Here is a 54,554-nt window from a genome sequence, read left to right as displayed (position 1 = left end):
GCGCGCCCATGGGGGGCCTGCTGAGCGAATGGCTGGGCTGGCGCGCAGCGCTGCTGGCGCTCACGGTGTACGCCGTGGTCACGCTGGCGCTGGTGGCCTTGCGCTTGCCCGAGACCCTGACCCACCGCAACCCGCAGGCCCTGCAGCCCCGCGCACTGGTGAGCACCTGGCTGCATGTGCTGCGCAACCCCACCTTCTGGGCGTTTTCACTGCAGACCACGGCCACCTACGGCGGCCTGTTCACGTTTCTGGCGTCGTCCTCGTTCGTCTACATCGATGTGCTGGGCCTCACGCGCACGATGTATGGCTGGGTCATGGCCTCGGCCTGCGTGGCCTACTTTGGGGGCACCTTTGTGTGCCGCGCGCTGCTGGCACGCTTTGGCTTGCAGCGCACCGTGGCCATTGCCGGGGCGTTGAGCGCCGGGGGCGGCACGCTGATGGCGCTGGTGGCCTGGATGGGCTGGCACCAGCCCTGGGCGCTGACGCTGCCGTTCTACCTGTTCATGGTGGGGCATGGCATTCACCAGCCCTGCGGGCAAAGCGGCGCGGTCGGGCCCTTCCCCAAGGCGGCGGGCGTAGCGTCGGCACTGAACGGTTTCATGATGATGCTTGCGGCGTTTGCCATTGGCGGCTGGCTGGGGATGCGGCTTGATGGCACGGTGTGGCCGCTGGTCAATGGCATCTGGTTCTGGTCGGTGGCACTGGCCGTGATCTCGTGGACCCTGGTGCAGAAGTTTGGAGCGCCCCGTGAGCACGCCTGACACCCTCCCCACCATCGCCCTGGCGGGCCCCACTGCATCGGGCAAGACGGCCGGTGCGCTGGCGCTGGCTGCCGTGCTGGGCAAGCAGGGCCGGCCGGTCGAGATCATCAGCGTGGACTCGGCCCTGGTGTACCGGGGCATGGACATCGGCACCGCCAAACCCTCGCCCGACGAGCGCGCCGCCGTGCCCCACCACCTCATCGACATCCGCGACCCGCTGCAGGCCTACAGTGCGGCCGAGTTTGTGCAGGACGCCACCCGGCTCATCGCCGAGATCCGCGCGCGTGGCGCACTGCCGCTGCTGGTGGGCGGCACCATGCTGTACTTCAAGGCGCTGTTTGATGGCATAGACGACATGCCTGCCGCCGACCCCGAGGTACGCGCCAAGATCGAAGCCCAGGCGGCCGAGCAAGGCTGGCCCGCCCTGCACGCCGAGCTGGCGCGCGTGGACCCGGTGACGGCGGCTCGCCTGGCCCCCGGCGACAGCCAGCGCATCCAGCGCGCGCTGGAGGTGTGGCATGTCTCGGGCCAGCCGCTGTCGAGCTTTCACACTACCAAAACAGGAGCTAACAGCGCTTTACCAGAAAGCGCTAGAGCACTTTTTTCCTTGGAACCCGACAACCGGGCCTGGCTGCACGAGCGCATCGCGCAGCGTTTTGACGCCATGCTGGCCGGTGGCTTCATTGACGAGGTAACGGCCCTGCGCGCACGCGGCGACCTGCACCCCGACCTGCCCTCGATGCGCTGCGTGGGCTACCGGCAGGTGTGGGAAGAACTCGACTTCCAGGCCAGCCGCCCCGCTGGCACGCCGCTGAACATCGCCTTCCTGCGAGAGCGCGGCATTGCCGCCACGCGCCAGCTGGCCAAGCGCCAGATCACCTGGCTGCGCAGCATGCCGCAGCGCCACGCCATCGCCTGCGACCAGCCCCACGCCGTGGCCCACCTGGTGCAGGCCGTGCTGCAGCGCCTGGAGCAGCGCACTCCATGACGCTGCTGCGTGTGCAGAACCTGGGCAAGCACTACGGCAGCACGCCGGTGTTTGCCAACGTGCGGTTCGCCGTGGCACCGGGCGAGTTTGTGGCCATCGTGGGCGACTCGGGCGTGGGCAAGTCCACGTTGCTCAACTGCCTGGCAGGCCTCGACACCTGGGACACCGGCAGCATCACCCACGGCACCACCGACCTGGGCCAGCTGGACGACACTGCCCGCGCCCTGTGGCGCCGCGCGCAGGTGGGTTTTGTGTTCCAGGCCTTCCACGTGTTGCCGCACCTGGACGTGGCGCAGAACGTGGCCCTGCCGCTGATGCTGCTGGGGCAAAGTGATGCGGCCCGCGTGCAGCACATGCTGGCCGCCGTGGGCCTGGAAGGGTTGGGTACACGGCTGCCGCAACAGCTCAGCGGCGGACAGCTGCAGCGCGTGGCCATCGCCCGCGCACTGGTACACCGCCCCGCCCTGCTGCTGGCCGACGAGCCCACAGGCAACCTCGACCCCACCACCGCCACGCGCGTGATGGACCTGCTGCTGGCCCAGACGCGAGAGCACGGCGCATCGCTGGTGCTGGTCACCCATTCCGACGCCGCCGCAGCGCGGGCCGACCGGGTGCTGCGGCTCACTGCCAGCGGTATCGCGGCCTAGGTAGCGCCCCATCGCAGCCAAAGCGGCTGCGGACGCATGGAGCGGATCACACAACCCAGCGCAGCGGTTCTGGCTAGGCGCTGCGCCGCAGGCAGTACGTTCAGTACGACAAGACGCAGCAACAACGCCAGAAGGGTTGTGTGAGCAGCGCTCACTCGATGTTCAGCCGCTGCGCCGCCTTGTTCACCTTCTTCGGCAGAGTCAGCGTCAGCACGCCGTTGTCGTACTTGGCCTTGGCCTGTGCGGCGTCCACATCGGCCGGCAGCTGAAAGCTGCGGGCCACGGCGCCGAAGTAGCGCTCGCTGCGCAGCACCTTTTCGCCTTCGCGCTTTTCATCGTGCTGACGCACCTCGGCGCGCAGGCTCACCACATTGCCTTCGAGCGAGACATGGATGTCCTCCTTGGCCACGCCGGGCACTTCGGCCTGCACCGTGTAGCCGCTTTCGGTTTCCTTCACATCCACCTTGATCTGGCTGGGCGAAGGCAGGTTGTCGCCATGCAGCGGACGCACGTAAAAGCCGGGGGCAATGTCCTTGAAGAAATCGTCAAACAGACTGCCGCGGGTCACAAGAGAGTTCATGGTTTTGGCTCCTGAAAAGGGGTTGAAACGGACAACTGAGCCTGCGCAGGAGGGCGGGCCCTGGCTCCAAGATAGGCCTGCCGTATCGCGTCTTCAAGGGGGTTGAAATGCAAGGTTGATGTGCATCAAAAGCCCAGGCCACCGACACCTGCGGCCACAATGCAGGCCATGCTCGCCCTGCTCCGCACCTTCTCATGGCAAGACCTGCGCCACCACCCCTGGCGCAGCGCCGCAGCGGTGGCGGCCGTGATGCTCGGTGTGGCGCTGGCGTTTGCCGTCCATGTGATCAATGCATCGGCGCTGGACGAGTTCTCGCAGGCCGTGCGCGCCGTCAACGGCCAGCCCGACCTGGAGCTGCGCGCCATGCAGGGCAGCCTGCCCGAGGCCCTGTACGAGCGCCTGGCCACCGACCCACAGGTGGCCCGCGCCAGCCCGCTGCTGGAGCTGTCGGCCGTGGCGCAGGCAGCCACCACAGAGGCCGCGAATGCAGCGGGCACCAATGACCAGTCCCCTCGCACTCCCACTCCCATCCGCGTGCTCGGCGCCGATGCACTGCTGCTACCCACCATGGCCCCGGCGCTGGTGCCACGCCCCTGGGACAGCGCCGACCGGTTCGCCCTCTTCGCCCCCGCCACGGTGTTCCTCAACACGGCGGCGCTGCAGGCACTCGGGCTGCCTGCCACTGCGCCCGATGCGTCGTCGCCCCTGCCCCGCCTTACGCTGCAAGTGGGCTTGCAACCAGCGCTCACCGTGCAGGTGGCAGGCACCGTGACCGCTGGCGGCGCGCCGCTGGCCGTGATGGACATCGGCGCCGCGCAAGACCTGTTTGGCCGCGCGGGCACACTCACCCGCATCGACCTGCAACTGCAACCTGGCACCGACCGCGCCGCGTGGGAGGCCACGCTGCGCGCGCAGCCCGGCTGGCCCGCTAACCTGGTGCTGGCGCAGCCCGGCGATGCCACCCAGCGCATCAGCAACCTGTCGCGCGCCTACCGGGTCAACCTGACGGTGCTGGCGCTGGTGGCGCTGTTCACTGGGGCGTTTCTGGTGTTCTCGGTGCTGGCCCTTAGCGTGGCGCAGCGCGGGCCGCAGTTTGCGTTGCTGGCCGTTCTGGGCGCCACACCGCGCCAGCGGCTGGCGCTGGTGCTGGCGGAGTCGGCAGCCTTGGGCCTGCTGGGCAGCGTGCTGGGCATTGCCCTGGGCACCGCGCTGGCGGCCACCGCGTTGCAACTGCTGGGCGGCGACCTGGGCGGCGGCTACTTTGCGGGCGTGCGGCCCGCGCTGCAATGGAGCGCCCCCGCCGCCCTGGTGTACGGCGCACTGGGCGTTGCGGCCGCGTTGGCGGGTGGCTGGTGGCCCGCCCGCGCCGCGCAGACCTTGCCCCCCGCCCAGACCCTGAAGGGCCTTGGTGCCGCAGCCAGCCAGGCGGACAAAGGCACCATTGGTATTATTTTGATAGCTACCGGGGCACTGCTCACTAGCGCTCCACCCGTATTTGGCATTCCACTGGCCGCGTACGTGGCCATTGCGCTGCTGTTGGTGGGGGGCATTGCCCTGCTGCCCTGGGGCATGGCGCGGTTGCTGGCGTGGCTGCAGCCCCTGGCCGCACGCCATGCGCTGCCACTGCTGGCGCTGGAGCGCGCGCGGCGCATGCGCGGCAGCGCGGCCATCGCGGTGGGCGGCGTGGTGGCGTCGCTGAGCCTGGCCGTGGCACTGACGGTGATGGTGTCCAGCTTTCGCGGCTCGGTCACGCAGTGGCTGGACGCGGTGCTGCCGTCGCCGCTGTACGTGCGCTCGGCCCTCGGTGGGGGCGGTGCGGGCGGCGGTGAGGCGGCGTTGCTGCCTGCAGGCTTTGCAGAAGCCGTGGCCCAGTTACCGGGGCTGGACCGCGTGCAGCCCCTGCGCGCCAGCCCGCTGCAGCTGTCCCCCACCCTGCCCGCCCTCACGGTGCTAAGCCGCCCCTTGGGCGATGAGCCAGCGCAGACCCTGCCCCTGGTGGGCGAGGCTCTGCCGGTGCCCCCCGGCCGCATCGGCGTGTACATCAGCGAGGCCGTGGTGGACCTGTACGGCCTGCGCCCCGGCATGGAGTGGCCTGCACTTTCCAAGGCTTTTAGCGCCCAAGCGCTAGAGAATCATGCGCCCGCAGCTATCTTTTACATAGCAGGCATCTGGCGGGACTACGCCCGGCAAACCGGCGCCGTGGTAATGGACCGCGCCGTGTGGCTGCGCCTGACCGGCGACGCCCGCACCAGCGACCTGGCCCTGTGGCCCAGCGAGGGCACCGATGTGTCGGCCCTGCAGGCGTCCATCCGCGCGCTCGCTGCCACGCAAGCCGGCCGCCAACCCTCCAATGCGGCGGGTGCCGCAACGGGCGACAGCGGCGAGGCCCTGGTGGAATTCAGCTCCGCCGCCACCATCCGCGAGCGCTCGCTGCGCATCTTCGACCGCAGCTTTGCTGTCACCTACTGGCTGCAAGCCGTCGCTATCGGCATCGGCCTGTTCGGCGTAGCCGCCAGCTTCAGCGCCCAGGTGCTGGCGCGGCGCAAGGAGTTTGGCCTGCTCGCCCACCTGGGGCTCACGCGGCGGCAGATCCTGACCGTGGTGGCTAGCGAAGGCGCTGCGTGGACGGCGGTGGGCGCAGCGGCGGGCGTGCTGCTGGGGCTGGCCGTGTCGGTCGTGCTGGTGCACGTGGTCAACCCGCAGAGTTTTCACTGGACGATGGATCTGGCGGTGCCGGGGGGAAGGTTGCTTGCGCTGTGTGCTGCGGTGGTGGCGTCGGGCACGGTCACTGCGTGGCTGGCGGGGCGGGCGGCGGCGGGGAGGGATGCGGTGATGGCGGTGAAGGAGGATTGGTGAGACGCGATGAGGATGACGCGATGCGCCGCGCCCGGTTGACCGCCACTGAGCCTCACAGCAGCTTTCCGCAGTCAACCGGCCTTTCTCCCTGTCACGGATGAGGTCGCTCAGTTGTTCGCCGTGGTCGGGTCAATGATTTGCGAAATCTCGGTGATTTTGGCCACGGGGATACCGCTGAGCTCCGCATGCGCGCGAATGGTTGCCTCGCTATCTGCCAGGTAAATACAGAAAGTCCTGTCGCCCGCCACGTAGCTGTGTTGCCACTGGATGGTGGGCCCGATCTTGGCAATGGCCTGGTTCGATGCGCGTGCGGCGCCACACAGTTCAACGATCGACATACCCCCGACTCCCGGGATATCACGCTCGATCAAGAAGCGCTTCAGTTGAGACATCGCTCTACTCCTTCGTGGTTGGTAAGGAGTGCATCTTCAGCCTCCGCCCACCTGGCATCAAGCTAAATAATCTTGATGCAGTGAAAGAAAAGCTTTAGTCTGACCGCATGGACCAACCCAGCCACCTGCGGGCGTTGCAGGCTCTTGAACTTGCGCTGCGTACCGGTTCGCTGACCGGTGCTGCTTCCCGGCTCGCCATCACGCCAGCGGCAGTCGGGCAGCGGGTGAAGGCGCTGGAGGACTATCTGGGCATCGATCTTCTGGTGAGAGGTCGATCCGGCCTGCAGCCCACGCCGGAACTGAGCGGCGCACTGCCCCATCTGCACGCCGCATTTCGCGAGCTGGCGCTAGCAGCGGATCTGCTTGAACTGCAGAAGGGGCAGCAGATACGCATTGCCGCCGCGACTGACATCGTTGAGTTGTGGCTGGCCCCACGGCTGTTGGCATTCCAGGCCAGGCACCCCAACATTCAGCTGGACATCAACGGAGAAGGGGAACCACGGCGGCGCATGGTGGCTGCAGACTGCGAAATCTTCTTCGGGCCCATCGGCAGCGTCCGCGCTGGCGAGGACCGACCCGGCGAGCTGCTGTTTCACGACCTTGTGCTGCCCGTCACCTCTCCCGAGAACGAACACCGTGTCGAAGCCAAGGGCGGCGAGACGCGACTAGAGGGCTTTCCACTCCTGCATGTGGACTTCTACCGCAACGATCCGGATTCACCGAAGTGGGCCGAATGGCTCGCATCCGAGAAACTGGTACGGACAGGGCCCGAGCGCGGGATTCGATTCCAGCGCGTCGCGCCAGCGGTGGACGCCGTGATGGCCAACGCAGGTTTCGCACTTTGCGGCATTGCGCTGCTGCGCGGGGCGATTGATGCGGGACGGCTCTCGCTGCCGTTTCCGGCGTCAAGCGGCCGCCGTACATCGCATGCTTTTCAGGTGCGTTTTCGTGCCGAAACCCTGCAGCGTCCACAGTTGAGGCGCTTTCGCCAATGGTTGCTCGACGAAGCCGGTGAGACCCGGCGCTGGCTGGAAACCCTCGGTGGATAAGGGCGACGGCATGTCTCGGGTTGTCATGGTTCAAGACGTCCGGGCAGGAGCGAAACCAGCGAGCTACCTAAGGGCGAGATTCGTACGGCATGCACGACAATCCCTGCATGACCAGCCCCAGCGCCCCCTGGCTCCACGAAGCCATCGCCCGCATCGAAGCCGACTACCAGCGCAGTGCCGACACCCACCTGATCCCGCTGCGCCTGCCAGCGTTTGCTGCGCATGGCATTGACCTGTACCTCAAGGACGAATCCACACACCCCACGGGCAGCCTGAAGCACCGGCTGGCGCGGTCGCTTTTTTTATATGCGCTGTGCAATGGCTGGGTGCATGAAGGCTCGACCATCGTCGAATCCTCCAGCGGCTCCACGGCCGTGAGCGAGGCCTACTTTGCGCGGCTGCTGGGGCTGCCGTTTGTGGCGGTGATGCCGCGCAGCACGTCGCCCGAGAAAGTCGCGCAGATCGAGTTTCATGGTGGGCGCTGCCACTTTGTGGACAGCGCGGGCGCGGTGTATGACGCGGCCCGCAAGATTGCCGAGGAAACCGGCGGCCACTACATGGATCAGTTCACGTATGCCGAGCGCGCGACCGACTGGCGGGGCAACAACAACATTGCCGAGAGCATGTTCACGCAGATGGCGCGCGAGCCGCACCCTGTGCCGCGCTGGATTGTGGTGGGTGCGGGCACGGGAGGCACCAGCGCCACCATTGGCCGCTATGTGCGCTACCAGCGCCATGCCACGCAGGTGTGTGTGGCCGACCCGGCGGGGTCGGTGTTCAGCGCCTACCACCGCACGGGCGATGCGCAGCTCACGGCGCCGGGGTCGCGCATTGAAGGCATAGGCCGCCCGCGTGTGGAGCCGAGCTTCATCCGCACGCTGGTGGACCGTATGGTGGATGTGGCGGACTGCGAATCCATTGCCGCTATGCGCGCGCTGTCGCAGTTGCTGGGGCGGCGCGTAGGCCCGTCCACGGGCACCAACTTTGTGGCCATGCTCACGCTGGCCAGCGAGATGCGCGAGCGGGGCGAGCGCGGCTCCATCCTGTCCTTGCTGTGTGATGCGGGCGAACGGTATCTGCCCACGTACTTCGACACGGCATGGGTGGACCGCACGTTTGGCGATTGCTCGGCTGCGCAGCAGAAGGTCGATGGTCTGATCGGCTGATGCCAGCCACGCACTGCACCATGCCCTCCCACCCATTGCCCCCAGGTTCTTTGCCGCTCGCCCCCGGCCCCATGGTCACGCGCCGGCAATGGCTGGCCCAGCAGATGCCCTGGGGCCTGGCGGCCGTGGGGGCTGCTGGGTGGCTGCCCCCTGCTGCGCATGCCTTGCCGGCACGCACGCTGGTCTTTCCGCGTGACCACGGCAGCCACCCGGAGCTGCGCACCGAGTGGTGGTACATCACCGGCCATGTGCAGGCGCAGGGGCAACCTTGGGGTTTTCAGATCACGTTCTTCCGCTCGCGGGTGGATGGCACGCAGCAGTTGCAGTCCGCCTTTGCGGCCAAACATCTGCTGTTTGCGCACGCCGCCATCACCGATGTGCGAGGCCAGCGGCTGCTGCATGACCAGCGGATTGCGCGTGCTGGTTTTGGGGTGGCGCAGGCCAGTGAGGCCGACACCCGCATCCGCCTGCAGGACTGGACGCTGGAACGCAGCGACACAGCGCGCGGCAAGCCAGACTTTGCAACCAGCCGCTACACCACCCGCATCGTAGGCAGCGGGTTTGGGCTGGACCTGGTGTTTGATAGCACACAGCCTGTGCTACTGCAGGGGCAGCAAGGGCTGTCCCGCAAGGGGCCAGACGCCGAGCAGGCCAGCTACTACTACAGCCAGCCCCAGCTCGCCGTCAGCGGCACCTTGCAAGTGGGCAATAAACGCATGGCGGTGACGCCCGACACGGGCCGCGCCTGGATGGACCACGAGTGGAGCGAGGCACTGCTGCACCCAGACGCCCAGGGGTGGGACTGGATTGGCATGAACCTGCACGACGGCAGTGCGCTCACGGCCTTTCGACTGCGGCGGGCTGATGGCACTGCGTTGTGGGAGGGTGGATCGTGGCGGGCACCCGGGCAGCCGGTGCAGGTGTTTGGGGCGCAGTCTGTGGCGTTCACCCCCTTGCGGTGGTGGACCAGCCCACGCAGTGGCGCGCGCTACCCGGTGCAATGGCAGGTGCAAACGCCCGCAGGCACCTTTGCAGTGAATGCGCTGCTGGACAGCCAGGAGCTGGACAGCAGCGGATCGACGGGTGCGATCTATTGGGAAGGGCTGTCGGACCTGATGGGTGCCACAGGCCAGCCCGTGGGCCGGGGTTACCTGGAGATGACGGGATATGCAAAGCCGCTGCGCCTGTGAAGGCTGCAGCGGCTTGATGCCAGAAAGATACCGCCAGATCGGGCGGTATCACTTCTTCAATGCTTGGCAGAGTTGCCTGCGCGGCGTTGTGCCAGCCAGGCAATGATCTCGCCCATGATGCCGCGGCGGAAGGCCAGCACGCAGATCACGAAGATCAGGCCCGTGACCATGGTGACGGATTCGCCCAGGGTCTTGAACCATTCCACGCTGGTCAGTGCGGCCAGCAGGTTGCCAAACTCGCCAATCTTGTTCTCCAGCAGCACCACCACGGCCGAGCCGATGAGCGGGCCCGACAGCGTGCCCAGGCCACCCACCAGCGTCATCAAGATGACCTGACCCGAGGCCGTCCAGTGCACGTCCGACAGCGTTGCAAAGCCCAGCACCAGCGTTTTGAGCGCGCCGGCCAGACCTGCGATGGCGGCCGACAGCACAAAAGCGAGCAGCTTGAAGCGGTGCGTGTCGTAGCCCAGCGAGATGGCGCGGGGCTCGTTCTCCTTGATGCCCTTGAGCACCTGGCCAAACGGCGAGTGGATGGTGCGCACGATCAGCAGGAACGCAGCGACCACGATGACCAACGCCACGTAGTACATGACCAAGTCACTCTTGAGATCAATCACGCCAAACAGCTTGCCGCGCGGCACGCCTTGCAGGCCGTCCTCACCGCCCGTGAAGGGGGCTTGCAGGCAGGCGAAGAACAGCATCTGCGCCAACGCCAGCGTGATCATGGAGAAGTAGATGCCCTGGCGGCGAATGGCCAGCCAGCCAAACAGCAAGCCCAGCAGCGCGCCCCCGGCGGTGCCCAGCAGCAGGCCCACTTCAGGCGTCAGACCCCACACCTTGATGGCGTGGCCGGCCACGTAGGCAGCGCCACCGAGGAAGGCCGCATGGCCGAAAGACAGCAGGCCGGTGTAACCAAGCAGCAGGTTGAACGCTGAAGCAAACAGTGCAAAGCACATGAGCTTCATCACAAAGACCGGATACGCACCGAGAAAAGGCGCGGCAATGAGGGCCAGCAACAGCAGGCCGTAACCAATGGTGGCAGTGTTCTTGGAATTCATGCTGACAGCCCCTTATTTTTCTTTGCCGAACAGGCCGGCGGGGCGAATGAGAAGAACGATGACCATGATGACGAACACCACGGTGGAAGACGCTTCAGGGTAGAACACCTTGGTGAAGCCTTCGATGACCCCCAGGCCCAGCCCGGTGAGGATGGAGCCCATGATGGACCCCATGCCGCCAATCACCACCACGGCAAACACCACGATGATGAGGTTCTGCCCCATGAGCGGCGTGACCTGGTACACGGGAGCAGCCAGCACACCCGCGAAGGCGGCCAGCGCAGCACCAAAGGCGTAGGTCAGTGTCACCATCACCGGCACGTTGATGCCGAAGGCTTCCACCAGGCGCGGGTTTTCAGTACCGGCGCGCAGGTAGGCGCCGAGCTTGGTTTTTTCGATCACGTACCAGGTGCCGATACACACCACCACCGAGGCCACCACCACCCACGCACGGTAGTTGGGCATGATCATGAAGCCGAGGTTGGTCGCGCCTTCCAGCAGCTCAGGGGTGTCGTAGCCCAGGCCCGACACGCCATAGATGGAGCGGAACACGCCTTCGATCAGCAGGGTCAGGCCCAGTGTGAGCAGCAGGCCGTACAGATGGTCGAGCTTGTAGATCCAGCGCAGCAGCAAGCGCTCGATCAGCACTCCGAACAGGCCCACCACCAGCGGTGCCAGCACCAGCATCAACCAGTAGTTGATGCCGAAGTAATTCATGGCCATCCATGTCAGCAACGCCCCGGTCATGAACAGTGCGCCGTGCGCAAAGTTGATGACGTTGAGCAGGCCAAAAATCACAGCCAGCCCCAGGCTGAGGATTGCGTAGAACGATCCGTTGACCAGCCCCAGAAGGAGCTGGCTCAACAGGCCGGGCAATGAGACACCAAAGATTTCCATGGGAGGCAGCAGCAGGTGGAGAGAGTTCAGGTCAGAGGACCACACCGGGCCCGTAGCCCCGCAGGGACAGCCAGGCCGGCGTGAGCCCTCTCAGGGGTTTACTTCCAGAGCGGGCACTTGCTCTCGGCCTTGGTGGTGAACACGGAGTCACCGGGCAGCTTCTTGATCAGCTTGTAGTAGTCCCAGGGCTTGGTGGACTCAGCAGGCTTCTTCACTTCCATCAGGTACATGTCGTGCACATAACGGCCGTCGGCGCGCAGCTGGCCCGAGCCGAAGAAGTCGTTCATCTTCATGCCGCGCCATGTGGTCATGACCTTGTCGGCGTCCACCGACTTGGCGGCTTCCACGGCCTTGAGGTAGTTCATGGTGGCCGAGTAGTCAGCCGCCTGGATTTCGGTCGGCATGCGCTTGGTCTTCTCGAAGAAGCGGGCCGAGAACTTGCGGGTGTCGTCGTTCAGGTCCCAGTACCAGCTGGTGGTGAACTGAAGGCCTTCGGTGTTGCGCAGGCCCAGACTGTGCACGTCGGAGATGAAGATCAGCAGGCCGGCGAGCTTCATGCTCTTGCCGATGCCGAACTCTTTGGCAGCCTTGATGGAGTTGATGGTGTCGCCACCTGCATTGGCCAGGCCCAGGATTTGCGCCTTGGAGTTCTGTGCCTGCAGCAGGAAGGACGAGAAGTCCGACGCGTTCAGCGGGTGGCGCACAGCACCCACCACGTTGCCGCCCTTGGCCTTGACCACGGCGGTGGTGTCGGCTTCGAGCGCATGGCCGAAGGCGTAGTCTGCCGTCAGGAAGTACCAGCTCTTGCCGCCGCCGTCCACAATGGCCGAGCCCGTGCCCTTGGCCAGTGCCACGGTGTCATACGCGTAGTGCACGGTGTACGGCGTGCACTGGTCGTTGGTCAGCGCGGAGCTGGCAGCGCCGTTGTTGATGTAGACGCGCTTCTTCTCAGCAGCCACCTTGGCAATGGCCAGTGCGGTGCCGGAGTTGGTGCCACCGAACACCATGGTCAGGCCCTGGGTGTCGATCCACTCGCGGGCCTTGGAGGCTGCGATGTCGGCCTTGTTCTGGTGGTCGGCGCTCATCAGCTCGATGGGCATGCCCAGAACCTTGCCGCCAAAGTCGTCAATCGCCATCTGGATGGCGACTGCGCCGTTCTTGCCTTCCACGTCTGCATACAGGCTGGACATGTCGGTGATGAAACCGATCTTGACCTTGTCCTGCGCGTGCGCGGCCGACGTGGCCAGACCTGCAACGCCCAGCATCAGTGCCAGCACTTTGAGTTGTTTCTTCATGGATTTGTCTCCTGTTGGTGTGGTGGAAGAAAACGGTGGGGAAAGGATGTGGGCGTGGTTCAGACGCCCAGCAGTTCGTTGAGCACGGGCATCTTGGCCTCCAGCTCGGCGGCGCCGAACTTCTCCACGATGCGGCCGTGCTCCATCACGTAGAAGCGGTCGGCCAGCGGCGCGGCAAAGCGGAAGTTCTGCTCGACCATGACCACGGTGTAGCCCTTCTGGCGCAGCATGGTGATCATGCGGGCCAGGGCCTGCACGATGACGGGCGCCAGGCCTTCAGAGATTTCATCGAGCAGCAGCAGATTGGCGCCAGTGCGCAGGATGCGGGCCACGGCCAGCATCTGCTGCTCGCCCCCCGAGAGGCGCGTGCCCTGGCTGTTCTTGCGCTCCGCCAGGTTGGGGAACATGGCGTAGATCTCTTGCACCGACATGCCCGGGGTCTTGGTCTTGAGCGCGGGGGGCAGCAGCAGGTTTTCTTCGCACGACAGGCTGGAGAAGATGCCCCGCTCTTCGGGGCAATAGCCCACGCCCAGGTGCGCAATGCGGTGCGTGGGCATGTTCACGGTTTCCACGCCGTTGATCTTGACCGAGCCCTTGCGTGCGCCGGTCAGGCCCATGATGGCGCGCATGGTGGTGGTGCGGCCTGCGCCGTTGCGGCCCAGCAGCGTGACCACCTCGCCCGGCTGGACGACGATGTCCACGCCATGCAGCACATGCGACTCGCCGTACCAGGCTTCGAGGTTCTTGATTTCGAGTGCAGGAACGCCAGCCATCAGTGCGCTCCCTGCAGTTGGCCGTCGGTCGTGCCCATGTAGGCTTCCATGACTTGGGGGTTGTTGGAAACTTCTGCGTAGGGCCCTTCGGCCAGCACGGCGCCGCGCTGCAGCACCGTGATGCGGTCGGCAATGGTGGAGACCACCTTCATGTTGTGCTCCACCATCAGGATGGTGCGGCCGGCAGAAACCTTCTTGATGAGCTGCGTGACGCGGTCCACGTCTTCGTGGCCCATGCCCTGGGTGGGCTCGTCCAGCAGCATCAGCTCGGGCTCCATGGACAGCGTGGTGGCGATCTCCAGCGCGCGCTTGCGGCCGTAGGGCAGGTTCACGGTCACTTCATCGGCCAGGTCTTCCAGCCCCACCTCGGTCAGCAGTTGCATGGCACGGTCGTCCAGCTGCCGCAGGGTGCGCTCGCTGCGCCAGAAGTGGAACGACGTGCCCAGCTTGCGCTGCAGGCCCAGGCGCACGTTCTCGATGAGTGTGAGGTGCGGGAACACCGCCGAAATCTGGAACGAACGGATCACGCCGCGGCGTGCGATCTGCGCGGGCTGCTCCCGCGTGATGTCGTGCCCGTTGAAGCGGATGACACCCGAAGTCGGCTCCAGAAACTTGGTGAGCAGGTTGAAGCACGTGGTCTTGCCTGCACCGTTGGGGCCGATCAGCGCGTGGATGGACCCGCGCCGAACGGCCAGGTTCACGTCACTGACGGCGGTGAAGCCCTTGAACTCTTTGGTCAGGCTGTTGGTTTCAAGAATGACGTCGCTCATTGCGCCTTGGCCGCTCCGTAAGGTGCTGAAATGAGGAGCCTTGCAACAAGGTCTCCGGGGAGGTTGGATCGCAACGCATCGTATGTCCCCCTACCCTGCGGTAGATACTGGGACTAATGCCTATGTATAAATGCCTACGTACCCGCCCTGAGGGCGCATGGCGCTTGGGATTGGCGCGCTTGGGCAGCGCGCCAGTGCTCAATCTGGCGCTGTGGCAGAGTCAGAAGCTCGTAACCGGTGATGGCGCAGCGCCGTGCCCCTCGCTGACTTTTTGCTGACAGGCCTTGGTATTTACCGCCGTGGGCACCACCTACGGCCAGAGAGGGGCTGGACCACGCACCTTCTGCAGCGCCCGGCTGCGCCGCCTACACTGCCACGATGCCCTCCCTCCCCTCCTCCACACCGGCCCGTGGCGCCCCCCGCTCACTCACCGGACTGCTGCCCTTCTTGCGCCCGTATCGTGCGCGCATTGCGCTGTCGCTGGTATTCCTGGTGCTGGCGGCATTGGCCACACTGGCGTTTCCCATGGCGTTGCGCAATCTCATCGATGGCGGCCTGGTCTCCGCGACGGGTGACCGGGGAGCTCAGGCCATGGCCCTTCGCGGGCACTTTGAAGAGCTGTTTGCCGTGGCCATGGCACTGGGTGGGTTTTCGGCCGCACGCTTTTACATGGTGAGCTGGCTGGGCGAGCGCGTCACCGCCGACCTGCGCAACGCCGTCTACAGCCATGTGCTGCAGCAAAGCCCCCAGTTCTTTGAGACCACCCAGACTGGCGAGGTGCTGTCGCGGCTGACGTCAGACACAACCCTGGTGCAGACCGTGGTCGGCTCGTCGCTGTCGATGGGACTGCGCAATGCCGTGCTGGGCCTGGGAGCCCTCGTCATGCTGGTGTGGACGAATCCCTATGTGATGTCGGTGGTGTTGCTGGCCGTGGTGCTGGTCGTGCTGCCCACCATGTGGATTGGGCGCAAGGTACGCCGGCTGTCACGCGACAGCCAGGACCGCGTGGCGGACTCCAGTGCCATCGCAGCCGAAGTGCTCAACGCCATCCCGGTGGTGCAAAGCTATACCGCCGAGCCCCGCGAGGCCACGCGGTTTGCGCGGGCCACCGAAGACGCGTTTCGCACGGCGGTCAAGCGCACCAAGGCACGCGCCTTGCTCGTGGCCTTCATCATCATTGCGAACGCAGCGCTGCTGCTCTGGGGGCTGTACCGGGGCACAGAGGCCGTGCTGGCCGGACAGATGAGCGCGGGCCACCTGGGCCAGACCGTGGTGTATGTCATTCTCCTGGCAAGCGCCGTGGCCGTGCTGGGCCAGGTCTACGGGGACCTGCTGCGTGCGGCGGGCGCCACCGAGCGGCTGATGGAGCTGCTGTCCAGCCAATCCCCCGTGGCGAACCCTGCAACACCCCAACGACTGCCCACTTCGGATCAGGGGCTGGAGGTGCAGTTTGACAACGTGCAGTTTCACTACCCGTCGCGCCCGGACCAGCCAGCGCTGCAAAACTTCTCACTGAACCTGGCGCCCGGCGAGACGGTGGCACTGGTGGGTGCCAGCGGCGCGGGCAAAACCACGGTGTTTCAGCTGCTGCAGCGCTTTTACGACGTGGATGGGGGTGGGCAGACCGGCAGGCCAGGCGCTACGGCGGGACGCATCTTGCTGAATGGCGTAGACATCCGGGACCTGACGCTGGACACACTGCGCGCCCATACGGGCACCGTGCCCCAGGATGCCGTGATCTTTTCCGCCTCGGCCATGGATAACATCCGCTATGGCCGTCCGGATGCTTCGGACGAAGAGGTCATGGCAGCCACCAAGGCGGCCTTTGCGCATGACTTCATCATGGCTCTGCCCGAGGGCTACCACACGTTTCTGGGAGAGCGGGGGGTGCGCCTTTCGGGCGGCCAACGCCAGCGCATCGCCATCGCCCGCGCCATGCTCAAAAACCCGCCGTTGCTACTGCTGGACGAGGCCACCAGCGCGCTGGACGCGGAAAGCGAGCGCATGGTACAGGCAGCGCTGGACACCGCCATGCAGCGCCACACGGGCAGAAGAACCACCCTGGTGATCGCCCATCGCCTGGCCACCGTACAAAATGCCGACCGCATCGTGGTGCTGGACCACGGTCAGATCGTGGAGCAAGGCACCCACAGCGCGCTGATGGCGCAAGGTGGGGTGTATGCGCGCCTCGCGGCGCTGCAGTTCACCAGCTGATCGCGGCGCCTCTCGGCAGGGCATCCACACCCAGAACACCCGCACAGGGCTACTGCAAGGTTTCCTTGGCTGCCGCTGGCAGGGGCAACGGCATGACGGCAATGCCCTCGTCCAGGAGCTGCAATGCCTCTTGCGCGGTGGCCTGACCACGGATGGCACGCTCCTGGATCTCGCCGTGGTGCATGCGCCGGGCTTCGTCGGCAAAACGGGGCCCTACATCCTCCGTATTCGCAATGACTTTGCGCGCCAGCTGCAGCCAGGCTGCCTGTAGCGCGGGTGGGAGCGTCGATCCCTCGACCGGTGTATCGGAAGCAGCGTGTGAAACGGACGATGCACCGGAAGGAGTCACTGGGGCCGCAGCGGGCTCGCGGGCACCCAGATTCAGGCGCGGCGCGCTCAGACGCTTGTCAATGCGGATGTCCGCGCACAAAGGGCACTGCACCAGGCCGCGCTGCTTTTGGCTCTGAAAGTCATCTTCAGAACCAAACCAGCCTTCAAAGATATGGCCGTGCTGACATTGGAGATCCAGTACCTTCATAAGATGCATCGTACGCCGGTCCGCACCATCAAGAGATCGAGTAAACCGGGCACACCAAGGTGCAGGGTTACATACAAGAGTGCTGCGCGCGATCTGCGAAACCGGTACAGCAAAGGTCGCGGAAGCCCCGACGCTTCAACACGATCCAGCCAGGGCCATCACCCGTGGCGACGCAGCAGATACCGGTAGACGAAGCCGGGAAAGGCCAGCGTCAGAAACATGGTGCCGGTGATGGCGTAGAACTCCCATCCCTGGGGTGCAATCTGGCCTGCACGCCGCTCCAGCAGCAAGGCCAGACCGCCCACCAAAAAATACAACAGGATCAGTTCAGCCAACCGTCCGACCAAGGGCTTGCCGTGAGCCGCTGCAGGCCCCACCACCAACCACCGCTGGTTGATGAACGGCAGGTTGGCGGCGATCAACGCCGCCACAATCACGAGCCAGACCGATCCGGTGAGTGACACAGAAAAACTGATCGAGGAGAGAAGTTCGACGGATGAAGAGTTGCCCGCGCAGTGCGGGCGCCTGCTCTCCCGATCAGGTCGCCAGTGCGCGCACCACGGCGTCTGCACACAGGGCCATCAAGCCACCTGGCAGCAAGCCCAGCACCAGCACCAGAGCGCCGTTGATGGTCAGCACCACGCGCACATCCACGGGAGCAGACACATTGGTCGCTGTAAGCGGTGCATCGAAATACATCACCTTCACTACACGCAGGTAGTAGAAGGCACCGATCAGCGACATGATCACGGCAAACACGGCCATCGCCATGTAAATCGTCTGACCCGAGGCCACCAGGGCCTGCAGAACCGCCAACTTGGCGTAGAAGCCCACCAGGGGAGGAATGCCCGCCATGGAGAAGAGGCAGACTGCCATCACACCAGCGTACAGAGGGCTGCGCTGGTTGAGGCCTGCGAAATCGGAGATTTCTTCGCTCTCGAAACCTTCACGGGCCAGCAGCAGGATCACGCCAAACGCTGCCAGCGTGGTCAGCACATAGGTGATGACGTAGAACATTGAGGCGCTGTAGGCGTTCTCTACCGCAGTGGCGTCCACATTGCCGTTGATGACCCCAGACATCAGGCCCAGCAGCACAAAGCCCATCTGGGAGATGGTGGAGTACGCCAGCATGCGCTTTAGGTTGGTCTGCGCAATGGCTGCCAGGTTACCCACCAGCAACGAACCAATCGCCAGCACAGCCAGCATCTGCTGCCAGTCGATGGCCAAGGGCAGCAGGCCGTCCACCAGCAAACGGATGGTGATGGCAAAGGCAGCCAGCTTGGGCGCGCCGCCAATCATCAGGGTCACGGCCGTGGGGGCGCCTTGGTACACATCGGGAATCCACATGTGGAAAGGCACCACGCCCAGCTTGAAAGCCAGACCGGCCACCACAAACACCAGGCCGAACACCAGCACCTGGTGCTTGATCTGACCGGAGTTGACGGCCTTGAACACCTGGCCGATATCCAGTGAGCCCGTGGCACCGTACACCATGGACAAGCCATAGAGCAGGAAGCCACTGGCCATGGCGCCCAGCACAAAATACTTCATGGCCGCTTCCGTGGCCGTGGCGTTGTCACGGCGCAATGCCACCAGGGCATAGCTCGACAGTGTCAGCAGCTCAAGACCCAGGTAGATCACCAGGAAGTTGTTGCCCGAGATCATGATGAACATGCCGAGCAAGGCGAACATGGACAGCGTGAACAGTTCGCCCCCGCGCAGCATGTCGCGGTCGGCAGCATAGGGGCGGCCGTACACCAGGGTGACCATCATGGCCACGGTGGCAAAGCACTTGAGCCAGTTGCCCATGGCGTCGCTCACCACCATGTTGCCAAAACCATAGAAGGTGTTGCCGCTGCTGGCATACATGCCCTGCAGGGCTGCCACCACGGCCAGCGTGAGCATGGTCAGCACGTAGGTGCTGGTGCGGCGAGGGCTGTGGACACCCAGATCGACCAGCGCAATCACGCAGGCCATGGTCAAGAGCACAATTTCGGGGTAAATCGCTAGCCAGCTGATGTTGTCAATCATCTCGAATCTCTCAGTTCAGTCTGGTCTGTTCAGTTCAGCTTGGTCTGCGCGACATGCTTGAGCAGTTCTGCCACCGAGGTGTCCATCACATCGGTGAACGGACGGGGGTAGAGGCCCATGGCCAGCACCGCGATGCCCAGAACAGCCAGTACCAGGAACTCGCGGCTGTCGATGTCCGTCAAGCCCTTGACGTTGTCATTGCCCACGGGGCCCAGGTACACACGCTTGAACATCCACAGGGTGTAGGCAGCACCAAAAATCAGCGCCGTGGCAGCGGCCAGACCGATCCAGAAATTGGCCTTGACAGCACCCAGGATCACCATCCATTCACCCACAAAACCGGCCGTGCCTGGCAGACCGCAGTTGGCCATGGCAAACAGTAAAGCAAACGCCGTGAAGTTAGGCATGGTGTTGACCACGCCACCATAGGCGGCAATCTCACGCGAGTGAACGCGGTCATAAAGCACGCCGATGGACAGGAACATGGCGCCGGACACAAAACCGTGCGCAATCATCTGAACGATACCGCCGGAGACACCCAGATCGTTGAAAATGAAGAAGCCCAGGGTCACAAAGCCCATGTGCGCCACCGACGAGTAGGCCACCAGCTTCTTCATGTCCTTCTGGACCATGGCCACCAGACCCACGTAGATCACGGCGATCAGCGACAAGGCAATCATCAGCCATGCCCACTGGCGTGCAGCGTCAGGAGCGATCGGCAGAGAAAACCGCAGGAAACCGTAGGCGCCCAGTTTCAGCATGATGGCGGCCAGGACTGCAGAACCGCCCGTAGGCGCCTCCACGTGCACGTCGGGCAGCCAGGTGTGGACTGGCCACATGGGCACCTTCACAGCGAAGGCGGCAAAGAAGGCAAAGAACAGCAGAGTCTGTGCACGGCCGCTCAATGGCAGCTGGTGCCAGGTGGCAATGTCAAAGCTACCACCCGACTGGTTGTAAAGGTAGATCAGCGCGATGAGCATCAGCAGCGAGCCGAGCAGCGTGTACAGGAAGAACTTGAACGCTGCGTAAATCTTGTTGGGGCCGCCCCAGATACCGATGATCAGGTACATCGGGATCAGCGTCGCCTCGAAGAACACGTAGAACAGGATGCCGTCGAGTGCACTGAAGACACCGATCATGAGCCCCGAGAGGATCAGGAAGGCGCCCATGTACTGGTTCACGCGCTCGGTAATGGATTCCCAGGAAGCAATCACCACGATGACGGTGATGAATGCTGTCAGCGGCACGAACCAGAAGGAGATGCCGTCCACCCCGAGGTGGTAGTGGATGTTGAAGCGCTCGATCCAGTCGGCCTTCTCCACGAATTGCATGGCTGCCGTACCCAGCTTGAAGCCATCGTACAGAGGCAGCGTGACCAGGAACCCAATCAACGCTCCCACCAGCGCCAACCACCGCACTGCACGCGCATGTTCGTCGCGCCCAATGGCGAGCAACAGCGCACCAAACGCAATCGGTGTCCAGATTGCAAGACTCAACAGACCCATTTTTATTCTTCTCCTACTTGTTGAGCCAGACGAAATACGTCATGAGCACAAAAACACCCAGGATCATGACCAGCGCATAGTGGTAGATGAAGCCCGACTGCACCCAACGCACGGCACCGGCCACCCAGCGCACCAGCTTCCATGATCCATTGACCAAGGCGCCATCGATCACCGCCTGATCTCCGCCCTTCCAGAGACCCACGCCCAGTGCACGAGCACCACGGGCCAGGATGTTCTCGTTGATCCAGTCCATGCCGTATTTGTTTTCCAGCAGCTGGTAGACCTTGATCGACTCGAAGAAGCGCTTGAGTGCCGCAGGCACTGCGGGGTTGACCATGTACATGTAATACGAGGTGGCCACACCCGCCAAAGCAAGCCAGAACGGAGCCGTCTTCAAGCCGTGCAGAGCCATCTCCCATGCGCTGTGGAAATGTTCAGCGATATGTGCCATGGACGGGTGCTTGGCCGCATCCACAAAAATGACATCCTTGAAGAAGTCACCAAACAGCATGGGCTGGATGAACAGGAAGCCCACAACCACCGACGGGATCGCCAGCAGCACCAAGGGGACTGTCACCACCCAAGGCGACTCGTGTGGCTTGGCATCATGACCGTGGTGGTCATCATGGCCATGGTGATCGTCGTGGTGGGCATCCGGGTTCTGGTCGTAACGCTCCTTGCCATGGAAGACCAGGAAGTACATCCGGAACGAGTAAAACGCGGTGATGAACACGCCTGCCAGCACAGCGAAGTGGGCGAAGCCCGCACCCGGCAGGTGGCTGAAGTGCACAGCCTCAATGATGCTGTCCTTGGAGTAGAAACCCGAGAACAGGGGGGTCCCGATCAGGGCCAGCGAGCCGAGCAGCGAGGTGATCCAGGTGATGGGCATGTACTTGCGTACGCCGCCCATCCAGCGAATGTCCTGATTGTGGTGCATGCCCATGATGACCGAGCCAGCCCCGAGGAACAGCAACGCCTTGAAGAACGCGTGGGTCATCAGGTGAAACACGGCCACCGAGTAGGCCGAAGCGCCCAAAGCCACTGTCATGTAACCCAGCTGGGACAGCGTAGAGTAGGCCACCACGCGCTTGATGTCGTTCTGGATGATGCCCAGGAAACCCATGAACAATGCCGTGATGGCACCGATCACCAGGATGAAGTTCAGCGCGGTGTCCGACAACTCGAACAGCGGTGACATGCGCGACACCATGAAGATACCGGCCGTCACCATGGTCGCCGCGTGGATCAGTGCCGAAATGGGGGTTGGGCCTTCCATCGAATCGGGCAGCCAGACGTGCAGCGGGAACTGGGCTGATTTGCCCATCGCACCGATGAATAGGCAGATGCAAATCACGGTGACGAGCATCCAGCTGGTGCCGGGGAAAGACAGCGCGCCCAGATCGCCGGCCTTGGCGAAGATCTCGCCATAGTTCAGGGTGCCGGTGTAGGCGGCGATCAGGCCAATGCCCAGAATGAAGCCGAAGTCACCCACGCGGTTAACCAGAAACGCCTTCATGTTGGCGAAGATGGCAGTAGGCTTGTTGAACCAGAAGCCAATCAGCAGATAGGACACCAGGCCCACGGCCTCCCAGCCGAAGAACAGCTGCAGCAGGTTGTTGCTCATGACCAGCATGAGCATGGAGAACGTGAACAGCGAGATGTAGGCAAAGAAGCGGTTGTAGCCCTCGTCCTCTTCCATGTAGCCGATGGTATAGATGTGAACCATCAAGGACACGAAAGTCACGACCACCATCATCATCGCGGTGAGGCTGTCGATCAGGAAGCCCACTTCCATCTTCAAGCCACCCACCACCATCCAGGTGTACAGGGTTTCATTGAAGCGGGCACCGTCGAGCGCTACGCTCTTGAGCGTCATGGCCGACAGGATGAACGCAACCAGTACGCCGAGGATGGTCAGGGTGTGGCTCAGACGACGACCGATCCAGTTACCACCGAAGGTCGTACCGAAGATGCCGGCCAGCACGGCGCCCGCCAGCGGTGCCAAAGGCACAGCCAGGAGCGTTGAAGCAGAGAGGGTTTGACTCATTCTTGAGAACCTTGGGAATACTCGTGACCCGTCAACCCTTGAGGGTGTTGAGGTCTTCCGCGTTGATACTGGATTTGTTGCGGAACAGCAGCACCAGGATGGCCAGGCCGATCGCCGATTCAGCGGCTGCCACGGTCAGGATAAAGAACACGAACACCTGGCCGTGCATGTCTCCCAGGTAGTGGGAGAACGCCACGAAGTTCATGTTCACGGCCAGCAGCATGAGCTCAATCGCCATCAGCAGCACGATCAGGTTCTTGCGGTTCAGGAAGATGCCGATCACAGCGAGTGCAAACAGCATGGCGCCCAGCGACAAAAAGTGGCCCAGAGTCAATGTCATGCTTTTTTCTCCTCGGCAGCAGCTTGAGCAGGCTCTTCCGCCGCAGGCTTTTGGGTGGCGGCCACCTTGACCACAGCCAGACGATCGGCTGCACGCACACGAATCTGCGTGGATGGATTAATGGCCTTGCTGTCCTTGCGCTGACGCAGGGTCAGAGCGATGGCAGCAACCATGGCCACCAGCAGAATGACTGCCGCGATCTCAACGGGGTACAGATACTGGGTGTACAGCAGCTTGCCCAGCGCCTTGGTGTTGGAGTAAGGGACCACATGGCCAGCGGCATCGACCACCGCAGCGACGGCCTTGGGCTCTTCCATGCCACGGAATCCACCCATCAACACGGCCGCCATCTCCAGGGCGATGACCGCCCCGATGAGAGCCGCCAATGGGAAGTGTTTCCAGAACCCCTTGCGCACGGTATCGATGTGAATGTCCAGCATCATCACCACGAACAGGAAGAGCACCATGACCGCGCCCAGGTACACCAGCACCAGTGCAATCGCCAGGAACTCAGCCTTGAGCAACAGCCAGACAGCCGCCGCCTGCGAAAACGCAAGGATGAGATACAGCACCGCATGCACGGGGTTGCGCGCAGTGATCACCCGGAAGGCCGCGAACAGCAGCACCACCGAGAAGAGATAGAAGAAACCAGTCTTGGCGTCCATGAATCGGGTCTTTATAGAAAGTCTGGCAAAGAGGCTGAACCCCGCACCGCTCAGCGGTACTTGGCGTCTGCAGCCTTGGCTGCCGCAATTTCACCTTCGTACCGGTCGCCCACGGCCAAGAGCATGTCCTTCGTGAAATACAGGTCACCACGCTTTTCGCCGTGGTACTCGAAGATGTGTGTTTCGACGATCGAATCGACCGGGCAGCTCTCTTCGCAGAACCCGCAGAAAATGCACTTCGTCAGGTCGATGTCATAACGCGTGGTGCGGCGCGAACCGTCGGCACGCACATCCGATTCGATGGTGATGGCCATCGCAGGGCATACGGCTTCGCACAGCTTGCAAGCGATGCAACGCTCCTCGCCGTTGTCATAACGGCGCAGCGCATGCAATCCACGAAAACGTGGCGACAAAGGCGTCTTCTCTTCAGGGAACTGCACGGTCACCTTGCGGCGAAACGCATAGCGGCCAGTCAGGGCCATCCCTTTGAGCAACTCCACGAGCATGAAGCTCTTGAAGAAATCCTTGAACGAAAAAGGTGCAGCAGCAGCAACAGCAGTCATTTGTGTCCCCGCTTATTTCCAGATATTCCAAGGCGAGAGCAACCACCCGCCAACAATCAACAAGTACACCAGCGTGACCGGAATGAAAATCTTCCAGCCCAGACGCATGATCTGGTCATACCGGAACCGTGGAAAGGTGGCCCGGATCCAGATGAACATGGACACCACGAGGAAGGTCTTGAGACCCAGCCAGATCCAGCCCGGCACCCAGTTGAACAGAGCGCTGTCGATCGGAGGCAACCAGCCACCCAGGAACATCAGCGCCGCCAGAATGGACACGAGCCACATGCTGGCGTATTCGGCCAGGAAGAAGATCGCAAAACCCATACCCGAGTACTCGACCATGTGGCCGGCCACGATCTCTGCCTCGCCTTCAACCACGTCGAAGGGATGGCGATTGGTTTCTGCCACGCCAGAGATCAGGTACACAAGGAAGATCGGCAGCAAGGGTAGCCAATTCCAGGACAGGAAAGTCAGGCCCTTCTCTGCAGCCATGCCTCTGCCCTGCCCCAGCACGATTTCCGTCAGGTTCATGCTGCCCGAGACCATGATCACGACCAGGAAACAGAACCCCATCGCGATTTCGTAGCTCACCATCTGCGCCGAAGCCCGCAGTGCACCCAAGAAGGCGTATTTGGAATTGGAGGCCCAGCCCGCAATGATCACGCCATAGACTTCGATGGACGTAATGGCCATGACCAACAGAAGGCCGGCATTCACATTAGCCAGGGCCACATCGGGACCGAAGGGAATCGCTACCCAGGCAGCCAAGGCCGGCATGATGGCCATGACAGGCCCCAGAACGAACAGGCCCTTGCTGGCCGCCGTGGGCTGGATGATTTCTTTGGTCAGCAGCTTCAGCGCATCCGCGATGGGCTGGAGCAACCCCATGGGCCCCACGCGGTTGGGGCCGTGGCGCACCTGCATGAAGCCCAGCAGCTTACGCTCCCACAACGTGAGGTAAGCCACGGCACCCATCAGCGGTGCCAGGATGCAGACGATCTTGATCAGGATCCAGAGCACTGGCCAGACAATGCCGGTCCACCACCCAAAGGAGAGCAGGTTCAGGCCCGCGTTGTAGATCGCGTCGATCATGCGGCCACTCCTTCACGTGCCATGCGTGCGTCGGCTGTCAGCTGCAGCGACGTGGAACGGCGCACCAAGCCGTCCAGTTGATAGATGGAAGCCACGACCGGTTCACCAGCTGCAGCCGTCGCAGCGGGCACTGCCTTCACAGCATTCGACAGCTGTACGGCAGGCACTTGAGTGACGGTACCGGCAGGGGCATTTGTGGCACGGGCCAGCACGTCCTGGGAGGTTTCGAAGTCGAAACCTGGAACGCCCAGCAGATTGGCCAGCACGCGCAGAACCTTCCATGCCGGACGGGTATCGCCCAGCGGGCGCACCACAGCATGGAAACTCTGTATGCGCCCTTCGGCGTTGACAAAGCTGCCCGAGGTCTCGGTGAACGGAGCAATTGGCAACAAAACGTCACTGAACTCCATGTTGGCCTTGAAGGGGCTCAGCGTGACCACCATTTCTGCACCAGCGAGGGCAGTTGCAGCTTGAGCACCCGCCGCAGAATCGTGGAAGGGCTCAGTGTTCAGCAGCACCGCCGCCTTCAAACCACCGGAGAGCATTTGAGCCGCATTCAGACCACCGTTGACAGGGTGAGCGCCCGCAAACTGCGCGCCCACGGTATTGGCGGCTTCTGTCAGGTAACCCACCGTCGCGCCGGTGTTCTCTGCAATCCAGTTGGCCCATGCCAGCAATGGGGTGGCTTGCGCATGGTGCGCCGCCGCATTGCCCAGCAGCACAGCCTTGCGCTCGCCGCCCAGCAGCGAGCGGGCGATGGCCTGGGCAGCCTCGTTGGCCGCACTGGCACCTTGCGGAGCAGCAATACCCTTTTCCTGGGCGATGGCGGAAGCAATGCCTCCGAGCATCTCTACCCATTGGCCAGCCCCCTGCTCCACAAATGTCTGCACTGGCATGGCCCAGTCATGGGTGACCGAAGCGATGGCATTGACCTGGCAGCCATGGCGGGCCGCCTGGCGGATGCGCTGCGCAAACAGCGGATGGTCCTTGCGCAGGTTGGAGCCCACCACCAGCACGCGCTGCAGTGTGGACAACGAAGCGATGGACGTACCGAGCCAGCGAATACCTTCGGGCGCAGCGAACTCGGCGTTGCGCAGGCGATAGTCGATGTTGTCGCTGCCAAGGCCACGCACCAGGGCGCTGGCCAGATACAGCTCTTCCACCGTGCTGTGAGGGCTCACCAGCGCACCAATGCTGGCGGCGCCGTGATCGTTCTTGATGTTCTTGAGACCGTTGGCCACGTATTCCAACGCAGTCTGCCAGTCCACTTCCTTCCACACACCGCCCTGCTTGAGCATGGGCTGGGTCAGGCGGTCGTCACCGTTGAGCGCTTCGTAGGAGAAACGATCACGGTCGGCAATCCAGCATTCGTTGACGGCCTCGTTTTCAAACGGGACCACGCGCATGACCTTGTGGTTCTTGACTTGGACAATCAGGTTGGCGCCAGTGGAGTCATGTGGACTCACAGAACGGCGGCGCGACAGCTCCCAGGTGCGGGCACTGTAGCGGAAAGGTTTGCTGGTCAGTGCTCCGACGGGGCAGATGTCGATCATGTTGCCCGACAACTCCGAGTCCACCGTGTCGCCGGTGACCGTGGTGATTTCAGAATGCTCGCCACGATGAATCATGCCGAGTTCCATCACGCCCGCCACTTCCTGGCCGAAGCGCACGCAGCGGGTGCAGTGGATGCAGCGGCTCATCTCTTCCATGGAGATCAGCGGGCCCACGTCCTTGTGGAATACCACGCGCTTTTCTTCCTCGTAACGCGAGGAAGAACCGCCGTAGCCCACCGCCAAATCCTGCAGCTGGCACTCGCCGCCCTGGTCGCAAATAGGGCAGTCCAGGGGGTGGTTGATGAGCAGAAACTCCATGACCGACTGCTGAGCCTTGATGGCCTTGTCGCTCTTGGTGCGCACGATCATGCCCTGCGTGACCGGTGTGGCGCAGGCAGGCATGGGCTTGGGCGCTTTTTCCACGTCCACCAGGCACATGCGGCAATTGGCGGCGATCGAAAGCTTCTTGTGGTAGCAGAAATGCGGAATGTAAGTGCCCGCCTTTTCAGCCGCATGCATCACCATGCAGCCTTCGGCGACTTCCACCTTCTGACCGTCCAGTTCAATTTCAACCATATGTTCTCTCGCGATCAGACGGAAGTCGCGGCTTGTGGAGCCTTGTTCCGGATCAGTGCCTCAAACTCGGGACGGAAGTGTTTGATCATGGCGCGCACAGGCATGGCTGCGGCATCACCCAGCGCACAGATGGTGCGGCCCTGGATGTTGTCTGCCACGGAATTAAGCAGATCCAGGTCGCCCTCACGGCCCTGGCCATGCTGGATGCGATCGATCACGCGCCACATCCATCCAGTGCCTTCACGGCAAGGCGTGCATTGGCCGCAGGATTCGTGCGAATAGAAATACGACAGACGCAGCAGGCTCTCGACCATGCTCCGGGAGTCGTCCATGACGATCACGGCACCCGAGCCCAGCATGGAGCCGGCCTTGGCGATGGAGTCATAGTCCATCGTGCATTCCATGATGACGGATGCCGGCAGGACAGGAGCCGACGAACCGCCAGGAATCACCGCCTTGAGCTGGCGACCTTTGCGCACGCCGCCAGCCAGTTCCAGCAGCTTGGCAAACGGTGTACCCAGGGGTACCTCATAGTTACCGGGCTTTTCGACGTCGCCGGACACCGAGAAAATCTTGGTGCCGCCGTTGTTGGGCTTGCCGCACTCCAGGTAAGCCGCTCCGCCGTTGCGGATGATCCATGGCACGGCCGCAAAGGTTTCCGTGTTGTTGATCGTGGTGGGCTTGCCATACAGGCCAAAGCTGGCGGGAAACGGCGGCTTGAAACGGGGCTGCCCTTTTTTGCCTTCCAGCGATTCGAGCAATGCCGTTTCTTCACCGCAAATGTAGGCGCCAAAGCCATGGGCCGCATGCAGCTGAAAACTGAAACTGCTGCCCAGAATGTTGTCCCCCAGGTAACCCGCTGCCCGAGCTTCTTCCAGCGCGGCTTCAAACCGTTCGTAGGTTTGGAAGATCTCGCCGTGGATGTAGTTGTAGCCGACAGAGATGCCCATCGCATAGGCAGCGATGATCATGCCTTCGATAACGATGTGCGGGTTGAACTGCAGGATGTCACGGTCCTTGCAGGTACCAGGTTCGCCCTCGTCGGAATTGCACACGAGATACTTCTGGCCAGGGAACGAGCGGGGCATGAAGCTCCACTTCAGGCCCGTAGGGAAGCCCGCGCCGCCGCGGCCACGCAGACCGGATTCCTTGACAGTGGCAATGACCTGATCTTGCGTCAGGCCCTCGTTACCGTCCTTGCCCAGGATGCGACGCAGTGCCTGATAGCCGCCACGCGCTTCGTAGTCCTTGATGCTCCAGTTGCTGCCATTCAGGCCCGCATAGATCTGGGGATTGATGTGGCGGTCGTGGAAACAGGTCTGAACACCTGTGGCCTGGAACTGAGAAAGTATTTGGGCTGCCGTGGTCATCACTGGCCCTCCGCGGCGCGCAGGCCGTCCACGAGCTGGTCGAGCTTGTCGTTGTCCATGAAGCTGCACATCGTGCGATCGTTCACCAGCATCACAGGAGCATCGGCGCAAGCACCCAGGCATTCGCACTGCTGCAGGGTGAACAGGCCATCAGGCGTGGTCTCACCCATCGACACACCAAGCTTCTTTTCCAGGTGATGCAGCGCCTTCTGCCCGTCGCGCAACTGGCAAGGCAGATTGGTGCACACGTTGAGCTTGTACTTGCCCACCGGTTGCTGGTTGTACATGTTGTAGAAGGTCGTGACTTCGTGCACGGCGATTTGCGCCATGCCCAGATAGTCAGCGATCACCGCCTCGCTCTCGGTACTGACGTAGCCTTGCTCCTGCTGAACGATGGACAAGCACGCCATCACCGCAGATTGCTTCTGGTCTGCGGGGTACTTGGCCACTTCGCGCGCAAACCGCGCCTTGGTCGCTTCGGTAATCATCGGTCAATCTCTCCGAACACGATATCCATGGTGCCAATGATGGCGACGGCATCCGCAATCATGTGGCCACGCGCCATTTCGTCGAGCGTGGCCAGATGCGCAAAACCCGGTGCCCGGATCTTGAGGCGGTAAGGCTTGTTGGCACCATCGCTCACCAGGTAGATACCGAACTCGCCCTTGGGATGCTCCACAGCCGCGTAAGCCTCGCCTTCGGGGACGTGGAAGCCTTCCGTGAAGAGCTTGAAATGGTGGATCAGCTCTTCCATGTTCGACTTCATGGATTCACGCGCAGGCGCGGCAACCTTGTGGTTGTCGGTGATCACCGGGCCGGGGTTGGCCTTGAGCCAGTCCACGCATTGCTTGATGATGCGATTGGACTCGCGCATTTCCTGCACACGCACCAGATAGCGGTCGTAGCAGTCGCCGGTCTTGCCCACTGGCACGTCGAAGTCGACGCGGTCGTATGCATCGTACGGCTGGGTCTTGCGCAGGTCCCAGGCAATGCCGGAGCCGCGAAGCATGGGGCCAGTCATGCCCAGATTCAACGCCCGCTCGGGCGGCACCACGCCGATGCCGACGGTGCGCTGCTTCCAGATGCGGTTGTCGGTGAGCAGCGTTTCGTACTCGTCCACGCAGCCGGGGAACCGCTGGGTGAAATCGTCGATAAAGTCCAGCAAAGAACCCTGGCGATTCTGGTTGAGAGCCTCCAGTGCCTTGGCGTTCTTGATCTTGCTGACCTTGTACTGCGGCATGCTGTCGGGCAGATCGCGGTATACGCCGCCGGGACGGAAATACGCCGCATGCATGCGCGCACCAGAAACCGCTTCGTACATGTCGAACAGGTCTTCACGCTCGCGGAAGGTGTAGATCAGGATCGTGGAGCTGCCGCAGTCGTTACCGTGCGAACCGAGCCACATCAGGTGGTTCAGCAGGCGCGTGATTTCGGAGAACATTACGCGGATGTACTGCGCGCGCACCGGCACTTCCAGGCCCAGCAATTTTTCAATCGCCAGACAGTAGGCGTGCTCGTTGCACATCATCGACACGTAGTCCAGCCGGTCCATGTAAGGCAGCGACTGGATGTAGGTCTTGTGCTCGGCCAGCTTTTCGGTGGCACGGTGCAGCAGACCGATGTGCGGGTCAGCGCGTTGCACGACCTCGCCGTCCAACTCCAGCACCAGGCGCAACACACCGTGCGCCGCAGGGTGCTGCGGACCAAAGTTCAGGGAATAGTTCTTGATTTCAGCCATGATGAATCACATGAGACGCGGGGCGGCTCAGTGCAGGCCTCCGTACTTGTCTTCGCGGATGATGCGCGGCGTGATTTCGCGCGGCTCAATGGACACGGGTTCGTACACCACGCGGCGCTGGTCGGCGTCGTAGCGCATTTCGACATGACCCGACAACGGGAAATCCTTGCGGAAGGGGTGCCCGATAAAGCCGTAGTCAGTGAGAATGCGGCGCAGGTCGTTATGACCGTCGAAAACGATGCCAAACAGGTCAAACGCTTCGCGCTCGTACCAATTGGCGGAGTTCCACAACTCAGCCACCGAGGGAACGACCGGGAAGTCATCGTCCTGGCAGAACACCTTCACGCGCACGCGCTGGTTGAGGCTGACCGACAACAAATGCGACACCACACAGTAGCGGGCGCCTTCATGGACAGCATCCCCGTACGCGGAATAGTCCACACCACACAAATCGATCAGCTGCTCAAAACGGCAACCTTCGGAGTCGCGCAGCAGGCGCATGGCGTCCAGATAGTCGGCAGCGGCGACCACCACGGTCACCTCATCGAGGGCGACCGAAATCTGGCGCACTTTGGCACCCAGAGCCGCAGCGATATTGTCCTTGAGCTTCTCAGGCCGAATGGCAACAGCTGTCATCATCAACCCTTCAGACGCGAGCAATGGTGTTGGTGCGGCGGATCTTCTGCTGCAACTGAATGATCCCGTAAATCAGGGCTTCTGCTGTAGGAGGGCAGCCGGGCACGTAAACATCCACGGGCACGATGCGGTCACAACCGCGCACCACCGAATAGCTGTAGTGGTAGTAGCCACCCCCATTGGCACACGAACCCATCGACAGAACCCAACGGGGCTCGGACATCTGGTCGTAAACCTTGCGCAAAGCCGGGGCCATCTTGTTGCACAGCGTGCCTGCCACGATCATCAGATCGGACTGACGGGGGCTGGCACGGAACACTTCCGCACCAAAACGGCCGATGTCATACCGGGCCGCTGCCGCGTGCATCATCTCGACAGCACAGCAGGCCAGACCAAACGTCATCGGCCACAGGGAACCGGTCTTGGCCCAGTTCACCACGGAGTCGTAACTCGTGGTGATGAAGCCTTCCTTCATCACGCCTTCAATCATTGCATTGTCCTTGTTGAAGTCCGCTCATTCCCAATCCAGGGCACCCTTTTTCCATTCGTAGGCAAAACCCACGACCAGGATGGCCAGGAAAATGACGACCGCCACGAAACCGGCGACACCCACCTCGTGCAGCGTGACCGCCCAAGGGAAAAGGAATGCGATTTCCAGGTCGAACAGAATGAAGAGAATGGCCACGAGGTAGTAGCGCACATCGAATTTCATGCGCGCATCCTCGAAGGCTTCAAAGCCACATTCGTAGGGGGAGTTCTTTGCGGCATCTGGGCGGTTGGGGCCCAGTATGTAGCCGAGTACAAGGGGGACAACGCCTACGGCGATGCCGACCAAGATGAACAAAAGGACGGGGAGGTACTGATCGAGGTTCATCTTGAGGATGTGCTCACCGCTGTGGCCTTGCCCGTCAGGACCCAAGCCGGGTCATGCAGGCAGGCCTTTGTTTTGGTGCCGTCGGCGAGACTCGAACTCGCACAGCTTTCGCCACTACCCCCTCAAGATAGCGTGTCTACCAATTTCACCACGACGGCTGATTTTTGCATCTGGATGGCATGAGGAACCTTGCGGCTTTTGGCTTTCCAGACAATCCAGAATTCTACTCCGGAAAAACCCTGCTTCGACCCTGAGGGCCGAAATTCAGTTCAATTATTTGGTCGGGATCTGCGCCGCACCAGAGGCGGGAGTCGCAGGCGCAGCAGGTGCCTCGGAAGCCGACGCACTGGCGGGCACAGCAGCCGCAGGCGTTTCCAGAACGCTGCCCGAGCTGGCAGGACGCGCATTGCCAAAGTAGGCCAATGCCAGCGTCGAGACAAAGAACACGGCTGCCAGCACAGCCGTCGTGCGGGACAGGAAGTTGGCGCTGCCGCTGGCACCGAAGAGGCTGCCCGAGCTGCCACTACCAAAGGCGGCACCCATGTCAGCCCCCTTCCCATGCTGGATCAGGATCAGTCCAATCATGGCCAAGGCCGCCAACATCTGCACCGCCAGAATCACATTCACGATCACGTTCATTCTCTGTTCACTCCTGATTGAATTGTTTGCCTCGCAGCCGCCTCAACGGGCCGCCGCAATGATTTGTAGAAAGTCGGGCGCCTTCAACGAGGCACCGCCGACCAGGCCGCCGTCGATATCGGGCTGGGCCAGCAGCTGGGCTGCATTGGCCGCGTTCATGCTGCCGCCGTACAGCAAGCGGATGCGGTCCGCATGCTCGCTCGCAGCCGCCAGCTGGGTGCGCAGCACCGCATGCACAGCCTGCGCCTGCTCCGGCGACGCAGTGCGACCCGTACCGATGGCCCATACGGGTTCGTAAGCCACCACGATCTCGCTGATGCAATGGCCGTTCAGATGGATCACTGCGGCGAGCTGGCGCTTGACCACCGCCTCGGTCATGCCCGCTTCACGCTCTTGCAGAGTTTCACCCACGCAGACGACTGGAGTCACACCCGCCGCCAGTGCGCGCTGGGCTTTCTCCGCCACGATTGCGTCGGTTTCACCATGGTACTGGCGGCGCTCGGAGTGCCCCACCAGCGCATAGCGCACACCAAAATCCTTCAGCATGGCCACCGATACCTCACCGGTGTAGGCGCCCGACTCGTGCGCAGACACATCCTGTGCCGCCACCGCAATGGCAGTGCCGGCAGTCAATGCCTGCACCTGCGCCAGATAGGGCGCAGGCACTGCGACAGCGATATCACAAGCCACCTCTGCGGTGCCCGCAATCAAGGCCTTCAACAAGGCCTCGTTGGCAGCCAGGCTGCCATTCATCTTCCAGTTACCGGCGATGAGTTTTTTCTTGTTGTTCATGATTACCACGTCAAAACAATCTTGCCGATGTGCTGGTTGGACTCCATCAGCGCATGGGCTTGTGCGGCGTCCGCCGCGGCAAACGTGCTATGGATGACCGGACGGACCTTGCCCGCTGCCAGCAAGGGCCAGACATGCTCGCGCAGCGAGCGTGCAATTGCACCCTTGAACGCCACGGGACGCGGACGCAATGTAGACCCCGTGATGGTGAGGCGCTTGCGCAGCACCATCCCCGCATTGAAGCCGCTCTGCACGCCCCCTTGCACGGCGATGATGACGATCCGGCCATCCTCGGCCAGGCATTCAACTTCGCGGGCAACATAGTCACCCGCCACCATATCGAGCACCACGTCAACACCACGCGCTTCGGTGATTCGCTTCGCCTCGGCCGCAAAGTCCTGGGACTTGTAGTTGATGGCGTAGTGTGCACCCAGCGAAAGGCAAGCCGCACACTTTTCATCGCTGCCCGCCGTGGCGATCACGGTGGCACCGAACGCACGGGCCAGCTGGATGGCGGTCACGCCAATGCCGCTTGTACCGCCCTGCACCAGCAAGGTTTCCCCCGCCTGCAAACGCGCACGGTCAAAGACATTGCTCCACACCGTAAAGAACGTCTCCGGAAGGGAAGCAGCCTCCACGTCACTGAAACCCTCAGGCACCGGCAGGCACTGCACCACCGGTGCGACGCACCACTGTGCATAACCACCACCTGCCACCAAGGCGCATACGCGGTCACCCACACGAATGCCCGCCTCTGCCATCGCCGAAGCATCGCCCGACTCAACCACCCCGGCGACCTCCAGCCCCGGAAGGTCCGAGGTGCCTGGGGGCGGCGCATAGTGACCCAGTCGCTGCAACACGTCGGGGCGGTTGATGCCGCTGGCCGCCACGCGGATCAGCAGCTCCCCCGCACCCGCGACGGGGGCAGGACGCTTACCCAGACGTAGCACCTCAGGCCCACCAAAGGATGTGATCTCGACAGCTTGCATAACGGGGTTTACCGGATATGGATTGGAATGATTTGGGCCGCTAGCGCATGACTTACATGCCCTGGCAGCTACCAAATCAATAGCACATCAGCAATTTAGCCGTTCACCTGGGCAGACGCACCATCTGCAGGCAGGGACTGCTGCTGTTGCTGCTCAGCGGGATGGCGTCCACCGTCACGGCCGTGGTCGCGGCGGGGTTCGCGGTCGCCACGCTCTGCGGGCGCAGGACGGTCGCTGCCGCCCGCGGGACGGTCGGCCAGCACCTTCATGGACAGCTTGATGCGGCCCTTTTCGTCAGTTTCCATGACCTTGACCTTCACGATCTGGCCTTCGGTCAGGTAGTCGGACACCTTCTCGACGCGTTCGTGGGCGATCTGGCTGATATGCAGCAGACCGTCCTTGCCGGGCAGCAGGTTGATCAGTGCGCCGAAGTCCAGGATCTTGGTCACAGGGCCTTCGTAGATCTTGCCGATCTCGACCTCGGCCGTGATCTGCTCGATGCGGCGCTTGGCTTCGTCAGCCTTGGCAGCGTCGGTGGCGGCGATGGTGATGGTGCCGTCTTCCTCGATGTTGATCTGGCAGCCGGTTTCTTCGGTCAGCGCACGGATCACGGCGCCGCCCTTGCCGATCACGTCACGGATCTTCTCGGGGTTGATCTTCATGGTGTACAGCTTGGGCGCGAAGTTTGACACTTCGGTCTTGGCCTCACCCATGGCTTCTTGCATCTTGCCCAGAATGTGCATGCGCGCTTCCTTGGCCTGGGCCAGTGCCACCTGCATGATTTCCTTGGTGATGCCCTGGATCTTGATGTCCATCTGCAGGGCCGTGATACCGCCCGTGGTACCCGCTACCTTGAAGTCCATATCGCCCAGGTGATCTTCGTCACCCAGGATGTCGGTCAGCACGGCGAAACGGTTGGCATCCTTGATCAGGCCCATGGCAATACCCGCCACGTGCGCCTTCATGGGCACACCGGCATCCATCAGCGACAGGCAGCCGCCGCACACCGAAGCCATGGACGAGGATCCGTTGGACTCGGTGATCTCCGACACCACACGCATGGTGTAGGGGAATTCTTCCTTGGTCGGCAGCACAGCCACCAGAGCACGCTTGGCCAGACGGCCGTGGCCGATTTCGCGGCGCTTGGTCGAGCCCATGCGGCCCACTTCGCCGGTGGCGAAGGGAGGCATGTTGTAGTGCATCATGAAGCGGTCTTCGTACTCGCCGGCCAGCGCGTCGATGCGCTGTGCATCGCGCTCGGTGCCCAGCGTGGTCACGACCAGCGCCTGGGTTTCGCCACGCGTGAACAGGGCTGAACCGTGGGCGCGGGGCAGCACGCTGTTGCGGATTTCGATGGGGCGCACGGTGCGCGTGTCGCGGCCGTCGATGCGGGGTTCGCCAGCCAGGATCTGGCTGCGCACGATGCCTGCTTCGATGTCGAACAGCATGCCTTCAACCTTGACGGAGTCGAACTCCACGCCGTCGGCCTTGAGGCCAGCCATCACAGCGGCATAGGCCTCACGGCAGGCTTGGGTACGGGCTTGCTTGTTGCGGATCTGGTAGGCAGCGCGCAGCTTGTCGTCGGCCAGTGCCACCACCTTGGCAATCAGGGCTTCGTCCTTGGCAGGCGCTTCCCATTGCCATACGGGCTTGCCCGCGTCGCGCACCAGTTCGTGGATGGCGTTGATGGCCACATTGCCTTGCTCGTGACCGAACACCACGGCGCCCAGCATGATTTCTTCGGAGAGTTGCTGGGCTTCGGATTCGACCATCAGCACAGCGGCTTCAGTGCCTGCCACCACCAAGTCCATCTGCGAGTTCTTGCGCGCAGTCTGGCCGGGGTTCAGCACGTATTCGCCGTTGATGTAACCCACGCGGGCGGCACCAATAGGGCCGTTGAACGGGATGCCAGAGATGGCCAGGGCTGCGCTGGTAGCGATCAGGGCAGCAATGTCAGCGTCCACTTCGGGGTTCAACGAGATCGTGTGGACCACCACATGCACTTCATTGAAGAAACCTTCAGGGAACAGCGGGCGGATCGGACGGTCGATCAGGCGGCTGGTCAGGGTTTCGTGTTCGCTGGGCTTGGCTTCGCGCTTGAAGAAGCTGCCGGGGATCTTGCCAGCGGCATACGTCTTCTCGATGTAGTCCACCGTCAGCGGGAAAAAGTCCTGGCCGGGCTTGGCGGACTTGGAAGCCACCACGGTGGCCAGCACCACGGTGTCGTCAATGTTCACCAGCACGGCGCCGGAGGCCTGGCGGGCGATCTCGCCCGTTTCCATGATGACGGTCTTGTCGCCCCATTGGAAGGTCTTGGTGACTTTGTTGAAAATGCTCATGTTCAGCTCCTGTTTTAATAGCTGGTAGTGCCCTACCAGATTGGCTTGGATAGCAATTCAGAACACGATGCCATTCCAGGGAAGTGCTGCACAATGCAGCGGCAACAACTTCATTGGAATGACACAGCTTCGCTCTGTTTTGCGGCTCCGAAGTAAAAAACGCCTGAGCTAGCGGACTAACCCAGGCGTTTTGGCATGCAATGAAAATTACTTGCGCAGACCCAACTTGGCAATCAGCGCGGTGTAACGGTCAGCGTCCTTGGCCTTCAGGTAGTCCAGCAGCTTGCGACGACGGCTCACCATGCGCAGCAGGCCACGGCGACCGTGGTGGTCCTTGGCGTGCGTCTTGAAGTGAGGGGTCAGTTCGTTGATGCGAGCGGTCAGCAGGGCCACTTGCACTTCTGGGCTACCAGTGTCGTTGGCAGCACGGGCGTTCGCCTTGACGACTTCGGCCTTGATGGAGGATGCAATCATGTTTTTTCCTTGAATGTGGCCTGCCGCAATCGGAAAGCCATGGTTTTTACTTGCGCCAGCAGCTGGAACGGCCGCAGGCGTGCGTCTTGCACCATGCAAAACTCGCGGATTATAACCCGAGGCCCTGAATTCACCTCTGGCCGGTCTCTCGGCGCACGCCCAGCCCGATTCACCGGATCAGAAACATGAGCCTGCTGCAGCCCTGGGCCGCCTGTGTAGCGCAGAGGATACGCAGCAGCACCGACCTCAGCCGCGCTGGCGCTACCTCCGCGCTTTGCAGCCCAAGCGCACCTTAAGATCCCGCTGCAGATCAGTGGACGCCCCGGCGCCCCCACACCCACTCCCACTCCCCGGAGCACTCAACATGCCACCCACCCCGGCTCTCCCCCCATCGACCCACGTGGCACTGCGCAAGGCGACCGCTCCCCTGCTTTTGTGCACGCTGGCCCTGTGCCTGGGACTGCATCCCGGAGCCAGCCACGCCACGACCAAGAACGCGACCCAAGGCACCCATGGCGCAGTGAGCAAGAAAAAGAAATCCACCAAGGTGAAACAGGAGCGAAGCTCATCCGAGGAAAGCCGCTCGGAACGTGATCGCCGGCTGTACCGGGAATGCAAGGGGCGCGCCAATGCTGGTGCCTGCCTGGGATACACCAGCAAACCCTGACCCCCGTACCACGCCTGCAAAGACGCAGGCTCACCGCATCGCTGAGACGCCCTGGCATGGCGCAGGCGCTGCGCACGGGCGCTGCCTGCTCAGGCGTTGGCCGCCGTGATGCCCCAGCGCGCGAGCGCTGCATCGTCACTCACCCGCGCGTCCACCCAGCGGGCGCCCTGGGGGGTTTGTTCCTTTTTCCAGAAAGGCGCCTGGGTCTTGAGGTAGTCCATCAAAAACTCGCAGGCCTGAAAACTCTGGCCCCGGTGGGCGCTGGTCACCGCGACCAGCACGATCTGGTCCAGGGGCTGCAGCAGGCCTACACGGTGAATCACGCGGGCACCAAAAATATCGAAGCGCCGAAAGGCCTCGTCCACCATGGCTTCGATGGATTTTTCGGTCATGCCGGGGTAGTGCTCCAGCTCCATGGACGACACCGGGTCGCCATCGTTGCGGTCACGCACGGTGCCCACAAAGCTGCACACAGCGCCCACCCCCTTGTTCTCGCGGCGCAGGGTGGCGATTTCGACGGACAGGTCAAAGTCCTCGGTCTGGATGGAAACACGGGGCAGGGTCATTGCTATAGCTCTCAGCGGGGGCGTAGGAAGTTCGGCCAGAAAGGCGCATCAAGGCGAGCGATGCAGCCGTGGCGCAGCCAGCAGGGCGCGCTCTTCTTCCACCACCTTGTTCAGCTGCACCAGTGCGGGCGACGAGGGCAACTGGGCCAGCAATGCTTGCAGGCGCGTGATGTCGCCCACGCTGGGCGCCACCTTGATCTGTGCGACGGCGGCGGGCAGGTTGCCGCCCCGGACCAGCGCCAGTACCTTGGCGGGCCATTCACTTTTGTTGCGTGCCATAACTTGGAAAAAACATTTGTCTGTACGATTCGCCCGCACTGTACCCGCATGCGATCGGGTGCGCGATCTTCTAGCCCTCCCCTGCCCATGGCCACACAAACGATTGAGACCGACCTCTACAAGCTCTATCCATCCCCGCGCAATGCCGTCCGCGATGTGTTCGAGCACCAGGTCTTCGTGCCCCACCCTTACGCGATCATTGACCTCGATGTGATGGAGCTGGCGGGCAAAACCACGCTGTTTGGCGCCTGCCGCCTGTCGGACATGAAAATGGGCCAGGTCGTGACCTTTGAGCTGGCTGCCGACCAGGCCAAGTTCGAGCGGCTGTTTACCCCCGACTGAGCCCCATGGACGAAGACAACCAGATCCACGTGCCCCCGTCCTTCATGGCGGTGTACACCGACGCACGGGGGCGCCTGACCGACAAGTCGGACACCGTGCGCACCCGCTACGAGCTGTGCGAAGACCTGGCGGGCCACCTGGTGGAGCACGCGCAGACGCTGTACCACGTGCAGGCGCCGTCCGAGACCGAGATCCTGCAGCGCATCCATGCAGGGCTGTGCACGGCGGAATCTGGCGTGTCGGTGCCCGAGGCAACGTGGATCGTCACCCGGCTGGCCGAGCTGCTGGTGTGGCAATGCCCGTTGCTGCAAGCCCCTCCACCCACGCCGGTGGACGAGGTGCCGCCGGGACTGCCCTCACGCTGATGGGTCCGGGTCCATGGCCCCTTGCAAAGGCCTGGCTATACTGCGCCCCATGCCCACGCACGCACTCTTTGCCATGACCTCCGCACCCGCGGTGGCGTTGCAGTGCGTGGTCAAAGCCAAAAAACCCCAGCTCATCTGACCGGAGCTGTGTGGTTCCGTCCCGGATGAGCGACGGAACCTGTTGGCAAAAATCTCCCTTTTTTGGCTCCTGGCGACTCGCGCACCTGTGACGGTTCTTCCCTTGGTCGAACCTTGAAAGGACGCTTCGCATGCCTGCAGTCTCTGCCTCCCCCACCCCGTTCCAGGGTCTCTGGATTCCCCTGGTCACCCCGTTCCATGACGGCGCTGTGGACCACCCCTCCCTCGCCCGTATGACAAAGAAGCTGGCCGGCCAGGGCATTGCGGGTTTTGTGGCCTGCGGGTCCACCGGCGAAGCCGCAGCGCTCGACAAGGCGGAGCAGTTGGCCGTGCTGGAGACGGTGCTCGACGCCTCACAAGGCCTGCCCGTGGTGATGGGCCTGTCGGGCTACCACCTGGGCCAGACGCAGGAATGGGTGCAGACCCTGGCGCGGTACCCCCTGGCCGGACTGCTGGTACCGGCACCACACTACATCCGCCCGTCGCAACACGGGTTGCTGCTGTGGTTCCGCGCCCTGGCCGACGCGAGCGCCGCGCCGCTGGTCATCTACGACATCCCCTACCGCACAGGCGCCACGCTGGCCACCGACACCCTGCTGGCACTGGCCGAACACCCGCGCATCTGCGCCATCAAGGACTGCGGCGGCAATGCGGCCAAGACCCAGGCACTGATCGCGGACGGGCGCCTGGCCGTGCTGGCGGGCGAAGATGCGCAGATGTTCACCACCCTGGCCCTGGGCGGCCACGGCGCCATTGCCGCCAGCGCGCACTGGCAGGCACCGCGTTTTGTGGCCTTGATGGAGTTGCTGCGCACGGGTGACCTGCCGGAGGCCCGCAGGGTATGGCAAGCCTTGTTGCCCTGGGTGGAGGCGTGCTTTGCAGAAGCCAACCCGGCGCCGCTGAAGGCCGTGCTGGCCCACGCGGGCTGGATGCGCAATGAACTGCGCGCACCGATGACAGCGGCCTCCGCCGCGCTGGAGCAGCGACTACAGACCTTGCCCGGGCTCAGCCCCCGGTAACCGGGGGGAAAAACGCCACCTCGGCCCCATCGGCCAGGGTGGCGGACTCGTCGCTCAAGGTCTGGTTGAGTGCCATGCGCACGGCCCGGCCTCGCGCCAGGCTGCTGGCATGGGCACCACCGCGTGCGATGAGCTCGTCGCGCAAGGCTCCCAGCGTGGTGGCAGCGGTTTCGACCGCCTCGCTGCCGTGCCCAATGGCCTCGCGGATCGAGGCGAAGTAGCGCACAGTGATCTTCATCCCAGCAACTCCGAAAACGCGATGAATTGCACGGTGTCGCCCGGCGCAATCGTCTGGCCCGCCGGGTTGTCCACCACGCCGTCACCCCAGGCCGCCGAGGTCAGCACGCCCGAGCTCTGGTTGCTGAACAGGTCCAGCCCGCCCGCCGCGTTGAGCCGCACGCGCAGAAATTCGCGGCGTTTGTCTGCCTTGGGCCAGGTGAAATCGGCACGGACCGCTACGGCTTGCGGCGCCACGTCCTGCACGCCCTGCAGCCGCAGCACAAAGGGCCGCACCAGCAGCGCAAAGGTGAGAAAGCTCGACACCGGGTTGCCGGGCAGGCCCATGAAGTGGGCGGCACCGCCTTCTCGCGGGATCTGGCCGTAGGCAAACGGCTTGCCGGGCTTCATGGCGATCTGCCACAAGTCCAGCGTGCCCAGAGTCTCTACCGCTGGCTTGATGTGGTCTTCCTCTCCCACGCTCACGCCGCCGCTGGTCAGGATCAGGTCGTGCGCGCTGCTGGCCTGGCGCAGGGCGTCGATGGTGGCGTCGCGCCGGTCGGGCACGATGCCAAAGTCGGTGACCTCGCAGCCCAGGCGCAACAGCATGGCGCGCAGAAAAAACCGGTTGCTGTTGTAGATAGCGCCGGGGCGCATCTGCTCGGGCGGCACCTCGCCGGGCATGACCAGCTCATCGCCCGTGGAGAACAGTGCCACGCGCGGGCGGCGCGCCACCTGCAGCTGGTGCAGGCCAATGCTGGCCGCCAGCCCCAGTTCGGCCGGAGTGAGACGCGTGCCCGCTGACAGCACCACCGCCCCCCGGGTGATGTCCTCGCCCGCACTGCGAATCCACTGACCCGCTGGGGGCACAGCGTTGATCCGCACCGAACCCAGGCCATCGGCCGCCGCCAGGGCCTCGCAGTCCTCCTGCATCAGGATGGCATCGGCGCCTGCAGGCACCGGCGCGCCCGTGAAGATGCGCGCCGCCGTGCCCGGCAGCAGCGGGTCACCCGCACTGCCCGCAGGAATGCGCTGCGACACGGGCAACACCACACCGGCCGCCGCCACATCAGCGCAACGCACGGCATAGCCGTCCATCGAGCTGTTGTCCTGCGGGGGCACTTGCAAGGCCGACACGCAGCTTTGTGCCAGCACGCGGCCGTCGGCGTCAAAGGTGGTGACCGTGTCGGTGCCAGGCAGCGGCTGGGCTTGCGCCAACAGATCCGCCAGCGCCTCGTCCAGCGGCTTGAGGGGCTTCATTGCGGGGCGCATGGCAGCAGCCCCCCGTGCAGTTCCCAGTTGTATTCAAAGCGGTGTTCGTACTGGATAAGCCAGTCCACCACCTTGTCGGGCGCGTTGAGGTCCAACAGCGGCAGTTGCGTGGGCACCGGCAGGCTCTCAGGCGCATCGGTGGCCACGGCCACCACAAAGTCATCTTCCGGGTAGCGCACGGGTTTGGCCAGTTGCCCGGGCTCGGGCGCGCGCCAGACCTCGATCTTGAGCAGGTCGCTGTCCTTGAAGCCTTCCACCAGCACCCAGTCCACGCCCTGGTACAGCTCGGCCAGCAAGTGGTGCACGCTGAGCGTGGCGGGCTGCTCGAACTCGCGCACCAGCATCAGGCGCTTGTCCGATGCGGCAACCACCTCGAAAGCCCCCGCCTCACGGTGGCGGTAGGTGTCCTTGCCCGGGTGGTCCACATCAAAACTGTGGTGGGCATGCTTGACCACCGATACGCGCAGCCCCCGCAGCCGCAGTGCGGGGATCAACTGCTCGACCAGCGTGGTCTTGCCACTGCCGGAGAACCCGGCAAAACCGACAACCTTCATCCACGGCTCCTTGATTAGCTATGCTATTTATAGCTTGCAGCGCATATCAGACTAGCGCTTGGGGCGATTTTGATCACAAAACCGGGCCATCCCGACCTGCAAAGCGCCTACTGGCACCTGCGGCCGGAATGCCCGGGCTGAGCCGTCACCCCACCCGATTCAAGCGCAATGGCGCTCGATGTAGGCCTTGACCAGATCCACATCGGCGGGCATCACCTGCACCCGCTTGGGCAGGTCTTCGATGCCGGCAAACTTGGCAGGCCGCTCGGGCGCATGGCCCAGGGCTTCGACGATGGTCTCGGCAAACTTGATGGGCAGCGCCGTCTCCAGCACGATCATCGGCACGTTCGGGTCCTGATGGTGCTCCAGGGCCACCTTCACCCCGTCGGCGGTGTGGGTGTCGATGGTCACTCCATGGCGCTGGTAGTTGTCGCGGATGGTAGCCAGGCGGTCGGCATGGGTGCTCTTGCCGCTTTCAAAGCCGTACTTGGCAGCGGCATCGGCAAAACACGGGTCCTGGCTCAGATCAAACCGACCGTCCTTGGACAGGGCATCGCCAAACAACGCCTTGGTGCGCGCACCGTCGCGGCCCAGCAGGTCGAACACAAAGCGCTCGAAGTTGCTGGCCTTGCTGATGTCCATGGACGGGCTCGACGTTTCGTGCGTATCCGCACTGCCGCGCACACGGTACACGCCGGTGCGGAAGAACTCGTCGAGCACGTCGTTCTCGTTGGTGGCCACCACCAGCTTGGCAATTGGCAGGCCCATCATGCGCGCCACATGGCCTGCGCACACGTTGCCGAAGTTGCCGCTGGGCACCGTGAAGCTGACCTTCTGGTCGTTGGTCTCGGTGGCCTGGATGTAGCCCGCAAAGTAATACACCACCTGCGCCAGCAGGCGCGCCCAGTTGATGGAGTTGACCGTGCCGATCTTGTACTTGTGCTTGAAGGCGTGGTCGTTGGAGACGGCCTTGACGATGTCCTGGCAATCGTCGAACACGCCTTCGATGGCGATGTTGTGGATGTTCTCGTCCTGCAGGCTGAACATTTGCGCCTGCTGGAAGGCGCTCATGCGACCGTGCGGGCTGGTCATGAACACACGCACGCCCGCCTTGCCACGCATGGCGTATTCGGCCGCGCTGCCGGTGTCGCCGCTGGTGGCGCCCAGGATGTTGAGCTGCTCGCCACGGCGGCCCAGCTCGTACTCGAACAGATTGCCCAGCAACTGCATGGCCATGTCCTTGAAGGCCAGTGTGGGGCCGTTGGACAGGGCTTCGAGCCACAGGCTGTTTTCCAGGTGGCGCAGGGGCACGATCTCACCCGTGCCGAACACTTCGGCGGTGTACGTCTTGGCGCACAGGGCCTTCAGGTCGGCAGCGGGGATGTCGTCGATGTAGAGCGACAGGATCTGGAACGCCAGCTCGGCATAACCTTGCTCGTGGTAAGCCTTGCGCAGGCGCGTGAGCATGGCGTCATCTACCTGCGGGTAATGCTCGGGCAGGTACAGGCCACCATCGGGCGCCAGGCCTTCGAGGAGGATGTCGCAAAACTGCTTGCGGTCTGCATGGCCGCGGGTGCTGAGGTACTTCATGAGGGGTTCCCGTCGGTATCGGTGAATGGGGTGAACTGGCTAAAAGCTGATGCCGTACACACGGATGTCAATGTAGAGACGCGAGGCGATCAGCAGGAAGAACCCGCCGATCAGGATGAGCCAGTGCAGTGCCCGGTCCTGGCGGTTGTCGGTGCGCTCCAGCAGTACAAAGTAGAGCCACGCAGCCAGAAAGCTGCCCGCCCCGTTGAGGACGGCCTGCGTGCGCGGCATGGAACCGAACAGGGCCAGTGCGACCAGCAGGCCAAACCAGAACGCCAGATGCCAGCGCGGCAGATCGACATGCGCCATCTTGAGCAGCGCCGACAGCGTGAGCGCGGCAACCAGCGTGGGCATGGCGGGGCATCATCATGGCGCGGCGTGGTCCATCATCAGTTGAGCTCTTCCTTGCGGATGCGCGTGATGGGCGCCAGCACGGTAGGCAGTGCCTGCATTTGTGCAATGACGGCATCCATCGTGCCTTCGCGGGTGTCATGGGTCAGGATGATCAGGTCGGTCTGGGTCGATCCTTCGCCACCCACCTCATCGGCTTCGCGCTGCAGCACGGCATCGATGCTCACGCCGGCCTCTGCCAGCAGGCCGGTGACCTTGGCGAGAACACCCGCCTGGTCGGCCACACGCAGACGCAGGTAGTAGCTGGTGACCACTTCGCTCATCGGCAGCACGGGCAGCTGGTCCATGGCACCTTGCAGCGTGTTGGCCTGGAAGGCCAGGTGGGGCACGCGGTGTTCGGGGTCGGCCGTGTGCAGGCGGGCAATGTCCACCAGGTCAGCAATCACAGCGCTCGCGGTGGGCTCGGAGCCCGCGCCCTTGCCGTAGTACAGCGTGGTGCCCACGGCATCGCCCTGCACCACCACGGCGTTCATCGCGCCTTCCACGTTGGCGATCAGGCGCTTGGAGGGAACGAGGCTCGGGTGCACGCGCAGCTCGATGCCCTTTTCGGCCCGCTTGGTGATGCCCAGCAGCTTGATGCGATAACCCAGCTGCTCGGCGTACTTGATGTCGGCAGCGGAGAGCTTGGTGATACCTTCCACGTAGGCCTTGTCAAACTGCACGGGGATGCCGAAGGCGATGGCCGACATGATGGTGGCCTTGTGCGCGGCGTCCACGCCTTCGATGTCGAAGGTCGGGTCGGCCTCGGCATAGCCCAGGCGCTGGGCTTCCTTGAGCACCACATCAAAGTCCAGGCCCTTGCTGCGCATCTCGGACAGGATGAAGTTGGTAGTGCCGTTGATGATGCCGGCGATCCACTGGATGCGGTTGGCCGTGAGGCCTTCGCGCAGCGCCTTGATGATGGGGATGCCCCCGGCCACAGCGGCCTCGAAGGCGACCATCACGCCCTTGGCCGATGCGGCCGCAAAAATCTCGGTGCCGTGCACGGCCAGCAGCGCCTTGTTGGCAGTGACCACATGCTTGCCCGCCGCGATGGCTTCGAGCACCAGGGCGCGGGCGATGCCGTAGCCGCCGATCAGTTCGATCACGATGTCGATGTCGGGGTTGGCGATGATGGCGCGGGCGTCGTTGACGACCTGGATGCTGTCACCCACCACGGCCTTGGCGCGCGCCACGTCCAGATCGGCCACCATGGTGATCTCGATGCCACGGCCAGCACGGCGGCTGATTTCGTCCTGGTTGCGTGCGAGCACGTTGAACACGCCGCTGCCGACGGTGCCGATGCCCAGAAGGCCTACTTGGATGGGTTTCATAGCAATGGGAAGAGAAAGAAAAACAATGATTCGGGAAGGATGTATGGGGCGAGGTGTCGAGCAGCAGATCCGTCAGCGGGTGACATAGGTCGGCAGCTGCCAGGCGCCGCCCGCAAAACCACGGCACATGCCATCGCCAGACTCGCTGCGCAGCACAAAACCCTGGCCGTCGAACTGCCACTCACGCACCCACCAGCAGTCGCCAATGCCACGGCCCTTCATCGCCGAATGCACCATGCCCGAGGCGGGATCGAAATCGCCGTCCACGTCCTGCAAGGGCTCTGGCTTGTAGGGCGGGCGGTCGTTGGCCACCCACAGCAAGCTGCTGAAGTTGTAGGCACCCATGCCGCAGGGCACGGACAGCAGCACCTTGCGGTCCGTGAGCCGGTAGACCTGCACGTTGGCGGGGTTGAACGCATCGTCGCCATTGCACTGGCCCTCGGTGCTGGCGCGGTCCAGCGCAGCCACCAGCGGCTGGGCCAGCGCGGCATCGCCCTTGCGCGCAGGCAGCGGGGTCACCGCCTTGATCACGGGAGCAGGCAAAGGGGGCAGCACGGAAGCCTCTGGCTTCGTGCCTTTGCGCACCAGGGCGCCCGGGGTGCCCACCCGGCCCTGGGCCTCGTCCATCTTGAGCAGAACTGCGGTGACACCCGCCAGCGACAGTACCCAACGGTCCTTGCCAGCGGCCACCGTGGCCTCTTCATTCTTGAGCAACTCCTGCAGCAGGCGAGGCACCTGGGCCGCAGGCACGCTGGGGGTGTCGCCCTTGAGCCCCGGCAACGAGAGTGCGCCCACCTTGAGGTGCAGCGACGCTGGAGAGGCCTTCTCGGTGGACACTTGCAGGTCCACCAGCACCGGAGTATCAGGCCCTGCCTCGCGGGTCAGGCGCATGGAGACCGGCTCTGACTCTCCACTCTCAGACTGGTACCCCACGGCCCTGCAAGTGCGGGTGTTGTCGCATTGCAAGGCCCAGTCTTTGTGCTGGAAGCTCACGGGCTCCTTGCCCTTGTCGGCAGCGTGCACGGTGCCGAGCAAGCCCGCCGCCACCAGCACGCAGGCGGCAACATGCCGGGCCAGGTCTAGAGCGGAGGGGCTGCGCATGGAGCGTATCGCCTTGTTGTCTGGGCAACGCGACGGATCAGGCCGCGACCGCTGCCGCAGTGGTCTGCTTGCGCTTTCGGTATTGCTCCAGGAAGCGCGCCACGCGGCCAATGGCATCGCGCAAGTCATCTTCATGGGGCAGGAACACGATGCGGAAATGGTCAGGCGCGGGCCAGTTGAACCCCGTGCCCTGCACCAGCATGACCTTGGTTTCCTGCAGCAGCTCCAGGAAGAATTGCTGGTCGTCCTCGATGGGATACACCGCCGGATCCAGGCGCGGGAACATGTAGAGCGCGGCCTGCGGCTTCACACAGGTCACACCGGGAATGGCCGTGATCAGCTCATACGCCAGGTCACGCTGCTTGCGCAGGCGGCCGCCTTCGCACACCAGTTCGTTGATGCTCTGGTACCCCCCCAGCGCCGTCTGCACGGCCCACTGGCCGGGCACGTTGGCGCACAGGCGCATGTTGGAGAGCATGTTCAGGCCCTCGATGTAGTCCTTGGCAGGCTTCTTGTCGCCCGACACCACCAGCCAGCCAGCGCGGTAACCGCAGGACCGGTAGCTCTTGGACAGCGAGTTGAACGTGAGTGTGAGCACATCCTCGCTCAGCGAGCCAATGGCCGTGTGCTTGGCGCCGTCGTACAGCACCTTGTCATACACCTCGTCCGCAAAGATCACCAGGCCATGTTCGCGGGCGATGGCGACAATGCCCTTGAGCAGCTCGACCGAGTACAGGGCCCCCGTGGGGTTGTTGGGGTTGATGACTACGATGCCTTTGGTGCGCGGCGTGATCTTGGAGCGGATGTCGTCCAAGTCGGGCATCCATCCATTGGCTTCGTCGCACAGGTAGTGCACCGGGGTGCCGCCCGACAGGCTCGCCGCAGCCGTCCACAGCGGGTAATCCGGCGACGGCAGCAGCAATTCGTCGCCCGTATCCAGCAACGCATTGGTGGCCATCACGATCAGTTCGCTGGCGCCATTGCCCAGGTAGATGTCGTCCAGCGCCACGCCCTTGATACCCTGCTTCTGGGTCTCATGCATCACGGCCTTGCGGGCGGCGAAGATGCCCTTGCTGTCCGAATAGCCCGCTGAATTGGGCAGGTTACGGATCATGTCCTGCTGGATTTCCTCGGGGGCATCAAAGCCGAACACGGCCAGATTGCCGATGTTGAGCTTGATGATCTTGTGCCCGTCTTCCTCCATCTGCTTGGCCGCGTCCATGATCGGGCCCCGGATGTCGTAGCAAACATTGGCAAGCTTGGCGGATTTTTGGACGGTTTTCATGCGCTGACAGTAGTGCGGTGGGGTCAGGAGGCCGCCGGGGCCGGCGCCCTCAGACGAAACCTATAATTTGACCACAGAACCGTTGCCATCCCCCGGCACCAGGCGCTGCTGCCATGCCCCGCAGCCCCCCAAGCCCACCCATTCCCGACATGAAATTCCAGCCCGACCGCTCCAATGCACAGACCATCAGCGGCTACGGCCCCGGCTGGATCGGTATTGACGCCGACAAGATCACACACAGCGTCATCATCGGCTCTGGGGGCCTGCGTCAACCCTGGCCTTGTACACGCTTCGACGACCTGACACCGGAGCATTTTGCCCAGCTGGCTGAGCTGGAAACCGAGCTGGTCATTTTCGGCAGTGGCCTGCGCAACCGCTTTCCTCCGCCAGCCTGGCTGGCTCCGCTGATCGCTCGGAGGCTGGGACTGGAAACCATGGATACGCAGGCAGCATGCCGCACGTACAACATCCTGGCCAGTGAAGGTCGCAACGTGGTCGCAGCCCTGATCCTGGAAGTGTGAGCGCGCTCCGGCGGACCCTGTGATGTAAAGCCATCCACCTATGCACAGCCGTGCCAAAGTGGGCGCCACCGCAGCCAGGACACACTGTCTTACATTTGGCCGGGAACCGTTTTCAGGGTAAAATCACCGGTTGCGGTCGGGGGCACTACCAAGAGCAATAACACACCCACTCCCTCGGCTTACCAACGACTACATCCTGAGAGATTGAAGTGATATGGCGATCGTTGTCAACAAACCCCTCCCTGAATTTGAAGCCAACGCAACCGGTGGTATCAAGGTTTCCAACACCTCCCACCTTGGCCAAATTCTGGTTCTCTACTTCTATCCCAAGGACAACACGCCGGGCTGCACTACGGAGGCCATGCAGTTTCGCGACAAGTACAAGGATTTCGTGAAGGCTGGCGCCGCAGTGTTCGGCGTCTCGCGTGACAACATGAAGTCGCACGACGACTTCAAGGAAAAGCTGGAACTGCCGTTCGAGCTGATTGCAGATACCGAAGAGAAAATGTGCCACATGTTCGGCGTGGTCAAGAACAAGATCATGTACGGCAAGAAGGTCAAGGGCATTGAGCGCAGCACCTTCCTGATCGGCCCCGACGGTCTTCTGGTGCAAGAGTGGCGTGGCCTCAAGGTACCTGGCCACGTGGACGAAGTTCTCAAGACTGTCAAATCTCTCAAGGCCCTGAAGAAGGCCGCCTGAGCCCAGCACGGATTGCAAAGGGTTCGATTGCGCTATTTCAGTCCATCAGGGGTCATTGGAGCATCCACGCGACACACCACCCGTTTTGCCTCGGCAAGACACATGGAGTGGGCATAATGGATCAATGCCCCTGGTTACTGCACCGCTAGCACCCACCCAAAAAGCCGCCTTGGCCTCAAGGCGGCTTTTTGCTTTCTGACCCATCCGTTACCCCTTTACCGACCGAGGCCCTGCCACCATGCCCCTGCCCCCCGCCCCCAGCCGGCGCGCTGCACTCCTCGCGCCAGAAGCCTTTGAAGTCACGGCCCGCCCTCGCGTAGCGACCACCTCCGCCAACGAACCGGTGGCTGCGCCTCAGCGCACTGCAGGAGCGCCGGCCCGCGCTGGCCGCAAGGCAGACAGCGTGGCCTCTGCGCTGGCAGCACCCGAAGCCGCTCCGCTGGTCCAGGTCCAGGTCGAGACCCGCGCCCGCACACCCGAACCCGTCACCGCACCCGTGGCTCGCAGCACCGGGACCCGCAAGGCACGGAGCACCAGCGCTACGCCGGCCGTTATCGCCAGCACCGCACCAGCCGCCGCAACCACCACCCGAGCCCGCAAATCCGCGTCACAAGGCCCGACCAAGCTCTTCGTGCTGGACACGAATGTGCTGCTGCACGACCCAACCAGCCTGTTCCGCTTTGAAGAGCACGACATCTTCCTGCCGATGATCGTGCTGGAGGAACTGGACGGCCACAAGAAGGGCATGACCGAAGTCGCCCGCAATGGCCGCCAGGCAAGCCGCACGCTCGACGCGCTGGCGGCCGCCCAAGGCGCAGACATGGCCAAGGGCCTCAAGCTCGACTCCACCGGCCAGCGTGCCGCAGGCGGCCACCTGTTCTTCCAGACCGTACCGTTGGACTACAGCCTGCCCACCAGCCTGCCCCCTGGCAAGGCCGACAACCAGATCCTGGGCGTGGTGGAAGCGCTGCGCAAGCTGCATGCCCCGCGCGAGGTCGTGCTGGTGTCCAAGGACATCAACATGCGCGTCAAGGCGCGCGCCCTGGGCCTGAACGCCGAGGACTACCAGAACGACAAGACACTGGAAGACGGCGACCTGCTGTACGCCGGCGTGCTGGCCCTGCCACCGGACTTCTGGACCAAGAGCGGCAAGAACGTGGAAAGCTGGCAGAGCGGCGCCCACACCTACTACCGCATTGGCGGACCGATCGTGCCGCAGCTGATGATCAATCAGTTCGTGTACTTCGAGGCGCCCGGCGAGCCCAGCCTGTTCGCGCGTGTGAGCGAGATCCGCGAAAAGACTGCGGTGCTGCAGACGCTGAAGGACTATGGCTCTGCCAAGAACGCGGTGTGGGGTGTGACCACCCGCAACCGCGAGCAGAACTACGCCATGAACCTGCTCATGGACCCCGAGATCGACTTCGTGACGCTGACCGGCACGGCGGGCACCGGCAAGACCCTGCTGGCCCTGGCTGCAGGCCTCACCCAAGTGCTGGACGACCGCCGCTACACCGAGATCATCATGACCCGCGCCACCGTGAGCGTAGGCGAGGACATCGGCTTCTTGCCCGGCACCGAGGAAGAAAAGATGGGCCCCTGGATGGGCGCGCTGGACGACAACCTGGAGTTCCTGGCCAAGGGCGACGGCGGCAACGCCGGCGAGTGGGGCCGTGCGGCCACCAACGAGCTGATCCGCAGCCGCATCAAGATCAAGAGCATGAACTTCATGCGCGGACGCACCTTCCTGAACAAGTACGTGATCATCGATGAGGCGCAGAACCTGACGCCCAAGCAAATGAAGACGCTGATCACCCGCGCAGGCCCTGGCACCAAGATCATCTGCATGGGCAACCTGGCGCAGATCGATACACCGTATCTGACCGAAGGCTCGTCCGGCCTGACGTACGCGGTAGACCGCTTCAAGGGCTGGCCACACAGCGGCCACATCACGCTGGCGAGGGGCGAACGCTCACGCCTGGCGGACTTCGCCAGCGAGGTGCTCTGAGTTGGCGACAGGCTGGGTTGCTGCGCTGAAGCTGGTGCCCTGGGGCGACGTCATCGAGGCGACGCCCCAGATCCTGCAAGCCGCCAAAAAGCTGCTGGGCACCACGCAGAAAGGGAATGCCGACGCTGCAGCGGGTGCGCTGGAAGGCGGGTCTGGTGGCGAACCCGCCATGCCGGTCGCCTTGCAGCTCCAGCATCTGCGCGACCGGGTGGCGCAGTTGGTGCGGGAGCAGCAAGAGTCTGCCGTGCTGATCCAGTCGCTGGCCGAACAGAATGCCCAGGTGGTGCGAGCGGTGGAAGTGCTACGGCAGCGCCAGCAACGGCTCACAGTAGCCGCAGGCATCCTGGCCGCGGCATGCACGGGGTTGCTGGTGTGGGTGCTGCGGCAGTAGTGCCAATGTGCATACTGCGCGACTGGAGCCACAGACTCAGGACTGCATAGCGCTCGCCCTCATTCGCTATAAATTCAATAGCTGCCAGCGCATATGAATCATGCGCTAGCAGCTATTTTTATTAGAAGTCGTCACCCGAACCCATCGCCAGGTTCTCAAAGCGCGTCTGATTCTTCTGGAAGAACAGCTTCACGGTTCCCGTAGGGCCGTTACGCTGCTTGCCGATGATGACCTCGGCCACGTTGGGCTCCTTTGAGTCCTTGTTGTAGTAGTCGTCGCGGTAGATGAACATGATGATGTCCGCGTCCTGCTCGATGGCACCGGATTCGCGCAGGTCGGACATCATGGGGCGCTTGTCGGTGCGCTGCTCTACCGAACGGTTGAGCTGCGACAGCGCAATCACCGGGCACTGCAACTCCTTGGCCAGCATCTTCAGGCCCCGGGAGATTTCGCCCAGCTCTGTCGCCCGGTTGTCGGCACTGCCTGCGCCCGAGCCGCTCATGAGCTGCAAATAGTCCACGACGATCAAGCCCAGCTTGCCGCACTGGCGCGCCAGGCGCCGTGCATTGGCGCGCAGCTCGCTGGGCGTGAGGCCCGGGGTTTCATCGATGTGCAGCGACACCGTGCGCAGCTTCTCGATGGCCTCGGTCAGGCGCGGCCACTCGTCATCGGTGAGCTGGCCGGTGCGCAAATGCCCTTGGTTCACGCGGCCGATGGAGCCCACGATACGCACCGCGAGCTGGGCGGCCCCCATTTCCATGGAGAAGATGGCGACGGGCAGGCCTTCGTTCAGCGCGACGTGCTCGGCAATGTTCACCGCAAACGAGGTCTTGCCCATGGAGGGGCGCGCCGCCAGCACGATCATGTCACCCGCCTGCAGCCCCGAGGTCATGCGGTCCAGGTCGGCAAAGCCGGTGGGAATGCCGGTCACGTCCACCGGGTTGTCGGCCATCTCCTGCACCTTGTCGAGCAGGTCGATCACCAGCGTGTCGAGCGACTGGAAGCCCTGTTTGGTTCGCGACCCCTCTTCGCCAATGGCAAAGATCTTGGCCTCGGCCTCGTCCAGGATGCGCTCCACGGTCTTGCCTTGCGGGTTAAAGGCATTGGTGGAGATTTCATCGCTGGCCGTGACCAGTTTGCGCAGGATGGCACGCTCGCGAACGATCTCGGCATAGCGCCGGATGTTGCTGGCGCTGGGCACGTACTGCGCCAGGTTGTTCAGGTAAGCGAGCCCCCCCATCTCCTGTGCCTTGCCCTGGTTCTGCAGGTGCTCGAACACCGTGATCACATCGGCTGGCTTGCTGGCATTGATCAACGCACCGATGGCGGTGTAGATCATCTGGTGTTCATGGCGGTAGAAATGGCTCTCCACCAGCAAGTCGCCCACACGGTCCCAGGCGTTGTTGTCCAGCAGCAGCCCCCCCAGCACGCTGGACTCCGCCTCGATGGAGTGCGGCGGCACACGCAACTGGGCAATCTCACGGTCCGGCACGGGCGTGAATCCATCATCAAGGGGTGGGAAAACGGCAGACATGGAATCCTCGAAGTCAACCCGGCATGCTATCGCCCGCACGGCGCGTCGTCATGGCACAAGTCTGTGGATAAGGCGGGGGTAACCCGTGGGCAACCGTGTACAAACCACGGTCACACAAAAACAAAAGCCGCCCGAGGGCGGCTTTGTCGAAAAGTCCGAACGGACGATCAGGCGGTTTCGCCGTAGACCGACACGTTGACTTCCACCACCACGTCGGTGTGCAGAGCCACGCTCACAGCGCTATCGCTCACGACCTTGATCGGGCCGTTGGGCAGGCGGATTTGCGACTTGGCAACCTTGTAGCCTTGCTTGTTCAGCTCTTCGGCGATGTCGTGGTTGGTCACGGAACCAAACAGACGGCCATCCACGCCAGCCTTTTGGGTCAGCTTGACGGTGGTACCGGCCAGCTTTTCGCCTTGGGCTTGGGCTTCTGCCAGCTTGGCAGCAGCGGCCTTTTCGAGTTCAGCGCGCTTGGCTTCGAACTCTGCCTTGGCGGCTTCGGTGGCGCGGCGGGCGCGACCAGCGGGGATCAGAAAGTTACGGGCGTAGCCGTCTTTGACCTTGACGATTTCACCGAGGTTGCCGAGGTTCACAACCTTGTCGAGCAGAATGATTTGCATGGGTTGTGCTCCTTAGATCTTGTGCTGGTCGCTGTAAGGCACCAGGGCCAGGAAGCGGGCGCGCTTGATGGCAGTGTTCAGCTGACGCTGGAAGATGGCGCGCGTGCCGGTCAGGCGTGCGGGGATGATCTTGCCGTTTTCGGCGATGAAATCACGCAGCGTGTCGACATCCTTGTAGTCGATTTCTTCAACACCGGTCACCGTGAAGCGGCAGAAGCGCTTGCGCTTGAACAGCAGGGACTGTGTGTTGCGCTTTGGGCGCTTG

At 63.2% G+C, this 54,554-nt stretch carries 57 protein-coding genes and 1 tRNA gene (2 of these 58 cut by a window edge); 16 read left to right on the top strand and 42 right to left on the bottom strand.

Features of this window, described 5'->3' with window-relative positions; all coding sequences use genetic code 11:
• The 3 genes in view from ACOYR4_RS07605 to ACOYR4_RS07595 are tightly spaced (each overlapping or abutting the next) and all read left to right on the top strand, a layout consistent with a single transcriptional unit that may run on beyond the window.
• Nucleotides 1-761: the 3' portion of a multidrug effflux MFS transporter gene (locus ACOYR4_RS07605; RefSeq protein WP_422849129.1), read on the top strand. The gene continues 481 nt to the left of window position 1, outside the view; only the last 761 of its 1,242 coding nucleotides appear in the window; its start codon lies off the left edge, out of view; its stop codon occupies nucleotides 759-761.
• Nucleotides 748-1,749, top strand: coding sequence for a tRNA (adenosine(37)-N6)-dimethylallyltransferase MiaA (gene miaA, locus ACOYR4_RS07600; protein ID WP_422849128.1), 1,002 nt, complete (start codon nucleotides 748-750; stop codon nucleotides 1,747-1,749). Before ACOYR4_RS07605 ends, miaA begins: the two co-directional genes overlap by 14 nt.
• On the top strand, nucleotides 1,746-2,396 hold the full coding sequence (locus tag ACOYR4_RS07595; protein ID WP_422849127.1) for an ABC transporter ATP-binding protein: 651 nt from the start codon (nucleotides 1,746-1,748) through the stop codon (nucleotides 2,394-2,396). The genes miaA and ACOYR4_RS07595 overlap by 4 nt, the downstream gene beginning before the upstream one ends.
• Before the next feature lie 151 nt (nucleotides 2,397-2,547).
• Here the strand turns inward: ACOYR4_RS07595 and ACOYR4_RS07590 are convergent, their stop codons facing one another.
• Entirely contained in the window at nucleotides 2,548-2,976 is a 429-nt protein-coding gene (locus tag ACOYR4_RS07590; protein WP_110959316.1) for an Hsp20/alpha crystallin family protein, read from the bottom strand.
• A gap of 159 nt (nucleotides 2,977-3,135) precedes the next feature.
• On the opposite strand from ACOYR4_RS07590, the gene ACOYR4_RS07585 reads away from it, so the two are divergent.
• Nucleotides 3,136-5,832 (top strand): FtsX-like permease family protein, encoded by a 2,697-nt coding sequence (locus ACOYR4_RS07585; RefSeq protein WP_422849126.1) that lies wholly within the window; start codon nucleotides 3,136-3,138, stop codon nucleotides 5,830-5,832.
• A 107-nt stretch (nucleotides 5,833-5,939) separates the two neighbouring features.
• On the opposite strand, the gene ACOYR4_RS07580 is transcribed toward ACOYR4_RS07585, so the two are convergent.
• Nucleotides 5,940-6,224 (bottom strand): DUF4242 domain-containing protein, encoded by a 285-nt coding sequence (locus ACOYR4_RS07580; protein WP_015013293.1) that lies wholly within the window; start codon nucleotides 6,222-6,224, stop codon nucleotides 5,940-5,942.
• 107 nt (nucleotides 6,225-6,331) lie between these two features.
• On the opposite strand from ACOYR4_RS07580, the gene ACOYR4_RS07575 reads away from it, so the two are divergent.
• The 3 genes from ACOYR4_RS07575 to ACOYR4_RS07565 all read left to right on the top strand — a co-directional run bounded on the left by ACOYR4_RS07575 (nucleotide 6,332) and on the right by ACOYR4_RS07565 (nucleotide 9,629).
• A complete protein-coding gene (locus tag ACOYR4_RS07575; RefSeq protein ID WP_422849125.1) occupies nucleotides 6,332-7,273 on the top strand; it encodes a LysR family transcriptional regulator in 942 nt (313 codons plus the stop codon).
• Nucleotides 7,274-7,380: 107 nt separating this feature from the next.
• On the top strand, nucleotides 7,381-8,439 hold the full coding sequence (locus ACOYR4_RS07570; RefSeq protein WP_422849124.1) for a PLP-dependent cysteine synthase family protein: 1,059 nt from the start codon (nucleotides 7,381-7,383) through the stop codon (nucleotides 8,437-8,439).
• A 20-nt stretch (nucleotides 8,440-8,459) separates the two neighbouring features.
• A complete protein-coding gene (locus ACOYR4_RS07565) occupies nucleotides 8,460-9,629 on the top strand; it encodes a lipocalin-like domain-containing protein (RefSeq protein WP_422849123.1) in 1,170 nt (389 codons plus the stop codon).
• Between the two features lie 56 nt (nucleotides 9,630-9,685).
• Here the strand turns inward: ACOYR4_RS07565 and ACOYR4_RS07560 are convergent, their stop codons facing one another.
• From ACOYR4_RS07560 to ACOYR4_RS07540, 5 genes are all read right to left on the bottom strand, one after another.
• Nucleotides 9,686-10,687, bottom strand: coding sequence for a branched-chain amino acid ABC transporter permease (locus tag ACOYR4_RS07560; RefSeq protein WP_309823081.1), 1,002 nt, complete (start codon nucleotides 10,685-10,687; stop codon nucleotides 9,686-9,688).
• 12 nt (nucleotides 10,688-10,699) lie between these two features.
• The gene (locus ACOYR4_RS07555; RefSeq protein ID WP_015013288.1) at nucleotides 10,700-11,584 is read right to left on the bottom strand and encodes a branched-chain amino acid ABC transporter permease; all 885 of its coding nucleotides are present in this window, start codon (nucleotides 11,582-11,584) and stop codon (nucleotides 10,700-10,702) included.
• Nucleotides 11,585-11,682: 98 nt separating this feature from the next.
• Complete coding sequence (locus ACOYR4_RS07550; protein WP_422849122.1) at nucleotides 11,683-12,879, bottom strand: ABC transporter substrate-binding protein; 1,197 nt, start codon at nucleotides 12,877-12,879, stop codon at nucleotides 11,683-11,685.
• Nucleotides 12,880-12,938: 59 nt separating this feature from the next.
• Nucleotides 12,939-13,652 carry an ABC transporter ATP-binding protein gene (locus ACOYR4_RS07545; RefSeq protein WP_015013286.1) on the bottom strand — a complete coding sequence of 238 codons (714 nt, stop codon included), beginning with the start codon at nucleotides 13,650-13,652 and terminating at the stop codon, nucleotides 12,939-12,941.
• Complete coding sequence (locus ACOYR4_RS07540) at nucleotides 13,652-14,422, bottom strand: ABC transporter ATP-binding protein (protein WP_015013285.1); 771 nt, start codon at nucleotides 14,420-14,422, stop codon at nucleotides 13,652-13,654. The genes ACOYR4_RS07545 and ACOYR4_RS07540 overlap by 1 nt, the downstream gene beginning before the upstream one ends.
• A 378-nt stretch (nucleotides 14,423-14,800) precedes the next feature.
• On the opposite strand from ACOYR4_RS07540, the gene ACOYR4_RS07535 reads away from it, so the two are divergent.
• Nucleotides 14,801-16,636: an ABC transporter transmembrane domain-containing protein gene (locus tag ACOYR4_RS07535; protein WP_422849121.1), complete on the top strand. Its 1,836-nt coding sequence runs from the start codon at nucleotides 14,801-14,803 to the stop codon at nucleotides 16,634-16,636.
• A 49-nt stretch (nucleotides 16,637-16,685) separates the two neighbouring features.
• Here ACOYR4_RS07535 and ACOYR4_RS07530 read toward each other — a convergent pair whose 3' ends face one another.
• The 22 genes from ACOYR4_RS07530 to rpsO form a co-directional block, all read right to left on the bottom strand.
• Complete coding sequence (locus ACOYR4_RS07530) at nucleotides 16,686-17,174, bottom strand: DUF1178 family protein (RefSeq protein WP_422849120.1); 489 nt, start codon at nucleotides 17,172-17,174, stop codon at nucleotides 16,686-16,688.
• A 158-nt stretch (nucleotides 17,175-17,332) separates the two neighbouring features.
• Entirely contained in the window at nucleotides 17,333-17,638 is a 306-nt protein-coding gene (locus ACOYR4_RS07525; protein ID WP_015013282.1) for a DUF2818 family protein, read from the bottom strand.
• A 73-nt stretch (nucleotides 17,639-17,711) separates the two neighbouring features.
• Entirely contained in the window at nucleotides 17,712-19,205 is a 1,494-nt protein-coding gene (nuoN, locus tag ACOYR4_RS07520) for an NADH-quinone oxidoreductase subunit NuoN (protein ID WP_015013281.1), read from the bottom strand.
• A 29-nt stretch (nucleotides 19,206-19,234) separates the two neighbouring features.
• On the bottom strand, nucleotides 19,235-20,710 hold the full coding sequence (locus tag ACOYR4_RS07515) for an NADH-quinone oxidoreductase subunit M (RefSeq protein ID WP_015013280.1): 1,476 nt from the start codon (nucleotides 20,708-20,710) through the stop codon (nucleotides 19,235-19,237).
• Between the two features lie 13 nt (nucleotides 20,711-20,723).
• Entirely contained in the window at nucleotides 20,724-22,757 is a 2,034-nt protein-coding gene (gene nuoL, locus ACOYR4_RS07510) for an NADH-quinone oxidoreductase subunit L (protein ID WP_015013279.1), read from the bottom strand.
• A 31-nt stretch (nucleotides 22,758-22,788) separates the two neighbouring features.
• Entirely contained in the window at nucleotides 22,789-23,097 is a 309-nt protein-coding gene (nuoK, locus tag ACOYR4_RS07505; protein WP_005793248.1) for an NADH-quinone oxidoreductase subunit NuoK, read from the bottom strand.
• Nucleotides 23,094-23,762: an NADH-quinone oxidoreductase subunit J gene (locus tag ACOYR4_RS07500; RefSeq protein WP_060987075.1), complete on the bottom strand. Its 669-nt coding sequence runs from the start codon at nucleotides 23,760-23,762 to the stop codon at nucleotides 23,094-23,096. The genes nuoK and ACOYR4_RS07500 overlap by 4 nt, the downstream gene beginning before the upstream one ends.
• A 50-nt stretch (nucleotides 23,763-23,812) precedes the next feature.
• Nucleotides 23,813-24,325 (bottom strand): NADH-quinone oxidoreductase subunit NuoI, encoded by a 513-nt coding sequence (nuoI, locus tag ACOYR4_RS07495; protein WP_010463942.1) that lies wholly within the window; start codon nucleotides 24,323-24,325, stop codon nucleotides 23,813-23,815.
• A gap of 12 nt (nucleotides 24,326-24,337) precedes the next feature.
• A complete protein-coding gene (nuoH, locus tag ACOYR4_RS07490) occupies nucleotides 24,338-25,420 on the bottom strand; it encodes an NADH-quinone oxidoreductase subunit NuoH (protein ID WP_422849119.1) in 1,083 nt (360 codons plus the stop codon).
• Nucleotides 25,417-27,549: an NADH-quinone oxidoreductase subunit NuoG gene (gene nuoG, locus ACOYR4_RS07485; RefSeq protein ID WP_422849118.1), complete on the bottom strand. Its 2,133-nt coding sequence runs from the start codon at nucleotides 27,547-27,549 to the stop codon at nucleotides 25,417-25,419. Before nuoG ends, nuoH begins: the two co-directional genes overlap by 4 nt.
• A gap of 14 nt (nucleotides 27,550-27,563) precedes the next feature.
• A complete protein-coding gene (gene nuoF, locus ACOYR4_RS07480) occupies nucleotides 27,564-28,919 on the bottom strand; it encodes an NADH-quinone oxidoreductase subunit NuoF (protein ID WP_110959324.1) in 1,356 nt (451 codons plus the stop codon).
• A complete protein-coding gene (gene nuoE / locus ACOYR4_RS07475) occupies nucleotides 28,919-29,407 on the bottom strand; it encodes an NADH-quinone oxidoreductase subunit NuoE (RefSeq protein WP_015013274.1) in 489 nt (162 codons plus the stop codon). Before nuoE ends, nuoF begins: the two co-directional genes overlap by 1 nt.
• The gene (locus tag ACOYR4_RS07470) at nucleotides 29,404-30,657 is read right to left on the bottom strand and encodes an NADH-quinone oxidoreductase subunit D (RefSeq protein ID WP_015013273.1); all 1,254 of its coding nucleotides are present in this window, start codon (nucleotides 30,655-30,657) and stop codon (nucleotides 29,404-29,406) included. The genes nuoE and ACOYR4_RS07470 overlap by 4 nt, the downstream gene beginning before the upstream one ends.
• Before the next feature lie 27 nt (nucleotides 30,658-30,684).
• Nucleotides 30,685-31,293, bottom strand: coding sequence for an NADH-quinone oxidoreductase subunit C (locus ACOYR4_RS07465; RefSeq protein ID WP_060987079.1), 609 nt, complete (start codon nucleotides 31,291-31,293; stop codon nucleotides 30,685-30,687).
• A 10-nt stretch (nucleotides 31,294-31,303) separates the two neighbouring features.
• Entirely contained in the window at nucleotides 31,304-31,783 is a 480-nt protein-coding gene (locus ACOYR4_RS07460; RefSeq protein ID WP_007849129.1) for a NuoB/complex I 20 kDa subunit family protein, read from the bottom strand.
• Between the two features lie 24 nt (nucleotides 31,784-31,807).
• The gene (locus ACOYR4_RS07455) at nucleotides 31,808-32,167 is read right to left on the bottom strand and encodes an NADH-quinone oxidoreductase subunit A (RefSeq protein ID WP_056061547.1); all 360 of its coding nucleotides are present in this window, start codon (nucleotides 32,165-32,167) and stop codon (nucleotides 31,808-31,810) included.
• 73 nt (nucleotides 32,168-32,240) lie between these two features.
• Nucleotides 32,241-32,325, bottom strand: a tRNA-Leu gene (locus ACOYR4_RS07450).
• Nucleotides 32,326-32,440: 115 nt separating this feature from the next.
• Entirely contained in the window at nucleotides 32,441-32,806 is a 366-nt protein-coding gene (secG, locus tag ACOYR4_RS07445) for a preprotein translocase subunit SecG (RefSeq protein ID WP_209817128.1), read from the bottom strand.
• A 42-nt stretch (nucleotides 32,807-32,848) separates the two neighbouring features.
• On the bottom strand, nucleotides 32,849-33,598 hold the full coding sequence (gene tpiA, locus ACOYR4_RS07440) for a triose-phosphate isomerase (protein WP_060987069.1): 750 nt from the start codon (nucleotides 33,596-33,598) through the stop codon (nucleotides 32,849-32,851).
• Between the two features lie 2 nt (nucleotides 33,599-33,600).
• The gene (locus ACOYR4_RS07435) at nucleotides 33,601-34,587 is read right to left on the bottom strand and encodes an NAD(P)H-quinone oxidoreductase (protein ID WP_422849117.1); all 987 of its coding nucleotides are present in this window, start codon (nucleotides 34,585-34,587) and stop codon (nucleotides 33,601-33,603) included.
• A gap of 95 nt (nucleotides 34,588-34,682) precedes the next feature.
• Nucleotides 34,683-36,926, bottom strand: coding sequence for a polyribonucleotide nucleotidyltransferase (gene pnp / locus ACOYR4_RS07430; RefSeq protein ID WP_015013267.1), 2,244 nt, complete (start codon nucleotides 36,924-36,926; stop codon nucleotides 34,683-34,685).
• 207 nt (nucleotides 36,927-37,133) lie between these two features.
• The gene (rpsO, locus tag ACOYR4_RS07425) at nucleotides 37,134-37,400 is read right to left on the bottom strand and encodes a 30S ribosomal protein S15 (RefSeq protein ID WP_005793232.1); all 267 of its coding nucleotides are present in this window, start codon (nucleotides 37,398-37,400) and stop codon (nucleotides 37,134-37,136) included.
• Nucleotides 37,401-37,764: 364 nt separating this feature from the next.
• On the opposite strand from rpsO, the gene ACOYR4_RS07420 reads away from it, so the two are divergent.
• Nucleotides 37,765-38,067, top strand: coding sequence for a hypothetical protein (locus ACOYR4_RS07420; RefSeq protein ID WP_422849116.1), 303 nt, complete (start codon nucleotides 37,765-37,767; stop codon nucleotides 38,065-38,067).
• 89 nt (nucleotides 38,068-38,156) lie between these two features.
• Here ACOYR4_RS07420 and ACOYR4_RS07415 read toward each other — a convergent pair whose 3' ends face one another.
• Both ACOYR4_RS07415 and ACOYR4_RS07410 read right to left on the bottom strand, forming a co-directional pair.
• The gene (locus tag ACOYR4_RS07415) at nucleotides 38,157-38,633 is read right to left on the bottom strand and encodes a molybdenum cofactor biosynthesis protein MoaE (protein WP_015013265.1); all 477 of its coding nucleotides are present in this window, start codon (nucleotides 38,631-38,633) and stop codon (nucleotides 38,157-38,159) included.
• A 48-nt stretch (nucleotides 38,634-38,681) separates the two neighbouring features.
• The gene (locus tag ACOYR4_RS07410) at nucleotides 38,682-38,912 is read right to left on the bottom strand and encodes a hypothetical protein (protein ID WP_015013264.1); all 231 of its coding nucleotides are present in this window, start codon (nucleotides 38,910-38,912) and stop codon (nucleotides 38,682-38,684) included.
• An 87-nt stretch (nucleotides 38,913-38,999) separates the two neighbouring features.
• On the opposite strand from ACOYR4_RS07410, the gene ACOYR4_RS07405 reads away from it, so the two are divergent.
• From ACOYR4_RS07405 to dapA, 3 genes are all read left to right on the top strand, one after another.
• The gene (locus ACOYR4_RS07405) at nucleotides 39,000-39,254 is read left to right on the top strand and encodes a hypothetical protein (RefSeq protein WP_060987064.1); all 255 of its coding nucleotides are present in this window, start codon (nucleotides 39,000-39,002) and stop codon (nucleotides 39,252-39,254) included.
• A 5-nt stretch (nucleotides 39,255-39,259) separates the two neighbouring features.
• Nucleotides 39,260-39,619, top strand: a complete 360-nt coding sequence (locus tag ACOYR4_RS07400; protein ID WP_422849115.1) for a hypothetical protein — start codon at nucleotides 39,260-39,262, stop codon at nucleotides 39,617-39,619.
• A 269-nt stretch (nucleotides 39,620-39,888) separates the two neighbouring features.
• A complete protein-coding gene (gene dapA, locus ACOYR4_RS07395) occupies nucleotides 39,889-40,776 on the top strand; it encodes a 4-hydroxy-tetrahydrodipicolinate synthase (protein WP_422849114.1) in 888 nt (295 codons plus the stop codon).
• On the opposite strand, the gene moaD is transcribed toward dapA, so the two are convergent.
• From moaD to ACOYR4_RS07355, 8 genes are all read right to left on the bottom strand, one after another.
• Nucleotides 40,763-41,014: a molybdopterin converting factor subunit 1 gene (gene moaD, locus ACOYR4_RS07390; protein ID WP_422849113.1), complete on the bottom strand. Its 252-nt coding sequence runs from the start codon at nucleotides 41,012-41,014 to the stop codon at nucleotides 40,763-40,765. The genes dapA and moaD overlap by 14 nt on opposite strands.
• Nucleotides 41,011-42,264: a gephyrin-like molybdotransferase Glp gene (gene glp, locus ACOYR4_RS07385; protein ID WP_422849112.1), complete on the bottom strand. Its 1,254-nt coding sequence runs from the start codon at nucleotides 42,262-42,264 to the stop codon at nucleotides 41,011-41,013. Before glp ends, moaD begins: the two co-directional genes overlap by 4 nt.
• Nucleotides 42,249-42,818, bottom strand: coding sequence for a molybdopterin-guanine dinucleotide biosynthesis protein B (gene mobB, locus ACOYR4_RS07380; RefSeq protein ID WP_291441599.1), 570 nt, complete (start codon nucleotides 42,816-42,818; stop codon nucleotides 42,249-42,251). The genes glp and mobB overlap by 16 nt, the downstream gene beginning before the upstream one ends.
• A 159-nt stretch (nucleotides 42,819-42,977) precedes the next feature.
• The gene (gene thrC, locus ACOYR4_RS07375; protein WP_015013257.1) at nucleotides 42,978-44,408 is read right to left on the bottom strand and encodes a threonine synthase; all 1,431 of its coding nucleotides are present in this window, start codon (nucleotides 44,406-44,408) and stop codon (nucleotides 42,978-42,980) included.
• Between the two features lie 39 nt (nucleotides 44,409-44,447).
• Nucleotides 44,448-44,762, bottom strand: a complete 315-nt coding sequence (locus tag ACOYR4_RS07370) for a response regulator (protein WP_309825412.1) — start codon at nucleotides 44,760-44,762, stop codon at nucleotides 44,448-44,450.
• Nucleotides 44,763-44,797: 35 nt separating this feature from the next.
• On the bottom strand, nucleotides 44,798-46,132 hold the full coding sequence (locus ACOYR4_RS07365) for a homoserine dehydrogenase (RefSeq protein ID WP_015013255.1): 1,335 nt from the start codon (nucleotides 46,130-46,132) through the stop codon (nucleotides 44,798-44,800).
• 72 nt (nucleotides 46,133-46,204) lie between these two features.
• The gene (locus ACOYR4_RS07360; protein ID WP_422849111.1) at nucleotides 46,205-47,233 is read right to left on the bottom strand and encodes a DUF1176 domain-containing protein; all 1,029 of its coding nucleotides are present in this window, start codon (nucleotides 47,231-47,233) and stop codon (nucleotides 46,205-46,207) included.
• Between the two features lie 37 nt (nucleotides 47,234-47,270).
• Nucleotides 47,271-48,518, bottom strand: a complete 1,248-nt coding sequence (locus ACOYR4_RS07355) for a pyridoxal phosphate-dependent aminotransferase (protein ID WP_015013253.1) — start codon at nucleotides 48,516-48,518, stop codon at nucleotides 47,271-47,273.
• A gap of 149 nt (nucleotides 48,519-48,667) precedes the next feature.
• Between ACOYR4_RS07355 and ACOYR4_RS07350 the strand changes: the two genes are divergently transcribed.
• The 4 genes from ACOYR4_RS07350 to ACOYR4_RS07335 all read left to right on the top strand — a co-directional run bounded on the left by ACOYR4_RS07350 (nucleotide 48,668) and on the right by ACOYR4_RS07335 (nucleotide 52,135).
• A complete protein-coding gene (locus ACOYR4_RS07350) occupies nucleotides 48,668-49,039 on the top strand; it encodes an Mth938-like domain-containing protein (protein ID WP_422849110.1) in 372 nt (123 codons plus the stop codon).
• Between the two features lie 214 nt (nucleotides 49,040-49,253).
• Nucleotides 49,254-49,739 (top strand): peroxiredoxin, encoded by a 486-nt coding sequence (locus ACOYR4_RS07345; protein ID WP_015013251.1) that lies wholly within the window; start codon nucleotides 49,254-49,256, stop codon nucleotides 49,737-49,739.
• Nucleotides 49,740-49,977: 238 nt separating this feature from the next.
• The gene (locus ACOYR4_RS07340) at nucleotides 49,978-51,744 is read left to right on the top strand and encodes a PhoH family protein (protein WP_422849109.1); all 1,767 of its coding nucleotides are present in this window, start codon (nucleotides 49,978-49,980) and stop codon (nucleotides 51,742-51,744) included.
• A 1-nt stretch (nucleotide 51,745) separates the two neighbouring features.
• Nucleotides 51,746-52,135 (top strand): hypothetical protein, encoded by a 390-nt coding sequence (locus tag ACOYR4_RS07335; protein ID WP_422849108.1) that lies wholly within the window; start codon nucleotides 51,746-51,748, stop codon nucleotides 52,133-52,135.
• A 121-nt stretch (nucleotides 52,136-52,256) separates the two neighbouring features.
• Here the strand turns inward: ACOYR4_RS07335 and dnaB are convergent, their stop codons facing one another.
• From dnaB to rpsR, 3 genes are all read right to left on the bottom strand, one after another.
• Nucleotides 52,257-53,669, bottom strand: a complete 1,413-nt coding sequence (gene dnaB, locus ACOYR4_RS07330) for a replicative DNA helicase (protein WP_043565250.1) — start codon at nucleotides 53,667-53,669, stop codon at nucleotides 52,257-52,259.
• 167 nt (nucleotides 53,670-53,836) lie between these two features.
• Nucleotides 53,837-54,289 carry a 50S ribosomal protein L9 gene (rplI, locus tag ACOYR4_RS07325; protein WP_015013247.1) on the bottom strand — a complete coding sequence of 151 codons (453 nt, stop codon included), beginning with the start codon at nucleotides 54,287-54,289 and terminating at the stop codon, nucleotides 53,837-53,839.
• 12 nt (nucleotides 54,290-54,301) lie between these two features.
• Nucleotides 54,302-54,554, bottom strand: partial view of a 30S ribosomal protein S18 gene (gene rpsR, locus ACOYR4_RS07320; protein WP_005795932.1) — the 3' portion only. Its footprint extends 29 nt past the window's final position; the window shows 253 of its 282 coding nt (coding positions 30-282); the start codon falls outside the window, past its right edge — the gene reads right to left on this strand; it ends in the stop codon at nucleotides 54,302-54,304.

Source organism: Acidovorax sp. M14, assembly GCF_049331375.1.
Taxonomy (GTDB): domain Bacteria; phylum Pseudomonadota; class Gammaproteobacteria; order Burkholderiales; family Burkholderiaceae_C; genus Acidovorax.
Note: the sequence above shows the minus strand (reverse complement) of the source record. Positions and strands in the feature narration are given on the sequence as shown.

Bases quoted from the DNA above. Each gene is read 5' to 3' on its own strand.
- ACOYR4_RS07595 (WP_422849127.1), top strand. From the start codon at position 1,746: ATGACGCTGCTGCGTGTGCAGAACCTGGGCAAGCACTACGGCAGCACG.
- ACOYR4_RS07590 (WP_110959316.1), bottom strand. From the start codon at position 2,976: ATGAACTCTCTTGTGACCCGCGGCAGTCTGTTTGACGATTTCTTCAAG.
- ACOYR4_RS07585 (WP_422849126.1), top strand. From the start codon at position 3,136: ATGCAGGCCATGCTCGCCCTGCTCCGCACCTTCTCATGGCAAGACCTG.
- ACOYR4_RS07580 (WP_015013293.1), bottom strand. From the start codon at position 6,224: ATGTCTCAACTGAAGCGCTTCTTGATCGAGCGTGATATCCCGGGAGTC.
- ACOYR4_RS07575 (WP_422849125.1), top strand. From the start codon at position 6,332: ATGGACCAACCCAGCCACCTGCGGGCGTTGCAGGCTCTTGAACTTGCG.
- ACOYR4_RS07570 (WP_422849124.1), top strand. From the start codon at position 7,381: ATGACCAGCCCCAGCGCCCCCTGGCTCCACGAAGCCATCGCCCGCATC.
- ACOYR4_RS07565 (WP_422849123.1), top strand. From the start codon at position 8,460: ATGCCCTCCCACCCATTGCCCCCAGGTTCTTTGCCGCTCGCCCCCGGC.
- ACOYR4_RS07560 (WP_309823081.1), bottom strand. From the start codon at position 10,687: ATGAATTCCAAGAACACTGCCACCATTGGTTACGGCCTGCTGTTGCTG.
- ACOYR4_RS07555 (WP_015013288.1), bottom strand. From the start codon at position 11,584: ATGGAAATCTTTGGTGTCTCATTGCCCGGCCTGTTGAGCCAGCTCCTT.
- ACOYR4_RS07550 (WP_422849122.1), bottom strand. From the start codon at position 12,879: ATGAAGAAACAACTCAAAGTGCTGGCACTGATGCTGGGCGTTGCAGGT.
- ACOYR4_RS07545 (WP_015013286.1), bottom strand. From the start codon at position 13,652: ATGGCTGGCGTTCCTGCACTCGAAATCAAGAACCTCGAAGCCTGGTAC.
- ACOYR4_RS07540 (WP_015013285.1), bottom strand. From the start codon at position 14,422: ATGAGCGACGTCATTCTTGAAACCAACAGCCTGACCAAAGAGTTCAAG.
- ACOYR4_RS07535 (WP_422849121.1), top strand. From the start codon at position 14,801: ATGCCCTCCCTCCCCTCCTCCACACCGGCCCGTGGCGCCCCCCGCTCA.
- ACOYR4_RS07530 (WP_422849120.1), bottom strand. From the start codon at position 17,174: ATGAAGGTACTGGATCTCCAATGTCAGCACGGCCATATCTTTGAAGGC.
- nuoN (WP_015013281.1), bottom strand. From the start codon at position 19,205: ATGATTGACAACATCAGCTGGCTAGCGATTTACCCCGAAATTGTGCTC.
- ACOYR4_RS07515 (WP_015013280.1), bottom strand. From the start codon at position 20,710: ATGGGTCTGTTGAGTCTTGCAATCTGGACACCGATTGCGTTTGGTGCG.
- nuoL (WP_015013279.1), bottom strand. From the start codon at position 22,757: ATGAGTCAAACCCTCTCTGCTTCAACGCTCCTGGCTGTGCCTTTGGCA.
- nuoK (WP_005793248.1), bottom strand. From the start codon at position 23,097: ATGACATTGACTCTGGGCCACTTTTTGTCGCTGGGCGCCATGCTGTTT.
- ACOYR4_RS07500 (WP_060987075.1), bottom strand. From the start codon at position 23,762: ATGGACGCCAAGACTGGTTTCTTCTATCTCTTCTCGGTGGTGCTGCTG.
- nuoI (WP_010463942.1), bottom strand. From the start codon at position 24,325: ATGACTGCTGTTGCTGCTGCTGCACCTTTTTCGTTCAAGGATTTCTTC.
- nuoH (WP_422849119.1), bottom strand. From the start codon at position 25,420: ATGATCGACGCGATCTACAACGCGGGCCTGAACCTGCTCTCCTTTGGG.
- nuoG (WP_422849118.1), bottom strand. From the start codon at position 27,549: ATGGTTGAAATTGAACTGGACGGTCAGAAGGTGGAAGTCGCCGAAGGC.
- nuoF (WP_110959324.1), bottom strand. From the start codon at position 28,919: ATGACCACGGCAGCCCAAATACTTTCTCAGTTCCAGGCCACAGGTGTT.
- nuoE (WP_015013274.1), bottom strand. From the start codon at position 29,407: ATGATTACCGAAGCGACCAAGGCGCGGTTTGCGCGCGAAGTGGCCAAG.
- ACOYR4_RS07470 (WP_015013273.1), bottom strand. From the start codon at position 30,657: ATGGCTGAAATCAAGAACTATTCCCTGAACTTTGGTCCGCAGCACCCT.
- ACOYR4_RS07465 (WP_060987079.1), bottom strand. From the start codon at position 31,293: ATGACAGCTGTTGCCATTCGGCCTGAGAAGCTCAAGGACAATATCGCT.
- ACOYR4_RS07460 (WP_007849129.1), bottom strand. From the start codon at position 31,783: ATGATTGAAGGCGTGATGAAGGAAGGCTTCATCACCACGAGTTACGAC.
- ACOYR4_RS07455 (WP_056061547.1), bottom strand. From the start codon at position 32,167: ATGAACCTCGATCAGTACCTCCCCGTCCTTTTGTTCATCTTGGTCGGC.
- secG (WP_209817128.1), bottom strand. From the start codon at position 32,806: ATGAACGTGATCGTGAATGTGATTCTGGCGGTGCAGATGTTGGCGGCC.
- tpiA (WP_060987069.1), bottom strand. From the start codon at position 33,598: ATGAACAACAAGAAAAAACTCATCGCCGGTAACTGGAAGATGAATGGC.
- ACOYR4_RS07435 (WP_422849117.1), bottom strand. From the start codon at position 34,587: ATGCAAGCTGTCGAGATCACATCCTTTGGTGGGCCTGAGGTGCTACGT.
- pnp (WP_015013267.1), bottom strand. From the start codon at position 36,926: ATGAGCATTTTCAACAAAGTCACCAAGACCTTCCAATGGGGCGACAAG.
- rpsO (WP_005793232.1), bottom strand. From the start codon at position 37,400: ATGATTGCATCCTCCATCAAGGCCGAAGTCGTCAAGGCGAACGCCCGT.
- ACOYR4_RS07420 (WP_422849116.1), top strand. From the start codon at position 37,765: ATGCCACCCACCCCGGCTCTCCCCCCATCGACCCACGTGGCACTGCGC.
- ACOYR4_RS07415 (WP_015013265.1), bottom strand. From the start codon at position 38,633: ATGACCCTGCCCCGTGTTTCCATCCAGACCGAGGACTTTGACCTGTCC.
- ACOYR4_RS07410 (WP_015013264.1), bottom strand. From the start codon at position 38,912: ATGGCACGCAACAAAAGTGAATGGCCCGCCAAGGTACTGGCGCTGGTC.
- ACOYR4_RS07405 (WP_060987064.1), top strand. From the start codon at position 39,000: ATGGCCACACAAACGATTGAGACCGACCTCTACAAGCTCTATCCATCC.
- ACOYR4_RS07400 (WP_422849115.1), top strand. From the start codon at position 39,260: ATGGACGAAGACAACCAGATCCACGTGCCCCCGTCCTTCATGGCGGTG.
- dapA (WP_422849114.1), top strand. From the start codon at position 39,889: ATGCCTGCAGTCTCTGCCTCCCCCACCCCGTTCCAGGGTCTCTGGATT.
- moaD (WP_422849113.1), bottom strand. From the start codon at position 41,014: ATGAAGATCACTGTGCGCTACTTCGCCTCGATCCGCGAGGCCATTGGG.
- glp (WP_422849112.1), bottom strand. From the start codon at position 42,264: ATGCGCCCCGCAATGAAGCCCCTCAAGCCGCTGGACGAGGCGCTGGCG.
- mobB (WP_291441599.1), bottom strand. From the start codon at position 42,818: ATGAAGGTTGTCGGTTTTGCCGGGTTCTCCGGCAGTGGCAAGACCACG.
- thrC (WP_015013257.1), bottom strand. From the start codon at position 44,408: ATGAAGTACCTCAGCACCCGCGGCCATGCAGACCGCAAGCAGTTTTGC.
- ACOYR4_RS07370 (WP_309825412.1), bottom strand. From the start codon at position 44,762: ATGCCCACGCTGGTTGCCGCGCTCACGCTGTCGGCGCTGCTCAAGATG.
- ACOYR4_RS07365 (WP_015013255.1), bottom strand. From the start codon at position 46,132: ATGAAACCCATCCAAGTAGGCCTTCTGGGCATCGGCACCGTCGGCAGC.
- ACOYR4_RS07360 (WP_422849111.1), bottom strand. From the start codon at position 47,233: ATGCGCAGCCCCTCCGCTCTAGACCTGGCCCGGCATGTTGCCGCCTGC.
- ACOYR4_RS07355 (WP_015013253.1), bottom strand. From the start codon at position 48,518: ATGAAAACCGTCCAAAAATCCGCCAAGCTTGCCAATGTTTGCTACGAC.
- ACOYR4_RS07350 (WP_422849110.1), top strand. From the start codon at position 48,668: ATGAAATTCCAGCCCGACCGCTCCAATGCACAGACCATCAGCGGCTAC.
- ACOYR4_RS07345 (WP_015013251.1), top strand. From the start codon at position 49,254: ATGGCGATCGTTGTCAACAAACCCCTCCCTGAATTTGAAGCCAACGCA.
- ACOYR4_RS07340 (WP_422849109.1), top strand. From the start codon at position 49,978: ATGCCCCTGCCCCCCGCCCCCAGCCGGCGCGCTGCACTCCTCGCGCCA.
- dnaB (WP_043565250.1), bottom strand. From the start codon at position 53,669: ATGTCTGCCGTTTTCCCACCCCTTGATGATGGATTCACGCCCGTGCCG.
- rplI (WP_015013247.1), bottom strand. From the start codon at position 54,289: ATGCAAATCATTCTGCTCGACAAGGTTGTGAACCTCGGCAACCTCGGT.